66 protein-coding genes are annotated in these 49,646 nt (G+C 62.8%); 58 read left to right on the top strand and 8 right to left on the bottom strand.

What is annotated here, in order from left to right:
* The first annotated feature begins 159 nt into the window (after positions 1-159).
* Positions 160-1,068 (top strand): hypothetical protein, encoded by a 909-nt coding sequence (locus NKJ55_RS28840; RefSeq protein ID WP_352452835.1) that lies wholly within the window; start codon positions 160-162, stop codon positions 1,066-1,068.
* 23 nt (positions 1,069-1,091) lie between these two features.
* Complete coding sequence (locus NKJ55_RS28845; protein WP_352452836.1) at positions 1,092-1,730, top strand: hypothetical protein; 639 nt, start codon at positions 1,092-1,094, stop codon at positions 1,728-1,730.
* A 227-nt stretch (positions 1,731-1,957) separates the two neighbouring features.
* Here NKJ55_RS28845 and NKJ55_RS28850 read toward each other — a convergent pair whose 3' ends face one another.
* Genes NKJ55_RS28850 through NKJ55_RS28860 form a run of 3 tightly spaced genes read right to left on the bottom strand, consistent with a single transcriptional unit; the run spans position 1,958 to position 3,291 of the window.
* Complete coding sequence (locus NKJ55_RS28850) at positions 1,958-2,221, bottom strand: hypothetical protein (protein WP_352452837.1); 264 nt, start codon at positions 2,219-2,221, stop codon at positions 1,958-1,960.
* Between the two features lie 10 nt (positions 2,222-2,231).
* On the bottom strand, positions 2,232-2,555 hold the full coding sequence (locus NKJ55_RS28855) for a hypothetical protein (protein ID WP_352452838.1): 324 nt from the start codon (positions 2,553-2,555) through the stop codon (positions 2,232-2,234).
* 58 nt (positions 2,556-2,613) lie between these two features.
* Entirely contained in the window at positions 2,614-3,291 is a 678-nt protein-coding gene (locus NKJ55_RS28860; protein ID WP_352452839.1) for a S24 family peptidase, read from the bottom strand.
* Between the two features lie 241 nt (positions 3,292-3,532).
* On the opposite strand from NKJ55_RS28860, the gene NKJ55_RS28865 reads away from it, so the two are divergent.
* The 15 genes from NKJ55_RS28865 (at position 3,533) to NKJ55_RS28935 (ending at position 11,700) form a co-directional block, all read left to right on the top strand.
* Entirely contained in the window at positions 3,533-3,838 is a 306-nt protein-coding gene (locus tag NKJ55_RS28865) for a helix-turn-helix domain-containing protein (protein WP_352452840.1), read from the top strand.
* A gap of 61 nt (positions 3,839-3,899) precedes the next feature.
* Positions 3,900-4,736, top strand: coding sequence for a ParB/RepB/Spo0J family partition protein (locus NKJ55_RS28870; protein WP_352452841.1), 837 nt, complete (start codon positions 3,900-3,902; stop codon positions 4,734-4,736).
* On the top strand, positions 4,736-5,197 hold the full coding sequence (locus NKJ55_RS28875; RefSeq protein WP_352452842.1) for a hypothetical protein: 462 nt from the start codon (positions 4,736-4,738) through the stop codon (positions 5,195-5,197). The genes NKJ55_RS28870 and NKJ55_RS28875 overlap by 1 nt, the downstream gene beginning before the upstream one ends.
* Complete coding sequence (locus tag NKJ55_RS28880) at positions 5,194-5,331, top strand: hypothetical protein (RefSeq protein WP_352452843.1); 138 nt, start codon at positions 5,194-5,196, stop codon at positions 5,329-5,331. Before NKJ55_RS28875 ends, NKJ55_RS28880 begins: the two co-directional genes overlap by 4 nt.
* Entirely contained in the window at positions 5,328-5,495 is a 168-nt protein-coding gene (locus NKJ55_RS28885; RefSeq protein WP_352452844.1) for a hypothetical protein, read from the top strand. The genes NKJ55_RS28880 and NKJ55_RS28885 overlap by 4 nt, the downstream gene beginning before the upstream one ends.
* The gene (locus tag NKJ55_RS28890; protein ID WP_352452845.1) at positions 5,492-5,797 is read left to right on the top strand and encodes a hypothetical protein; all 306 of its coding nucleotides are present in this window, start codon (positions 5,492-5,494) and stop codon (positions 5,795-5,797) included. The genes NKJ55_RS28885 and NKJ55_RS28890 overlap by 4 nt, the downstream gene beginning before the upstream one ends.
* Positions 5,794-6,087 carry a hypothetical protein gene (locus NKJ55_RS28895; protein WP_352452846.1) on the top strand — a complete coding sequence of 98 codons (294 nt, stop codon included), beginning with the start codon at positions 5,794-5,796 and terminating at the stop codon, positions 6,085-6,087. The genes NKJ55_RS28890 and NKJ55_RS28895 overlap by 4 nt, the downstream gene beginning before the upstream one ends.
* Positions 6,084-8,333 carry a DDE-type integrase/transposase/recombinase gene (locus tag NKJ55_RS28900; protein WP_352452847.1) on the top strand — a complete coding sequence of 750 codons (2,250 nt, stop codon included), beginning with the start codon at positions 6,084-6,086 and terminating at the stop codon, positions 8,331-8,333. The genes NKJ55_RS28895 and NKJ55_RS28900 overlap by 4 nt, the downstream gene beginning before the upstream one ends.
* Before the next feature lie 78 nt (positions 8,334-8,411).
* Complete coding sequence (locus NKJ55_RS28905) at positions 8,412-9,158, top strand: AAA family ATPase (protein ID WP_352452848.1); 747 nt, start codon at positions 8,412-8,414, stop codon at positions 9,156-9,158.
* Positions 9,158-9,757, top strand: coding sequence for a hypothetical protein (locus NKJ55_RS28910; RefSeq protein WP_352452849.1), 600 nt, complete (start codon positions 9,158-9,160; stop codon positions 9,755-9,757). Before NKJ55_RS28905 ends, NKJ55_RS28910 begins: the two co-directional genes overlap by 1 nt.
* Positions 9,754-10,143 carry a transcriptional regulator gene (locus NKJ55_RS28915; protein WP_352452850.1) on the top strand — a complete coding sequence of 130 codons (390 nt, stop codon included), beginning with the start codon at positions 9,754-9,756 and terminating at the stop codon, positions 10,141-10,143. Before NKJ55_RS28910 ends, NKJ55_RS28915 begins: the two co-directional genes overlap by 4 nt.
* Positions 10,144-10,145: 2 nt before the next feature.
* A complete protein-coding gene (locus tag NKJ55_RS28920; protein WP_352452851.1) occupies positions 10,146-10,466 on the top strand; it encodes a hypothetical protein in 321 nt (106 codons plus the stop codon).
* A complete protein-coding gene (locus tag NKJ55_RS28925) occupies positions 10,463-10,750 on the top strand; it encodes a hypothetical protein (protein WP_352452852.1) in 288 nt (95 codons plus the stop codon). The genes NKJ55_RS28920 and NKJ55_RS28925 overlap by 4 nt, the downstream gene beginning before the upstream one ends.
* Positions 10,737-11,069 carry a hypothetical protein gene (locus NKJ55_RS28930; protein WP_352452853.1) on the top strand — a complete coding sequence of 111 codons (333 nt, stop codon included), beginning with the start codon at positions 10,737-10,739 and terminating at the stop codon, positions 11,067-11,069. The genes NKJ55_RS28925 and NKJ55_RS28930 overlap by 14 nt, the downstream gene beginning before the upstream one ends.
* Positions 11,053-11,700, top strand: coding sequence for a DUF3164 family protein (locus NKJ55_RS28935; RefSeq protein WP_352452854.1), 648 nt, complete (start codon positions 11,053-11,055; stop codon positions 11,698-11,700). The genes NKJ55_RS28930 and NKJ55_RS28935 overlap by 17 nt, the downstream gene beginning before the upstream one ends.
* Positions 11,701-11,711: 11 nt before the next feature.
* Here NKJ55_RS28935 and NKJ55_RS28940 read toward each other — a convergent pair whose 3' ends face one another.
* On the bottom strand, positions 11,712-12,380 hold the full coding sequence (locus NKJ55_RS28940) for a hypothetical protein (protein WP_352452855.1): 669 nt from the start codon (positions 12,378-12,380) through the stop codon (positions 11,712-11,714).
* Between the two features lie 71 nt (positions 12,381-12,451).
* Between NKJ55_RS28940 and NKJ55_RS28945 the strand changes: the two genes are divergently transcribed.
* The 11 genes from NKJ55_RS28945 (at position 12,452) to NKJ55_RS28995 (ending at position 16,773) form a co-directional block, all read left to right on the top strand.
* On the top strand, positions 12,452-13,072 hold the full coding sequence (locus NKJ55_RS28945) for a regulatory protein GemA (RefSeq protein WP_352452856.1): 621 nt from the start codon (positions 12,452-12,454) through the stop codon (positions 13,070-13,072).
* A complete protein-coding gene (locus tag NKJ55_RS28950; protein WP_352452858.1) occupies positions 13,059-13,304 on the top strand; it encodes a hypothetical protein in 246 nt (81 codons plus the stop codon). Before NKJ55_RS28945 ends, NKJ55_RS28950 begins: the two co-directional genes overlap by 14 nt.
* Positions 13,301-13,675: a hypothetical protein gene (locus NKJ55_RS28955; RefSeq protein ID WP_352452859.1), complete on the top strand. Its 375-nt coding sequence runs from the start codon at positions 13,301-13,303 to the stop codon at positions 13,673-13,675. Before NKJ55_RS28950 ends, NKJ55_RS28955 begins: the two co-directional genes overlap by 4 nt.
* A 101-nt stretch (positions 13,676-13,776) precedes the next feature.
* Complete coding sequence (locus tag NKJ55_RS28960) at positions 13,777-14,298, top strand: peptidoglycan recognition protein family protein (RefSeq protein ID WP_352452860.1); 522 nt, start codon at positions 13,777-13,779, stop codon at positions 14,296-14,298.
* The gene (locus NKJ55_RS28965; protein ID WP_352452861.1) at positions 14,298-14,585 is read left to right on the top strand and encodes a hypothetical protein; all 288 of its coding nucleotides are present in this window, start codon (positions 14,298-14,300) and stop codon (positions 14,583-14,585) included. The genes NKJ55_RS28960 and NKJ55_RS28965 overlap by 1 nt, the downstream gene beginning before the upstream one ends.
* Entirely contained in the window at positions 14,582-15,001 is a 420-nt protein-coding gene (locus NKJ55_RS28970) for a hypothetical protein (RefSeq protein ID WP_352452862.1), read from the top strand. The genes NKJ55_RS28965 and NKJ55_RS28970 overlap by 4 nt, the downstream gene beginning before the upstream one ends.
* Positions 14,955-15,272, top strand: coding sequence for a hypothetical protein (locus NKJ55_RS28975; protein ID WP_352452863.1), 318 nt, complete (start codon positions 14,955-14,957; stop codon positions 15,270-15,272). Before NKJ55_RS28970 ends, NKJ55_RS28975 begins: the two co-directional genes overlap by 47 nt.
* The gene (locus NKJ55_RS28980) at positions 15,269-15,511 is read left to right on the top strand and encodes a TraR/DksA C4-type zinc finger protein (RefSeq protein WP_352452864.1); all 243 of its coding nucleotides are present in this window, start codon (positions 15,269-15,271) and stop codon (positions 15,509-15,511) included. The genes NKJ55_RS28975 and NKJ55_RS28980 overlap by 4 nt, the downstream gene beginning before the upstream one ends.
* A complete protein-coding gene (locus NKJ55_RS28985; protein ID WP_352452899.1) occupies positions 15,460-15,879 on the top strand; it encodes a DUF2730 family protein in 420 nt (139 codons plus the stop codon). The genes NKJ55_RS28980 and NKJ55_RS28985 overlap by 52 nt, the downstream gene beginning before the upstream one ends.
* On the top strand, positions 15,876-16,178 hold the full coding sequence (locus tag NKJ55_RS28990; RefSeq protein WP_352452865.1) for a VpaChn25_0724 family phage protein: 303 nt from the start codon (positions 15,876-15,878) through the stop codon (positions 16,176-16,178). The genes NKJ55_RS28985 and NKJ55_RS28990 overlap by 4 nt, the downstream gene beginning before the upstream one ends.
* A 1-nt stretch (position 16,179) precedes the next feature.
* Positions 16,180-16,773 (top strand): DUF3486 family protein, encoded by a 594-nt coding sequence (locus tag NKJ55_RS28995; RefSeq protein ID WP_352452866.1) that lies wholly within the window; start codon positions 16,180-16,182, stop codon positions 16,771-16,773.
* A 2-nt stretch (positions 16,774-16,775) separates the two neighbouring features.
* On the opposite strand, the gene NKJ55_RS29000 is transcribed toward NKJ55_RS28995, so the two are convergent.
* Positions 16,776-17,084 carry a hypothetical protein gene (locus tag NKJ55_RS29000; protein WP_352452867.1) on the bottom strand — a complete coding sequence of 103 codons (309 nt, stop codon included), beginning with the start codon at positions 17,082-17,084 and terminating at the stop codon, positions 16,776-16,778.
* 26 nt (positions 17,085-17,110) lie between these two features.
* Here NKJ55_RS29000 and NKJ55_RS29005 point away from each other — a divergent pair, with 26 nt between their 5' ends.
* The 23 genes from NKJ55_RS29005 to NKJ55_RS29115 all read left to right on the top strand — a co-directional run bounded on the left by NKJ55_RS29005 (position 17,111) and on the right by NKJ55_RS29115 (position 40,205).
* Complete coding sequence (locus NKJ55_RS29005) at positions 17,111-18,799, top strand: terminase large subunit domain-containing protein (protein ID WP_352452868.1); 1,689 nt, start codon at positions 17,111-17,113, stop codon at positions 18,797-18,799.
* Entirely contained in the window at positions 18,799-20,364 is a 1,566-nt protein-coding gene (locus tag NKJ55_RS29010; RefSeq protein WP_352452869.1) for a DUF935 domain-containing protein, read from the top strand. Before NKJ55_RS29005 ends, NKJ55_RS29010 begins: the two co-directional genes overlap by 1 nt.
* A gap of 10 nt (positions 20,365-20,374) precedes the next feature.
* Positions 20,375-21,172, top strand: coding sequence for a phage head morphogenesis protein (locus NKJ55_RS29015; RefSeq protein WP_352452870.1), 798 nt, complete (start codon positions 20,375-20,377; stop codon positions 21,170-21,172).
* A 61-nt stretch (positions 21,173-21,233) separates the two neighbouring features.
* The gene (locus NKJ55_RS29020) at positions 21,234-22,259 is read left to right on the top strand and encodes a DUF2806 domain-containing protein (RefSeq protein ID WP_352452871.1); all 1,026 of its coding nucleotides are present in this window, start codon (positions 21,234-21,236) and stop codon (positions 22,257-22,259) included.
* Positions 22,260-22,528: 269 nt separating this feature from the next.
* A complete protein-coding gene (locus NKJ55_RS29025) occupies positions 22,529-23,692 on the top strand; it encodes a phage protease (protein ID WP_352452872.1) in 1,164 nt (387 codons plus the stop codon).
* Positions 23,692-24,102, top strand: a complete 411-nt coding sequence (locus NKJ55_RS29030; protein WP_352452873.1) for a hypothetical protein — start codon at positions 23,692-23,694, stop codon at positions 24,100-24,102. Before NKJ55_RS29025 ends, NKJ55_RS29030 begins: the two co-directional genes overlap by 1 nt.
* 8 nt (positions 24,103-24,110) lie before the next feature.
* Positions 24,111-25,004 carry a Mu-like prophage major head subunit gpT family protein gene (locus NKJ55_RS29035; RefSeq protein ID WP_352452874.1) on the top strand — a complete coding sequence of 298 codons (894 nt, stop codon included), beginning with the start codon at positions 24,111-24,113 and terminating at the stop codon, positions 25,002-25,004.
* Between the two features lie 105 nt (positions 25,005-25,109).
* Positions 25,110-25,493 carry an HI1506-related protein gene (locus NKJ55_RS29040; RefSeq protein ID WP_352452875.1) on the top strand — a complete coding sequence of 128 codons (384 nt, stop codon included), beginning with the start codon at positions 25,110-25,112 and terminating at the stop codon, positions 25,491-25,493.
* Between the two features lie 4 nt (positions 25,494-25,497).
* Entirely contained in the window at positions 25,498-25,929 is a 432-nt protein-coding gene (locus tag NKJ55_RS29045) for a gp436 family protein (protein WP_352452876.1), read from the top strand.
* The gene (locus NKJ55_RS29050; RefSeq protein ID WP_352452877.1) at positions 25,929-26,513 is read left to right on the top strand and encodes a phage virion morphogenesis protein; all 585 of its coding nucleotides are present in this window, start codon (positions 25,929-25,931) and stop codon (positions 26,511-26,513) included. The genes NKJ55_RS29045 and NKJ55_RS29050 overlap by 1 nt, the downstream gene beginning before the upstream one ends.
* On the top strand, positions 26,510-26,947 hold the full coding sequence (locus NKJ55_RS29055) for a phage tail terminator protein (RefSeq protein WP_352452878.1): 438 nt from the start codon (positions 26,510-26,512) through the stop codon (positions 26,945-26,947). Before NKJ55_RS29050 ends, NKJ55_RS29055 begins: the two co-directional genes overlap by 4 nt.
* A gap of 1 nt (position 26,948) precedes the next feature.
* A complete protein-coding gene (locus NKJ55_RS29060; protein WP_352452879.1) occupies positions 26,949-27,128 on the top strand; it encodes a hypothetical protein in 180 nt (59 codons plus the stop codon).
* Positions 27,129-27,131: 3 nt separating this feature from the next.
* Positions 27,132-28,058 carry a phage tail tube protein gene (locus NKJ55_RS29065; protein WP_352452880.1) on the top strand — a complete coding sequence of 309 codons (927 nt, stop codon included), beginning with the start codon at positions 27,132-27,134 and terminating at the stop codon, positions 28,056-28,058.
* Between the two features lie 50 nt (positions 28,059-28,108).
* Positions 28,109-28,483 carry a hypothetical protein gene (locus NKJ55_RS29070; RefSeq protein ID WP_352452881.1) on the top strand — a complete coding sequence of 125 codons (375 nt, stop codon included), beginning with the start codon at positions 28,109-28,111 and terminating at the stop codon, positions 28,481-28,483.
* A 38-nt stretch (positions 28,484-28,521) separates the two neighbouring features.
* Positions 28,522-28,884 carry a DUF1799 domain-containing protein gene (locus NKJ55_RS29075; RefSeq protein WP_352452882.1) on the top strand — a complete coding sequence of 121 codons (363 nt, stop codon included), beginning with the start codon at positions 28,522-28,524 and terminating at the stop codon, positions 28,882-28,884.
* The gene (locus tag NKJ55_RS29080; protein WP_352452883.1) at positions 28,881-32,105 is read left to right on the top strand and encodes a phage tail tip lysozyme; all 3,225 of its coding nucleotides are present in this window, start codon (positions 28,881-28,883) and stop codon (positions 32,103-32,105) included. The genes NKJ55_RS29075 and NKJ55_RS29080 overlap by 4 nt, the downstream gene beginning before the upstream one ends.
* On the top strand, positions 32,102-32,533 hold the full coding sequence (locus tag NKJ55_RS29085; RefSeq protein ID WP_352452884.1) for a hypothetical protein: 432 nt from the start codon (positions 32,102-32,104) through the stop codon (positions 32,531-32,533). Before NKJ55_RS29080 ends, NKJ55_RS29085 begins: the two co-directional genes overlap by 4 nt.
* Positions 32,530-33,048: a DUF1833 family protein gene (locus NKJ55_RS29090; RefSeq protein ID WP_352452885.1), complete on the top strand. Its 519-nt coding sequence runs from the start codon at positions 32,530-32,532 to the stop codon at positions 33,046-33,048. The genes NKJ55_RS29085 and NKJ55_RS29090 overlap by 4 nt, the downstream gene beginning before the upstream one ends.
* Positions 33,045-33,470, top strand: coding sequence for an NlpC/P60 family protein (locus NKJ55_RS29095; RefSeq protein WP_352452886.1), 426 nt, complete (start codon positions 33,045-33,047; stop codon positions 33,468-33,470). Before NKJ55_RS29090 ends, NKJ55_RS29095 begins: the two co-directional genes overlap by 4 nt.
* Entirely contained in the window at positions 33,467-36,178 is a 2,712-nt protein-coding gene (gpJ, locus tag NKJ55_RS29100; RefSeq protein WP_352452887.1) for a TipJ family phage tail tip protein, read from the top strand. Before NKJ55_RS29095 ends, gpJ begins: the two co-directional genes overlap by 4 nt.
* Positions 36,179-36,187: 9 nt before the next feature.
* Positions 36,188-36,898 carry a hypothetical protein gene (locus tag NKJ55_RS29105; RefSeq protein WP_352452888.1) on the top strand — a complete coding sequence of 237 codons (711 nt, stop codon included), beginning with the start codon at positions 36,188-36,190 and terminating at the stop codon, positions 36,896-36,898.
* A gap of 16 nt (positions 36,899-36,914) precedes the next feature.
* On the top strand, positions 36,915-39,452 hold the full coding sequence (locus tag NKJ55_RS29110; protein ID WP_352452889.1) for an SGNH/GDSL hydrolase family protein: 2,538 nt from the start codon (positions 36,915-36,917) through the stop codon (positions 39,450-39,452).
* Between the two features lie 12 nt (positions 39,453-39,464).
* Positions 39,465-40,205, top strand: coding sequence for an acyltransferase (locus tag NKJ55_RS29115; protein ID WP_352452890.1), 741 nt, complete (start codon positions 39,465-39,467; stop codon positions 40,203-40,205).
* Positions 40,206-40,427: 222 nt separating this feature from the next.
* Here the strand turns inward: NKJ55_RS29115 and NKJ55_RS29120 are convergent, their stop codons facing one another.
* Entirely contained in the window at positions 40,428-41,174 is a 747-nt protein-coding gene (locus tag NKJ55_RS29120) for a hypothetical protein (protein WP_352452900.1), read from the bottom strand.
* A gap of 280 nt (positions 41,175-41,454) precedes the next feature.
* On the opposite strand from NKJ55_RS29120, the gene NKJ55_RS29125 reads away from it, so the two are divergent.
* Complete coding sequence (locus NKJ55_RS29125) at positions 41,455-42,279, top strand: DNA adenine methylase (protein ID WP_352452891.1); 825 nt, start codon at positions 41,455-41,457, stop codon at positions 42,277-42,279.
* Positions 42,280-42,306: 27 nt separating this feature from the next.
* A complete protein-coding gene (locus NKJ55_RS29130; RefSeq protein ID WP_352452892.1) occupies positions 42,307-43,527 on the top strand; it encodes a PIN-like domain-containing protein in 1,221 nt (406 codons plus the stop codon).
* A 29-nt stretch (positions 43,528-43,556) separates the two neighbouring features.
* On the opposite strand, the gene NKJ55_RS29135 is transcribed toward NKJ55_RS29130, so the two are convergent.
* Positions 43,557-43,754 (bottom strand): hypothetical protein, encoded by a 198-nt coding sequence (locus NKJ55_RS29135; protein WP_352452893.1) that lies wholly within the window; start codon positions 43,752-43,754, stop codon positions 43,557-43,559.
* A gap of 151 nt (positions 43,755-43,905) precedes the next feature.
* Between NKJ55_RS29135 and NKJ55_RS29140 the strand changes: the two genes are divergently transcribed.
* On the top strand, positions 43,906-44,745 hold the full coding sequence (locus tag NKJ55_RS29140; RefSeq protein ID WP_502904525.1) for an ATP-dependent DNA ligase: 840 nt from the start codon (positions 43,906-43,908) through the stop codon (positions 44,743-44,745).
* A 10-nt stretch (positions 44,746-44,755) separates the two neighbouring features.
* Here the strand turns inward: NKJ55_RS29140 and NKJ55_RS29145 are convergent, their stop codons facing one another.
* Positions 44,756-45,289 (bottom strand): hypothetical protein, encoded by a 534-nt coding sequence (locus tag NKJ55_RS29145; protein WP_352452894.1) that lies wholly within the window; start codon positions 45,287-45,289, stop codon positions 44,756-44,758.
* A gap of 111 nt (positions 45,290-45,400) precedes the next feature.
* Here NKJ55_RS29145 and NKJ55_RS29150 point away from each other — a divergent pair, with 111 nt between their 5' ends.
* From NKJ55_RS29150 to NKJ55_RS29165, 4 genes are all read left to right on the top strand, one after another.
* On the top strand, positions 45,401-45,748 hold the full coding sequence (locus tag NKJ55_RS29150) for a hypothetical protein (RefSeq protein WP_352452895.1): 348 nt from the start codon (positions 45,401-45,403) through the stop codon (positions 45,746-45,748).
* A gap of 201 nt (positions 45,749-45,949) precedes the next feature.
* Positions 45,950-46,195, top strand: coding sequence for a hypothetical protein (locus tag NKJ55_RS29155; protein WP_352452896.1), 246 nt, complete (start codon positions 45,950-45,952; stop codon positions 46,193-46,195).
* 290 nt (positions 46,196-46,485) lie between these two features.
* Complete coding sequence (locus NKJ55_RS29160; protein WP_352452897.1) at positions 46,486-47,088, top strand: phage connector family protein; 603 nt, start codon at positions 46,486-46,488, stop codon at positions 47,086-47,088.
* Positions 47,085-49,538 carry a phage tail protein gene (locus NKJ55_RS29165; RefSeq protein WP_352452898.1) on the top strand — a complete coding sequence of 818 codons (2,454 nt, stop codon included), beginning with the start codon at positions 47,085-47,087 and terminating at the stop codon, positions 49,536-49,538. Before NKJ55_RS29160 ends, NKJ55_RS29165 begins: the two co-directional genes overlap by 4 nt.
* Positions 49,539-49,646: the final 108 nt, after the last annotated feature.

Below are 49,646 nucleotides of genomic sequence, written 5' to 3' on the forward strand. Positions count from 1 at the left end.
CCATCAGCCATCGCATCAAGAAATGCGCCTGGAACGACGACTATCTCATCAATGCCATCACTCATATGCGATAGCCCTGCCCTCGAGGGGGGAGATGGCAAGCTTCGCCGCCAGTGCTCTCATCACCGGCCTTAATTCTGTAACAAAAGGAATCTTCTCATGACAGATCTGGCAGACGCCGGGTCCGTGGTGGCGGCGCCACCGGCGGGCAACCTTGCACGGCCACCGGCCAACCGGGACAACGGGTCCGCCCCGCCTGCGGCCACAAGCTGGTTTGACGGTCTTTCCGAAGGCAACCGCAAGCTTGCTGAAACCAAGGGCTGGACCAAGCCTGACAGCCTCGATCGGGTTTTCAACTCCTATGCGGAGCTGGAGCGGCAGCAGGGCGAGAGCCTGCGCGTTCCGGCAGCCGATGCAGCCGCGGAAGACTGGGACAGGTTCCACGCCCGGCTGCCCGAGGCGATGCGTCCGCTGACCTCGCCCGACAAGGTCGAGTACCGGCGCCCCGACGGGCTCCCCGAAAACTTCGCCTATTCGGACGAGCTCGCCAATGCGTCCAAGGCCTGGGCAGTCGAGGCAGGTGCTACCCCGAAGGTCGCACAGGCCTATCACGACCGCTTCGTCGGCTACATGGCCGAGCAGGCCAAGGCACAGCAAATCGCTGTTGCCCGCTCGGTCGAGACGACGCATGACGACCTCGTCAGGGATTGGGGACCGACCGGCAGCGATGGCTTTCGCCAGAAGCTCGAGGTCGCCAACCGGGCGATGAAGAAGCTCGGCCTGGTCAATGCCTACAAGGCGAAGGGCATCCTTCTGCCGGACGGTGCCTTGACCGACCCGCAGATCGCCAAGGCGTTCCACGCCATCGGCGAGGCGATGTTCCGCGAAGACACGATCGACGGCAATGCTGCCTTGAGCGGAGGCAATCCCTTCAAGCGCAATGCCGCCGGCGAGCGCAACCTGACTGGCATCTCAGCCCTGGTCAAAAGCGACCCCGCCCGCGCCCGGCGGCTGGCACGCGAGGCCGGCGAAAATCCCGACCTGTGGATGCCCAACAATCCTCTTTAACCCAAACCTGAAGGAAGACAAAAATGGCAGACGCCTATACCCGTATCGCGGACGCGATCGTTCCGTCCGTCTATGCGCAATACTCGTTCGAGGAGCACGTCCAGTCGCTGGAGATTTACCAGGCCGGGATCCTGTTTTCCGACCCGTCGATCGCCTCGAAGCTCAGCCTGGGCGGACGTTCCGTCGACATGCCCGGCTGGAAGGACCTCGGCAACGATCCGTCCGAGCCGGTCAATGACGACCCGGCCGACTCGATCGAGATGAAGAAGATCGGCGCGCGCCGCGAAGTCGCGGCCCGCAATGTGCGTGCGCAGGCCTGGGGCATCCCGGATCTGACCTCGATCCTTGCCGGCGACGATCCGCAGAAGCTTATCGTGCGCCGCCAGACCGACTACTGGCAGCGCGCCAACAAGCTGACGCTGCTGGGCATATTGAAAGGCGTGCTGGCCGACAACATCGCCAATGACGGCAGTGACCTGGTGCGCGTCACCGGCGCCTCCATCGTCGACACCGACATCATCGAGGCCGCCTACCTGATGGGCGACCGCGCCGACAAGTTCAAGACGATCTGGATGCATTCCAAACAGATGAAGGCGCTGAAGCTCGCCGACCTCATCGACTATGTGCCGTCGTCCGAGCAGGGCGGGCCGCTGATCCTGTAACGCGCAAGATCGGATGGCATCTGGCGGCTAGTGCCGGGAAAAGGTGGGAATTGCCGGTAACAGCTGCGAGAAGCCCGGAAAACAAGGCGTTCAGCGATAATCGGCGGGCCGGATAGAGCCAGGACGCCAGAAAGCGGCCGCGCAACTTCACTTGGCACCAAACGGCCGCCGTAGTGAGCGGGCGCAAGATCAGATGGCACTAAGAACGGGCATCATTACCCGATCTTTCAACCGCCCTTCGCCTTCGCATATGCGCTCTGTCCCGAAGGTGGGTTGCTGTCTGGCGTGTATGTGAGGCCGACCGCCTTCCCGCCGCACTTGGCGCATTTCAGCTTCGGCGCGAGATCATCCGTCATGGCCGGCGCATCCGGGCCGAACCGGTCGCGAAGTTTTCCAAGGTCAAGAACCTGGTTGTGGTGGCAAGATGTGCGGTGGCAGTAGGCCGTCACCGTCATCCGGGCGTCGATTAAGGCTTGAAACGTCCACGCCATCTGGCAGCCGTCAGTTGAGCGCGGCTCGAGGCCGATATCCCTGCAGGGCAGCGCCAATGGCCAGCATTACGGCTTCGCCGGGGTGGTCGAGCATGCGAAGCGTGTCGGGATTGTCGCCGGGAACGCCTCGGATCGGCAGAACTTGATACTCGCCGTCGAAGGGCGGTGCATCGCCGTTGGCGTAGAACTCCAGGCCGGGGAAGCTGCCCTGAAGGAAAGCCTCGACTTCGCGCAACGCCGGTTCGGACCGGAAATCGGCGCCAGACGGTGCCAAGACCACGAAACTGCTGGCCTCGTCGTCGGACGAGCCTGAAATATCGATCGCGAAATGCATAGAAGCCTCCACCCGGATGTTCCTATTCTGTTCACAAGCCCGCAGGAGTCAAGCGCGCTTAGATCGATCCCCCTGCCCATCGCACGCGGCCACCGATGATCAGCTCCGGCTGCTCGGCCAACGGCACCTCCTCGGTCTCGTAGCGCGGGTTGTCGCTTTTCAGCAGCAACAACCCATTGCGCAGCATTTGCAAGCGTTTGAGCCTCACCAGGCCGCCGTAGACCAGCACGTAGATTGCCTCGTCGATGAACTCGCGGATTGAAACGTCGACGATCATCAGATCACCGTCGTTGATCGTTTCTCGCATCGAATCGCCCTTGGCGACCATCAACCGGGCGAATTTGGGGCTGACCCCAATGCGGCGCAGCCATTCCTCCCGAAAAGCGAAGATATCCGGCTCGCTCTCCTCGTAGAGATCGAGAGTGCCGGCACCGGCGCTTGGCCGGATTTCGATCTTCGGTACCGGGACAAAGCCAAGGGGCAGTCCGGTCTCCTGGAACGCCACGTATTGCGGCGGCTGGTCGCCGGAGCGCATCGGGCCTTTCTCTGCAGCAAGCCAATCCAAGCTTACGTTCAGCGCGCTGGCCAGCTCCGCCGCCTTATCGACCAAGGGGATGGTGCCTTGCAGGTACTTCCTAATGGTCGAATCACCAATCCCCGAGCGCTTGGCAAAAGTGCCCGGCTTTTCGCCGTCCAGTGCGATTTCCAATCGCTGAGCGAAGGTCGTCTCTGGCATTTCCGAACTCTGACCGCGCGTCAGAGTTTGCATTTGCGCGGCGGCATCAAAAATAACCATGCAAAAACAAACCCTTACCCGGTTTTCGCACTCCTAGGCGATTTTATGAACTCTGACGCGACGAAAATCGCGCTCCTAGCTTGTAAAAATCGCCTAGTAGTGCGACATTAGTCGCGACTAGTGTTGTTTCCAATCTTAACCATCCGCCCTCTGCAAAGGCCGGACGATCGGTGGAGCCGCCATGAACACGCCTCAGGTGTGGGACCGTCACGCCATCAATGCCGAACTTCGGCGTCGTGGCATGACCCTGACGGGGATCGCCAAAAACGCTGGCCTTTATTCCAGCGCCTGCAGGCAAGGGATTATCGGCCTGAGCCGCCCAGGTGCGGAAGCAATCGCCGCCGCCCTGGATATCCCCTTTCGAACCCTGTTCCCGACTCTCTACACCAGAGGCCGTCATGACGAGGTGGACACTACCAGCACCGCCCGTCGCAGCGGAAGTGCAAAAGTTGCACTCATTTTAGACGCCACGTCCGGCGCGCCCTGAGGCCGCTGTCTAACGCGATCGCATTCGCGGACAGCCGAAAGCCAATCAGGGACCTGCCGACGTGACACCGACCAAAATCAAGATTGCCGACATCAGGGTGCCTGCGAACCGGCGCCGGCTCGATCCCGCATGGGTCGCGACGCTCATGGCAGACATGCAGACTGGAAACGGCCACATGGTGCCGATCGAGGTCATGCCCGAGAGGACCGAGGGATATCAGTACCGGTTGATCTTTGGTGGCCATCGTCTCGAAGCCGTTCGCCTCCTCGGGCGTACTGAGATCGACGCTTTCGTCAAAGACCCCAAAGAGGTCGCCACCGAAGCGCAGATCCGCAAGCGCGAGATCGCTGAGAACTTAATCCGGCGCCAGCTCTCTGTCCTCGATCGTTCGAAGGACATCGCCGATTGGCGCGACATCTACGACGCAGAGCACGGCACCGGGAAAACCGGCCGCAAGCGCAAGCCTCGCGACGAGGCCGAAGACGACGAGTTGAGTGCAAAGTTTGCACTCAATTTCTCCGAGGCGGCGCAGGCGGTACTCGGCATTTCGCGCCGCAGCGTGTTCCATGCGCTCAAGATCGCCACGATCCCTGAACCGATCCGGCAGAGCATCTCGCTTCACGCGGTAGCCAACAGCCAAACGGACCTTCTGCTGCTCGCCGCCGAGCCTGCAGACCGTCAGGCCGCCATTGCCAAGCTTCTGCTCGCCGAGCCTTCCGAAGTCTCGACTGTCGCAGACGCAATCGCGCTGCTCGACGAGGTGCCCGCACCGTCAAGGGAGCCGCGTTGGCAGAAGCTGGCCGCCGACTTCTCCAAGATGAAGGCAAGCGAGCAGGACCGCTTCTTCGAGCTACACCAGGCCGCCATCGAACGGTGGCTGAAAGGCCGGCAGTCCTGATGGCCAGAACCCGCCGCGACCATCCGACACTGGACCTGTTCCGCGACTATCAGCCGGCCCCCGTGGTCGAGCGTTTTGACGCGGACGCGGTGCAGGCTTGGTCGCTGGCGGGCCGGTTGTCCAAAGCGGTGAGCCTCACCCTCAACGAAGCGAAAATGAGCCGCGCAGAAATCGCGAAGGCCATGTCCGAACACCTGAAAGACGAGGTGTCGAAGGCGACCCTCGACGCCTACGCCAGCCAGGCCAAGGAACAGCATTCGATCTCGGCCCTGCGGCTCGCCGCACTGGCCTCGGTCACCAGCGACGTGCGGGCGCTCAACACCCTTCTGGAAGATGCCGGGATGATCGTCGTCCCCAAAAAATTCGAGGCGCTGATCATGCGGGAAATGGCCGACGAGGCCATCGAGCGGGCGACCCGAGACAGGCAGGCGTTCGACGCACAGTGGAAAGCAAAACGATGAAAGGCTTTCACATGAAACGCGCACTTCTTGACCTGGCGCAGGACGTCGCCGGGTTTCTCGCCATCGCCGCTTTTCTGGCTTTCGCGATCTACGGCACGGCCGGCCTGACGCTCGCCCAGGGTGCCGGCCAATGAACGTGTTCCTGGTCATCGGCATCAGTGCCGCGATCGTCTATGCCGCGATCCTCTACGGCGTCCACCGCCTCTACACGGCCGAGTATCAACGCCGCGCCGCCATCGGCGCTGCCTTCCGCAACCGGGTGCGCAAGCACGTCATCCGCGAAGGCTTCTGGTCATGACACCGCATCGCTGCGCCATGCCTGAGTGCCCCGACGACGCAACCGGCATCTTCTGCCCCGACCATTACTGCGCGCTGCCGCCAAAGCAGGCGCAATGGCTGGTTCGTTGGCAGATCAAGATGATGCGGTGTGAGGACGCCGACACCAAGCAGCACATGCGCGAACAGCTGCACGGCTACACGCAGGAGGCCGTGCGAACTCTTCAGAATTCCGGGGCGAAGTCCTCCCAAGCCGCCCCGGACAGCGCCCGCCATCAAAGCCCCACTGCGGTGGCGGGCGCTAACCTACAGGCGCAGCCATGATCGAAGCTCGTCTCGACCTTCTCGAAAGGTTCCGCCCCGATATCATCAGCAACCTCGTCCTGTTGTGGTGGGACGATGATCTCTGCTTGCCGACAGACTTCTTTTTGGCGGTGGCCCACGCGCCATCGGTCACCAAAGATGGGCTCAAGGCTGGCTTACTTAGCGGGCGGTTGAAGTACCGCTCGGGCGGTCTGGTCGGCCGCCTGGAGCTGACCGCCGAAGGCCGCTACCTCGTCCGCCGGATGCTTCGGCGCATGCGCGTTGCCAGCTCGCCAGAGGTGGCCGCGTGAAGGACTGGCTGACCGCCCGCGAGATCGCCGCCGAGGCCTTGCCGGATATGCCGGGCACCGAAAGCGCAGTCATTCGACTGGCGAAGCGCGAGCGGTGGGACGAGCGCAGCACACAGGCGCGCCAGCGTGCCGGCCGAGGCGGCCCGACCGAATACCACGTCTCACTTTTCCCGGTGCTCGCCCAGGTCACCTATCAGCAGCGCAACATCGTCATCGAGCTGCCAGTTAAGCCGGCCAAGACAGCGCCGGACACCGGCCTGACGGCACGTGCGCAAATTGAACGTGACGCCCGGCTGGCCGTCGTCGCCGCCTTCGAGAAATTCAGCCGAGGCTTGAAGCTCGGCTACACCACGCGCGTCCAGGTGTTCACCGACAAGTTCAACGCCGGCTCGCTCAACATCGACGCTTGGGTGCGCGAGATCGTGCCGAGCCTATCAAAGCGCTCGCTGGCACGGTGGCAATCGCAGAAGCGTGACGGCAGGGTCAACGCCCTCGGCCACGATCCCGCCCAGGCGCGCAAGGGGACAGGCGTCCTCGAAACCGCAAACGGCGGTGCGGTCAGCGCGTTCATGCTGGCCTTGATCGCGCACCAGCCGCACCTTTCTGGCCACCACGTTCGCACCCTCTGCCGGTCGGAGTTCGGCGACGCATTGAAGGTGGTTTCAAAGGGCGTTGAAACCACAATTCCAATGCCACCGGTGCGCACCTTCCAGCACGCGTTGAAGGGGCTGAAGGAAAGCCACAAGGTCGAGCTGATCAAGCTCACCAATCCCGACCGCTACCGCTCGCATCTGGCGCCGGCCGGCGTCGGCATGCTTCGCCACATTACCGAACCGAACCAGCTCTGGCAGATAGACGCCTCGCCTGTCGACGCGCTCTGCACGGATGGCCGGCATTCGGTCTACGCCTGCATCGACATTGCCACTCGCCGGAGCGTCTGGCTGCTGTCGCGCACCCCGCGCGCATCGGCCGTCGCGCTGCTCATCCGCAAAGCTATCCTGGCGTGGGGCGTACCCGATGTCGTCAAGACCGACAACGGCTCCGACTTCGTCGCCCAGGACACGCAACGCCTGTTTGCCTCGCTCGGCATCGAAGCAGAAACGTCAGACGCCTATTCGCCCGAGCAAAAGGGCCATGTCGAACGCGTCATCAAGACGTTCCAGCATGATGTCGGGCCGCTGCTGCCCGGCTTCGTCGGCCACTCGGTCACCGACCGCAAGGCTATCGAAAGCCGCAAGAGTTTTGCCCAGCGCCTTGGCGAGAGCGACACCGAAGTGTTCGGCGTAACGCTGACCGGTCCGCAGCTGCAGCAGCACATCGACGATTGGGCGGCAACGGTCTACCAGCACCGGCCGCATGCAGGCCTGAAGAACGCCACGCCCTTCGCCACAGCGCTTGCGTCCACCAAGGAACAGCGCAAGGTCGACGAACGCGCCCTGGACTTGTTGCTGATGCCGGTCGCCGGGTCGGACGGGCAGCGCACCGTGACCAAACTCGGCATCCGCATCGACGGCAACCACTACATGACGCCGACGATCATGCCGGGCACGGCTGTCTTCGTTCGGATGGACCCGAGCGACGCAGGCCGCGCCTACGCCTTCGCCCAGGATGGCGCCGAGTTCCTTGGCGATGCCATCTGCCCCGAACTGTCAGGCATCCATCCCGAGACCCTGGTGCGCGCCGCCAAGGAAATCCGAAGCGAGCTGGTCGGCGATCTGACACGCGATCTGAAGGCGAATGTCAAAAAGCTCGCCAAGGGATCGCCGCTGATCGAGCGCGCCCTGGAAGTCGCCCGCCGCGACGCGCCCAACGTAATCCCGCTGCCGAAGCGCGACCAGGTGCATTCGACGCCGCAGATCGCTGCGGCGATCGAGGCGCTCGGCGAGCGGCTCAATCCGAGCCAGCCGCTCGACCAGCGCGCCGCCGCCGCCCATCGCCGGCTGATCGATGAAATGCAGGCCGAAGACGAGCAGCGGCTGGTTGCCGAGACCGACGCCATCGTGCGGCGCCGGCAGGCGGAGATCGAGGCGGCACGCACCGCGCACCTGCCCAAAGACGCCAACGTCGTAGCCCTGCCGGAAGGCCCCAAGGAGCGCTACCGGCGCGCCCTCGGTTTCCGCCAGCAGCTCGACGCCAACACGCTGCCGGCCGCCGACGCGGTTTGGCTCGGCGGCTACGAGCAGTCGGCCGAGTTCAAGGCCCACCAGTCGATGCATGAAGATTTCGGTGAAGCGTACCTGTCCTGAGTAACGGAAAAACCGGTCTGCAAACCGGGCTCTCCGCAAGAACAGCCGCCAAAGCGGCACAGCACAACGAGGAAGAAGATGAACCAACCCACGAAAGTCAATCGGCCGGCGCCGCTGAAGAATGTTTCAGCCTTCGCCACGCTGCTCGAAACGATGGTCGAGCGTGACCCGAAACTGCCCGGCCTTGCCGCGTTCTTTAGCCCGTCCGGTTATGGCAAGACGGAGTCGGCGATCTATGGCGCCAACAAGTACCGCGCCGCCTATATTGAGTGCGGCCAGTTCACCACCGCGCGCTCGCTGCTGAGTGACATCCTCAAGGAATTGGGCGAACCGAACCCGCGCGGCTCTGTCGAGGAGCTGAAGAACAAGGTCATCATGCTGATGGTCTTTGATCCGCGTAAGCCGCTGATCATCGACGAAGCGCATTTCATCGCCCACAAGCGGTTTGTAGACCTGTTGCGAGAGGTCTCGGACAAGTCGGGCGCTTCGGTCATCATGATCGGTGAGGAAGGCCTGCCCACGCTTCTGGAACGCTTCGAGCGCGTCCATAACCGGGTTCTTGAGTGGCTGCCGGCGTTGCCCTGCGATGCCGAAGACTTCGCCCTGCTTGCCGCAAACCGTTGCGGCGGTGTTCGCGTTGCTCCTGATCTGGCTGGTGCGATCCTCGACAAGACCAAGGGCAACACCAGGCGCATCGTCATCAACCTGGCTACCGTCAGCAAGGTCGCCCAGCTGACCGGGGCGAACGTGATCGACCTTGCGACCTTCGGCGGCATCGGCGCGATCAACGCGTCCCCGAAATTCAGCGCCAGGAAGTCGGCGTGATGGGACGGTCGATCATCGACATGGTGCAGATCAGCATCGCCGTCCCGCGTGGCGAGGCCGGCTTCTGGTCGATCATCCTGGAACTCGATCGCGACGGTCCCTGGACGGTGCGCCAGATCTGCCAGCGAACGAACGTCAAGACACAGTCGGTCGGCACGTTCGTCCGGAAACTGCGGCTGGCCGGCATCGCCAATGTCATCGAGACGAAACCTTCCGACAACGGAAGCGGCAGCGCCTGCCTCCCGGCTACAGTGGTCTACCGTTTGGCCAAACGGCCCTTGTTGGCGCCTCGACTGACACTGGCCGGCAAGATCCGGCCGGAGATGGCTATCGATCGGATCTGGCGAGCCATCAAAATGTCCAAGGCGTTCAGCCTTGACGACATTGAGCAGGGTTGTCCCGACGTTCCCGCCAACACAGTCGCGGCTTATCTCCGCGCACTGCGACGAGCCGGCGTCATTGTCGGAACGCCCACGAGCTATCGGCTTGCACGCAATCTCGGTCTGCAGGCGCCGAAAGTGATCTCCAGCAAGGTTCTGTTCGATCCGAACAGCAAGACCGTCATCGGCCAGCCCGTCGCAACCGAGGTGCAGCCATGAACCGGGGACCGGTCAAGAATAGCCGGCCGGACGGCAAGTCGTTTGTCGAAAAGGCGATCGACGCCCATGGCTCTCCGTTGCCGGACTGGCTGGACGAGTTGGCGCGGCTTGCCGATGCCAGTGATCTCGGCGTTGCCGGCCAGCGCATCGGCTACAGCCGCTCGGCAGTCTCGACCATCATTAGCGGCAAGTATCTAGGCGATGTCGCCCGCGTCGAGCAGATGGTGCGCGGCGCATTGATGGCGGCAACCGTCGAATGCCCGGTGCTCGGCGAGATCGGCCGCGACCGCTGCCTCACCGAACAGAAGGAGCCGTTCCGGGCCACATCGCGGCACCGCGCCCAGCTTTTCCACGCCTGCAAAACCTGCCCCCAAAGGAGAAAATAGCCATGGGCGAAAGAATGTCTTTGGCGCTCTCGGACGGCCTGTCCGAACTGCGCGACCTGATTTCCGACTACCAGCACGAGCCCCGCATCCTCGATCCCGAAGACGCCCGTGTCCTCTGCGAGTGCATCAAGGAACTTCGCGGCAAGGCCCGCGACATTGAGAACCGGTTGAGCTGCAAGGTCTGGAATGACCAGGCGCAGGCAGAGCGCGAGGCCGAGGCCGACCGCATCGCCGAAGCGGCGTGTCGGCCGGGGTCGAATGTGCGGCTGTTTCCCGTCATTCCGCGGCCGTTTTCGGACGGCCGGCCGGGAGGTGCCGCATGAGCAGCCTTCAGGAAGCCGAAGCCCGTGCGGCGAAGATCGTCAAGCAGCTGCTGCCGGTTCTCACGGCAGAGCTGATCAAGAAGCCGGAACCCCGCCCGCTATCGTCCCAGGAGCAGGCGATCATGATCGCCTGCGGCGAAGTCGGGCGCGCGATCGATCGCTACGACACAACCAAATACTCGAACACCGCAGCCGAGCGCCGGGCGCGAGCCACACTTGAAACCGCCGCCCGCAACTTGCGCAAGCTGATCGACCTGCGGGAGGGCAAGCATGGCCGCAAGTGAGGCGCTTTTAGCCGCGGTTGCCAAGCTCGACATGATCGACCTCTGCGGCCGCATCGTCGCCGATCCCGAGCGCAACGCGCCGAGAGCCACCACGGCGGAGGTGCTCGCTTTGGCAATGGCCACCGAAGGGCTGTGGGCGATTGCCCTTGAGGCGAGCCTGCTGGTCTCGGCGCTTGAACGAACGATGCCGTGGGCCGCCGAGGCCGACGCCGAACACATTGAACATGTTGTCCTGCAGATGGCCGCCGTGCGCGACCTGCTGGCCTTCATGCACCCAATCCCAAGCCAACAGGAGAATGATCATGCAAGCAGCAACTGAAGCCCGCGCCACCGGCAAAGTCCTCGTTGGTGAGAAAGCCTACATGCCCGACGCCAAAGGCAACCTCGTGCCGGTCGAAATGATCAAGCCGTCCGAGATGCTTGAGGACGAGACGGTCCGCACCATTCTCGGCTACGCCACCGATCTTTCCGCGCAGATCGGCCGCTTCAAGGAACACACCTTTAACGACCTCGGCGCGTTCGAGGCGCTGCTTGCCCAAGAATACGGTGCGACCAAAGGTGGCGCCAAGGGCAACAAGACTTTCATGACCTTCGACGGCATGAAGATGGTCAAGGTGCAGGTCGCCGACACGATCGACTTCGGCGCCCAGCTGCAGATCGCCAAGAGCTTGATCGACGAGTGCCTGACGGAATGGTCAGCCGACAGCCGCCCGGAGATCCGCGCGATCGTGACGCGAGCTTTCAACACGGACAAGGAAGGCCAGATCAACCGCGCCGCGATCTTCATGCTGCTGCGCCTGGATATCGGCGACGAGCGCTGGCAGCGCGCCATGGCGGCTATCCGCGACGCCATGCGCGTGGTCGGCTCGAAGATCTACGTCCGCTGCTACGAGCGCGACCGTCTCGATGCCGAATGGCGGGCGGTCACCATCGATCTGGCGAAGGCGTGACGCGGATGGAACTAGCTCGCCCCGTAGGTTGCTCCAAGCCCCGCCAGCTGGCCAGAAAAAGTATCGAGAAGTGTCCGGAGGTCGCGAAAGACATCGACAGTACCCGAATGCCGCTTTTTGGCGTTTTCTTCGTTACCGAGACTTCCCGAAACGTCGAGGTACTGAAGCGCTTTCCGAAGCTCAACATTGCAGACGGCAATGTTCTCGAACGTTGTGGCCATCGGAGGATCGAACAAGTCTTTGGCCTCGGCTATCAGGCGATGATTGATCGACCGTTCCACTTCCCCTACCCAAGCCGACACATCTGTGTAAAGGGCCCTGTTGATGGCCCTCACGTCATTAAGCTCCGTGGCCGTGTTGTCCGCCATTTCCGGCAGCAGATACGAAAGATCGAAAAGAACGCTGGCGTAACTGGCGGCCCTCTGCGCTCGCAGACGCTCTGCTCTCAACTCGAGTTTTCGAAGGTCGGCATGACGGGTCTGCTGGCGCGAATCGGTCCAGACCATAGCCAAGATCGTCAACACTGCAGCGACGATAGCAAGAATGCCCGTGATCAGCGTCTGCCATTTTTCCAGAAAGGTTTCGATCCCCGGGAAATCTGTCAGCGCCAACCCAATGAAAATCCCAAAAAGGGAAGCGACAACGTTGCTGCCTCCGACCAGCCACCTATCAGCGTTCATTCTTCGCCCCCCAAAACGAGGTTGATCCTAGCGACATCGGCTACGCCCGCAAGCGCCGATAGGTCACTGCCGTGAACGCGCTCGCCGCCATCCACGTCGCTAACAAGCAGCTCGGCCTCGACGAGGACACTGCGCGGGATCTGTATGAGCGCGTCACTGGCAAGCGCAGCCTTCGCCAGATGAACGACCGCGAGCATCAGCGCGTCATTCAGGAGCAGCGTCGACAGGGCTTCAAGGTCGCTGAAAAGGGCCTTCAAGGGCCATTCGCCAAGAAGCTTCAGGCGCTCTGGATCGCCGCCTGGAACCTCGGCATCGTCCGCGATCGGCGTGATGCCGCCATGCTGTCGTTCGTCAAGCGGCAGACCGGGATCGAGCACACAAGGTTTCTGCTCGATGCCGAAGACTCCGCCAAGGCGATCGACGCGCTCAAAGCATGGATGACGCGGGAGGCCGGCGTCGACTGGAGCCTGTCCGTCAGCATGCCGGAATGGCTGCGGCTCCCTGGTGCAAAGATTGCACTGGCGCAGTGGCAGTTGCTGTCGGTGGCGAAGGCCGTCGATCCCCAGGGCTTTCGCCAGTTTGTTTGGGACACCGCAAAGCCGCTCGACCAGATGACCGACCGCGACTGGCCCGCCGTCATGAACGCGCTCGGGGAGCAGGTCAGGAAGGGAAGCCATCATGAGCAGGCGTAGACGGTTCACCAGTCGGGTAAAGATCGACTTCGCCAAGATCGATGCGTTCGCGGCCTCTGAGCTGGCCAGCAATGCCCTTGCGGCGGCCAAGGGCTGCGACTGGACGCTGACCAAGCATTCGGCCCTCTATCGCTGCCGCAACGGCCTCTACACGCTCTGCCTGATCTGGCACGGGCCGAACCGCGAGACGCTGACCGCCACCATGCGCAATCTGCGGCTGGAGCTGGCGTGAGCGAGGAACTGCGATCCGCCGAGCTGCTAGACCTGCTGGGCCCGGCAGACTTCGTGCGCCTCGCCGAAACCTACGGCGGCCGCCGGCTTTACGTGCCGGCGTCCGGTGACGACACTGCCCTTGCCAGGAGCCTGGGCGTCACAGCCGCCAAGAAGCTGGCTCGTCGCTACTCCGGCTCTTATATCCGCGTGCCTCTTGCCCGCGAGCTTCGCGCACGGCAGTATCGCGCCAACGGGGCCTCGAACGGCGAGATCGCCGGCCGGCTCGGCATCACCGAGACCGGCGTCGATAAGCTCTTCCAGCGCATGCCGGACAAGCCCGTCAAGGGCAGTCGCGACCCCCGCCAGGCCGACCTATTTTCCAGCAACTGACAGAGCGCCCGCCTAAGCGGGCATGATTGCCGCCTGCCGCCAAAGGCATGGTGTTGCGAAATGGCCGGGACCTCTTCCGGCCGATTTCACAGGCGGCACCGATGACAATTCCGAGCGGCTGGTTACCGAACGCGACCATCCAGCGGGTCATCCTTCACTGGACGGCCGGCGGCCACAAGGCGACGGACTTCGACCGGCAGCATTACCATTTGCTGATCGAGGATGACGGGAAGCTGATCCGTGGCCTGCCGTCGATCGACCTCAATTCGCTGCCGAAAGCCAAGGCAGGCTATGCCGCGCACACGCTGAACTGCAACACCGGCTCGATCGGCGTCTCGATGTGCGCCATGGCCGGGGCGATCGAGCGGCCATTCAAACCGGGCTGGCAGCCGCTGACGAAGACGCAATGGGACGCGGCCTCGACGATCGTTGCCGAGCTTTGCCGCCGCTACACGATCCCGGTAGGGCCAAAGACCGTGCTTTCGCATGCCGAGGTGCAGGCCAATCTCGGCATCCAGCAGCGCGGCAAATGGGACATCGCCAGGCTGCCGTTCGACCCCGACTTCGACAACGCGCGCGAGTGCGGCGACCGCTTCCGAGCCGAGGTGAAGGCGAAACTCTGATGCCGCTTGTCCAGAAGAGCCGCCGTTTCTCGAAAGGCCTGGTCATCGTCAATTGCGCCCTGGCCTGGACGGCGGTGTTCGCCTCGATCGTCTATGCGCAGGCCGCCTATGTCGCTGCGACGGCGATCGGCCTGATCCTGGCGGTGAGCGGCGCCTACATGGGCATCGGCCACATGGACCTGAGGCAGATGGTGCGCGCGATGCTGGTGGGGCAACCCGCGCCGCCCCTGGCTGTGACCGATGGCGGCGAGCCCGACGAACCCTCGACCTATGGTGGCGGGCAATGACCGGCGTGGCCATCGGCCTGTTTTTAAAAAAATGGGTGCTGCCCGTTCTGACGTTCGGCCTCACCTTGCCAGTTTGGTTCTTCCTCGCCGTCGGCATCTGGCTGTGGTGGGACAAGACCTCGGCCGTGCGCCTGGCGATCGACAAGGCGGTGACGGAACTTGTCGCCGGTGCCCAGATCGAAGCCCTCAATGCCGAGCTGGTCGAACAGCGCCGGCTGCGCGCCTGGAGCGACGGCAAGGCCGAAGAAGCCGGCAAGATCGCGAATGATGAACGGGTCGCTCGCCTCCACCTCGAAACCACGCTCACACTTACTGACGCCGACAAAAGGAAAGCGGAAGATGAACTCGCCGTGCTTCAAGCCCGTGCTGATGGCCTTGTTGATCAGCAGCTGCTTGACAGCCTGCACAACCGATAAGGCCGCCCTGGGCAAAGCCTACGCCGACAAGGCCAAGGCCGGCCTCGTCGAGGAGGCTTTGACGGCGGCCAGTCGCGCTGTCTCTGACGCACGGCGCATGCCCGACTACCCCCCGGAATGCCGCCGCCATCACCGCAGCGGCGTGAAGCTCGGCGACAAGCTCGGCGTTGCGAACAAGAAGGCCGATATCGCCCTGGGCAATGCGAACAGCCAGATCGACGCCTGCGCTGGCTGGTACGACGGGACCAAAGCCGCGAGGGAGCCGAAATGACTGCAGGCAATGCAGCCATCGATCTGGCCGAACGTCGCGTCGAGCAGGAATGCGCCGCCGGCGTCGCTCGCATCCAGGCGGCGATCCGAGGGCAATACCAAGCCGTCGAAGTCACCGCATCGCCGTTCTGTGAATGCGGTGAGCGTATTCCCGATGCACGCCGCCAGGCCATCCCGAATTGCACCAGGTGCGTCGACTGCGAAACTTTCATCGAACGACAGAGCCGGAGACGAGCGTGATGGATTTGAACCTTCTCATGCCCTGGCTCGGTGCCGCAGCGCTTATCCTGTCGCTCGGCAACACGATTAACGGGTTCTTCACCTCCGGGGCAAAAAAAACTGCCGCCGACCTGGTGACCACAAGATCGGACCTGACAGGCCTGATCGCCACGCTCACCAAGCTAGTCGAGGATCAGGATCGGCGTGTCCAGGCGATCGAAATTGAAATGAAGCACCTGCCCGACGCCAAGGCCTTTGTCGACCTGCGGCTCTCTATATCGGAGATGTCAGGGAAGATGGGCCGCATGGAGGAGAACCAGATCGGGGTTTCGCGCACCGTGCTTCGCATTGACAACTTCCTGATGCAGCAGGGCGCGAAAGCATCATGACGAACCAGTTCGACGAATATCTGACCGCCGATGCCCGCCTGGTCATCCTGCGCGAGCTGAACCAGCAGACGGACGGTCGCCTCAACGAGGTGCTGCTGACGAAGGCGCTCGACGCCTTCGGTCACAATCGCTCGCGCGAATGGGTCCGCACCCAGCTGCGCAAACTCGCCGAGCTGGGCGCGGTAAAGGTGACCGAAATCGGCAGCGTCATGGTTGCCGCCGTCACCCGCAGCGGCGTCGACCACGTTGAACGGCGGTCCATCATCGAAGGCGTGGCGCGTCCCTCGCCGGAGGCCTGAGATGGCGCGCAAAGGCCGTGGGCAACTTTCGCTGATCGAGCGCCTGCCCGAAGAGTGCGGCCCGATCATCAGCTGGGCGGCGACCGCGCTGCAGGATCGCGACCGGACCCAGACCGCGATCTACGAAGAATTCTTCCTGAAGATGCAGGCTCTCCAGGCCGAGCACAAAGGCGAGCTGGAATTCGTCATCCCGTCCTTTTCGGCGTTCAACCGCTTCTCCATCAAGCTGGCGATGATGACGCGGCGGCTGGAAGACACCAGGGAGATCGCCGCCACCATCTCCAAGCGGTTCGACGCCCAGAGTTCCGATGATCTAACGCTGATCGCGGCCGAGGCGATCAAGACGCTGGTGTTCGAGCTGCTGACCGATGCCGGCGAAAGCGGCCTCGCGCCGATCGGCGCCATGCAGCTGGCCACGGCGCTGAAGATGGCGGCCCAGGCACAAAGTGTTTCCAGCGATCGCCGCACCAAGGTGGCCAAGGAATTCAAGGCCGATGTTGAGAAGGCCGTCGACACGGTAGCCAAGGCCAAGGGCATGTCGGCTGACACCGCCGAGGCGATCAAAGCGCAGATCCTGGGAGTGCGAGCTTCATGAGGTTAAGCTCGTTTCTTTCGCTCGTCCCCGATTACCGATCTTACTCGGTCGAGCGCGCTCTCGCGAATCGGTGCCGGCGCATCGTTATAGCGGCGGTCGAGAAAAAGCGCGGTGCCCCAGAGTTCATTCTCAAACTTGGTCGTGCCTCTGTCCAAGGCCTTGCTGACCATCGCGCGAGCCATTCCCTCATCATCGAGTTCCTCATCCAAGTCCACCTCTGGTGGCAATCTGCCCTTCACCTGAAGTGCAAATATGAACAGCGCCCAACCTTCAGCCTCCCTGATGATTGGATCGATATTTGTGTGCGTCATCTAGTTTCCTCCCGCTGGCGGCAACTATGACAGGCCCGATCTCAAAAGACGAATGGGAAAAAGTTCGCCGCGAGAGCATGGCGAACCTCGACCATGTGATCGAAAGCGTCGGCTTGCCGAAGGTGCTGCTCGGCTATCAGGGCCGCACGGTCTCGCTACTCGAAAGCACCGCCGTAAGGGTGCTGTTTATCGAGAAGAGCCGGCGCATCGGCGAGACCTGGGCACTGGCCTCCTATGCCGTGCTGCGCGCCGGCCGGGCCAAGGACGCCGGCGGCATGGACGCTATGTACATTTCTTACTCGCAGGAGATGACACGCGAGTTCATCGACGCCTGTGCCATGTGGGCTCGGGCGTTCGCGCAGGCGGCAATCGCGCAGGAAGAGTTCCTGTTCGACGACACGGACCCGGCCCATCCCGACGAGACCCGGCAAATCAAGGCCTTCCGTATCCAGTTCGCGTCGGGCTTCGAGATCCTGGCATTGTCCTCGGCGCCGCGCACCCTTCGCGGCAAGCAGGGCCTGGTCATCATCGACGAGGCGGCGTTCGTCGACAGCCTGAAGGAGTTGCTGAAGGCGGCACTGGCCAACCTTATGTGGGGCGGCCAGGTCGTGGTCTGTTCGACCCATAACGGCGCCGACAACGAATTCAACGTCCAGGTCCAAGACATCGTCGGCGGCCGGTCAAAGTACAGCCATCTCAAAATCGACTTCGACCAGGCGCTGCTGGAAGGGCTTTACGAGCGCATCTGCCTGGTCACCAGTCGCGAGTGGTCGCCCGAGGCCGAAGCGCAGTGGCGCCAGGACATCATCGACTTCTACGGCGACGGTGCTGACGAGGAGCTGTTCTGCATACCGTCCATGGGCTCCGGCGCCTGGCTGACCAGCCCGTTGATCGAAGCGCGCATGACACTGACGCCGGAAGAGGCACCGGTCATCCGCATCGATCTGCCGCTCGACTTCCTGCACCGGCCCGAGCTGGAGCGCCGGCACCTCATGGCGCCGCATCTGGTTGCCATCAAGGAAGCGCTCGATGGCCTGGATGAAAACCGCCAGCACGCGTTCGGCTACGATCCGGCCCGAAAGGCCGACCCGGCAATCATGTCTCTGCTGTCGATCGACAAGGTGCTGCGCCGCCAGGGGGCGCTCACAGTTGAGCTGCGCAACGTGCCATTCCAGGAGCAGAAGGAAATCGCCACCCTGATGCTGAAGCGGTCGCCGCGCCTGTGCGGGGCCGCCGTGGACGCGACCGGCGTCGGCATGAACCTTGCCGAGGATCTCGGCCGGGCTTTCGGCCTGCACACCGAGGAGACGCCGGGCGGCCTGGTCTGGTCGGTGACGCTCAGCCAGAACTGGTACAACGAGAATTTTCCGCCGCTTAAAACGGCCTTTGAAGACGCCAACATCGCGCTGACCAGGGATGCCGAGCATGCGGTGGATCTTCGCCTGGTCAAGATCATCCGAGGCATTCCGTCAATCCCGCCGGAGCGCGTTGGCGTGGCGGGAGCAAAGCGCCATGGCGACTTCGCGGTCGCGCTGGTGCTCGCCTATTTCGCCAGCCGCATGCAGTGGCACGAATACAGCTATCAGCCGGTGACGCTGCCAATGAACCGGTTTGATGAGCGGCCAGCTGACGGGGATGGCTGGCGCGACCGCGCCGACCAAAAATCAGGCGGCTTTCGTTTGGGCTCACTTCGCCGCAGCTCGGGGATCTTATGATGGCTTTCACCTGGTACGATGCTTTTGGCCGACCGGTCGACACGACGAAGCTGAAAACGGAACAAGCCGCACCCACGACGGCCAGCGTGCGGCGCACCGACGCGCACCATCCGGCCGCCGGGCTGACGCCGGGCAGACTGGCGTCCATCCTTCGCAGCTCGATCGACGATGACCCGGAAAACTATCTGGCTTTGGCCGAGGACATCGAAGAACGCGACAACCACTATCTCGGCGTGCTCGGTACCAGGAAAACGCAAGTCGCCGGCCTGGAGATAACAGTCGAGGCGGCGGGCGAGGACGCCAAGAGTGAAGCGGCCGCCCAGCTCGTGCGCGACATCATTGAGCGCGACGGCTTCTATGATGAACTGGTCGATATCCTGGACGCGATCGGCAAGGGCTTTTCCTGCACCGAAATCATCTGGGAGACATCGGAGAAGGACTGGCGGCCGAAGCGGCTGGCCTTCCGAGATCCACGCTGGTTTACCTTCGATCGTGTCGACGGCGAAAGGCCACTGCTAAGGGAGAACGCCGGCTTCGAGCCGCTCAATCCCTATCAATGGGTTTTCCACACGGGCAAGGCCAAGTCCGGTCTGCCGATCCGCGGCGGCTTCGCCCGCGCTGTCGCCTGGACGTTTCTGTTCAAGAGCTACACGGTCAAGGATTGGGCGATTTTCTGCGAGGCTTACGGCCAGCCGTTGCGGCTCGGAAAATACGATGCCGGGGCGAGCGAGCGAGACAAGCAAGTGCTGCTGGAGGCGGTGACCAACATCGGCGCCGACTACGCGGCGATCGTCCCGGTGTCGATGGCGGTCGAATTCGTCAAGGCAGAGATCTCCGGCTCACATCAGCTCTACAAGGAACGCGCCGACTGGCTCGACCAGCAGGTTTCCAAGGTGGTGCTCGGCCAGACCGGCACCACCGACGCCATCGCGGGCGGCCACGCGGTCGGCAAAACTCACGACGGCGTTCGCGACGACATCGAGAAGTCCGACGCACGCCGACTGGCGGCGACACTCAACCGAGACCTGGTCCGACCGATTGTCGACCTCAACCATGGCCCGCAGGCCAAGTATCCGAAGATCTGCATCGGTCGGCCGGAGCAGATCGACACCAAGGCCCTGGTCGACAACGTCACCAAGCTTGTGCCGTTCGGCTTGAAGATCAGCGCGGCCGTCATGCGCGACCGGATCGGCATGCCCGAGCCTGGCAAGGATGACGAGCTGCTGGTGGCGCCGCGCGGCTCGGCCCCGGTTGAGCCAGCCGCCCCCGACATCATCCCACCTGTCGATCAGGCTGGGAAGCGTGAGACTGTGCACTCGGTTGGCGGCGTGAAGAGGGACGCCATCGAACGTGCGACCGACGCCATGCTGTCGGATTGGGAGCCGCTCGTCTCGCCGATCGTCGCCGGCCTCGAAGCCGAGATCGCCGCCGCCAGCTCGATCGAGGATGTCAAGGCGATCCTGTCCAGGCGGTTCGCCGGCATGGATGTGAGCGCCATGACCGAGCTGCTCGCCAAATCAGCCTTTGCCGCACGCATTGCCGGCGGGGTCGACGACAGCCTGTGATGGAGCGAGCATGGAAGCGCAGCTAAAGCCAGTCGCGCCGCTCGATGCGCTGGCGGCACTGTTTGCGCGTGGCCAGCGCCTCGATCCAGAATTCTCCTGGCTGGACACATGGCAGGCGGCGCATGCCCGCAGCTTCACGGTGGCCAAGTCCGCCGGCTTCGATATCCTGGACGACATCTACAAGGCGCTGGTGAAGTCGCTATCCGAGGGCAAGACGTTTCGGCAGTTCGCGGCCGAGCTGACGCCGCTGCTTCAGGCCAAGGGCTGGTGGGGCCAACAGCCGGCCTTTGATCCGCAGACCGGCGAAATGCGCTGGTCCCAGCTCGGCAGCGTAAGGCGCCTGACCAGCATCTTCGATGTCAACATGCGGGTCAGCTATGCGGCCGGCCACTGGTCAGGCTTCGAGCGGTCGAAGGCCGCGCGACCATTCCTGCGGTATGTCCACCTCGAAGGCCAGGAGCATCCGCGCCCGCTGCATCAGCTCTGGCATAATACGGTGCTGCCGATCGATCACCCTTGGTGGAACACCCATGCCTGCCCGAACGGATGGAACTGCCATTGTACTCTGCAGAGCCTCTCTCAACGCGATATTGACCGGCTGCAGCGTGAGGGCGAGATCCTGAGGTTCGAGCCGCCGACCGGAACGACGCGCAAATTTGTCAACAATCGCACCGGCGAGGTCACGACTGTGCCTGACGGCATCGATCCGGGCTGGGCCTATAATCCCGGCAAAGCGGGCTATCTTTCGGTCGTTGGACAGGATCTAGCGCGTAAGACCTCGGTTTCAGCCTGGCTCCTTAACGAGTAGCTCTTGTTGGTGGACGCCCCGCGTGATTGTGTAATGGGCTTGGGCTGCGCGGGAGCACACTATGACAGACGAACCCACCCCGAACGAAACAGGGCTAACGATTGGCGTCACTGGAAACTCGATCGAAATCAAGGTGCGGTCGAGGTTTGTGCGCGCGTGGGACTATTTCTTTGGAGCGAAAGCCGAGTTCAAAGGGCTGGGAATCGAGAGAGAGATTTTGCTCGCGCGAACCAAGCAGGCTAACGAGGCGAAAATCATCGATGCACTCGGGGACGCGGCCGTCGAGCGGATCAAATCGGATCGGTCACTGGCCGAGGTACTGGTAGACTCACATTTCAATGGTGTGATGCGCGAGCAAACGAATTTGGCAGCCACTTTGCAGAAGGCTGAGGAGCAGACTAGACTTTTGCCACCGCCGTCCAACCACCCCGTCGATGGATCCGAGGGCGCCGAGATCGAAGACGATTTCCTTAACATGTGGGGCCACTATGCGAAGAGTGCGTCCAGCGAACGGATGCGGACGTTTCTTGGTCGCATACTGGCTGGCGAAGCCCAGCAACCAGGCAGTTTTTCATTTAGCACGCTTCGTGTCGCTGCGGAGCTGGACGCTAGCACCGCTACGATTTTCAAGAATGAGGCTAACCAACGCCTGGCCCACGCGTTGGTCCGAGATACTGAAGACGACACCGACGTTAACCCGTATGTTACGTTGGAAGCTGCGGGGCTAATCCAGGGCGTGGGATCAATGCTGACTGCTAATTACGATTTAAGAACCACCGGCATCCTGGACCTCGCCAGTGGCTCTTTTCGGATCACGATGCAGCTCATCGACCGATCGGCCACTAAGCTTCCGGTTCCCATCTATCCACTGACGAAGGTCGGAAAGGAGCTTGCGTCGATTTTGCCGAGAGACCACGAAAGGGGACTGCGGCTCATCGCAAAGACATGCGCCGACCAGTGCTCTGACATCAAGCTTATGGTGCGGCCAGAGCCTACATCGAACGCCGTCTACCCCGGCGGTTCCCCTTGGGTAGTCTTAGAGGTTCTTAAGCAGCAGCAACCGCCCGTCGAAACGGCCGTCAGCTAGCATTGGGCGACGGCACCCCGGATTGAAGCTTCGTACCTCTGTAGACCCGTTCAAAACCGATTTTAGAACCTATTCGTACGCGATGGGGCAGGCGCAATACCAACTTTTTTGGGAGCTTGTCGGTTGGCCGCCTGTCGGCTACCGTTCCGGTGCGAATTCGGCGGCGGACCATGCTCATTCACGCGCCGTCGGTTCGATCCCCCGAGTATCGACCACCGCCCGCCACGGCGGGCATGATTTGACAGCTTCGGCCGGGCCAATGTCCGGCGATGAAATCCGCCCTTGCTTCTCTCCTTTCGGCCGCCGTGGTCGCCATGCATTCGACTGCGCTCAGCGCAGCGGATGCCGATGGTGCGTGGGTGCAGCTCACCCCTGCCGGGACTTTCTCGGGGCGCAACGGCCTCGGCCCCTGGGTGACTGGCGACAAGACTTCGATGGAAAAGATCGTCGCCAACACCCGGACCTATGCCGGGTCGACTGACCTTGCCATCGACTACGATCACCAGGCCGTCTACGGCGCCGTGCCTGGCGTCGGCGGCAAGGCGCCGGCAGCTGGCTGGATCAAGGAGCTCAAGGTTCAGGACGACGGCATCTATGGCCGGGTCGAATGGACCGAAAAGGCGGCTACGGCGATTAGGGCCAAAGAGTACCGCTACCTCTCGCCGGTCTTCCTGCACGAAAAGACCTCCGGCCGGGTGCTGCTCATCCGCATGGCCGGGCTGACGAACACTCCAAACCTCGACCTGGTCGCGGTCGCTGCGAGTGCACTGCTCCACCCCGAAACTGAACAGAACGGAGAAAGCATGGACAAGATCCTTGTTGCCCTTGGCCTTGCCACGGGCACGACTGATGCCGGCGTCATTGCCGCCATCAATGCGCTGCTGACCAGCAGCACGGCAATCGCCAAGGCGGCCGGGCTTACGGAAACGGCCAAGCCGGACGAGATCCTGGCGGCGGTCAATTCGATCGTCGCCGACCGCGTCAGGTTCGCCGAGGCCGCCGGTCTGGCGGCAACGGCTAAGTCCGAAGAGATCGTTACGGCCGTCCAGTCGGCAGTGAAGCGCGTATCGCCGGACCCGGCCCAGTTCGTGCCAATCGCCCAGGTCACAGCGCTTCAGACCGATCTCAAGAAGCTCCAGGAAGACGTGCTGGGCGACAAGGTCACCGAAGCCGTCAACAGCGCAATCGAGGCCGGCAAGGTAGCGCCGTCACTCAAGGAGTGGGCGACCGACTACGCCAAGAAGGATCTGTCTGCATTCCAGACGTTCGTTGGCAACGCGCCGGTGCTGACCAAGCCGCAGCTCGCCGACAAGAAACGCGAGACCGGTGCCGGTGAGACGCTCGACGAAGCCCAGCTCGCCGTCTGCACGGCGCTGGGCATCGCGCCGGCCGACTACCGCAAGACGATTGCCGCTGAACAGGAGGCACGCTGATGGCCGCGCTCACCAAAGGTCGCAACACGCTGGAGCGCTCCGGCGACATCTCCGAGCCTCCGGTCAAGGGCGCGACGAAGATCTACGCCGGCGGGATGGTGGCGATCAACGCCGCCGGCCTCGCCGTGCCGATGATCACCGCAGTCGGCATGGTCGGGCTCGGCCGAGCTGAGAAGGACGCCGACAACTCGGCCGGCGCGGACGCAGCCATCAATGTCCGCGTCGGCCGGGGCATCTACCTCTTCGCCAACTCCGCTGCGGCCGATCTGATCACTCGAAGCGACATCGGCGCCACTTGCTACGGCGTCGACGATCAGACCGTCGCCAAGACCAACGGCGGGACAACCCGTTCGCCGGCCGGGAAAATTCACGACGTGGACGCCGCCGGCGTCTGGGTCAAGTTCAACTAGGGGCCACCATGAAGATCAATTCCGCAAGTCTCGACGCCCTCCGCGTCGGTTTTAAGACCACCTTCCAGGCCGGCCTCGGCACTGCTGCGTCGCAGCAGTCTCGCGTCGCGATGAAAGTGACTTCGTCCAGCCGCTCCGAAAAATACGGTTGGCTGGCGAACATCCCCGGCATCCGCGAATGGATCGGCGATCGTCTCGTCCAGAACCTTTCCGAGTACGACTACGAGATCAAGAACCGGTCATTCGAAGAGACGGTCGGCGTCGATCGTGACGACATGGACGACGACACGCTCGGCACGTACGGGCCGCTGTTCCAGATGTTGGGCGAGAACGTCGGCAACTTCCCCGATACACTGGTTTGGCCACTGTTGAAGGCTGGCTTCAATACGAGCTGCTATGACGGGCAGTTCTTCTTCGACACCGACCATCCCGTGATCCAGGCGGATGGCACGACGGCGTCGGTCGCGAACACGGATGGCGGTGCCGGCACCCCCTGGTACTTGCTCTGCACCAAGCGGGCGCTCAAGCCGATCATCTATCAGGAGCGCAAGCCCTTCGACTTCGTCTCCAAGGACAAGCCGTCCGACGACAACGTCTTCAACCAGAAGAAATTCCTCTACGGCGTCGATGGCCGCGCGAACGCAGGTTACGGACTTTGGCAGCTGGGTTGGGGGTCCAAACAGCCCCTGACTGCGGCCAATTACGAAATCGCGAGGGCGGCGATCGCCAGCTTCAAGGCGGATTATGGCCAACCGCTCGGGCTCGTGCCCGACCTCTTGGTTGTGCCTCCGTCGCTCGAAGGAGCCGGAAAGGCGATCGTGTCGTCGCAGCTCGTCAATGGCGGCGAGACCAACAAGTGGGCCGGGACCGCCGAACTCCTCATGGTTCCCTGGCTGGCCTGATCGGCCCGCCCATTTCAGAAACCCCGCCGGTCTCGTCACCGGCGGGGTTTTTAAAAAGCAGCCAGGACGGCTCCTTTTCAAAGGTCCGAAAACGAGGATTGAACGATGGCTTCCAAGACTTCCAAGACCACCAGCATGCCCCCCGAGAGCGAAGACCAGGGCGGAGCCGGCAATGCGGCCGGCTCCGCATTTGCTGGTTTGATCGATGCGACGGGGATGTCGATCGACGAGCTTGAAAAGCGCCTCGACACGGCGAAGGCGGAATTCGTCGCAAAATACCCGAGCCTCTCGGCCGCATTGGACACATGGCAGGCGAGCGGCCGTCCGGAGCCGACCACGTTGCGCATCACGTCGAAGGTGGAAGGCTTTCGGCGCGGGGGCATGGCACACTCCAGGACGCCGGCCGATCACCTGCTCGAAAGCTTCACCTCGCCTGATCAGCTCGAACTGATCTTCGCCGAAACCATGCTCGTGGTGGAGCTGGTCTGAGCGCGTGACCTACGCCGTCAAACAGGACCTGGTCGACCGCTTCGGCGACACTGAGCTGATCCAGCTCACGGACCGGACGAACATGCCGCCGAGCACGATCGACGATGTCGTAGTCGGCCGCGCCCTGGCGGACGCTGACGGCGTCATTGACGGCTATATCGGCAAGCAGTTCACCCTGCCGCTCTCTGTTGTGCCGCCGGTGCTGACCAAGGTCGCGGCGGATCTCGCGCGCTACTATCTGCATGGCGAAGCTGCCGACAAGGACAGCATCGTCTCGCGCAACTTCGCTACCGCGCTTTCCTGGCTGAAAGACGTTTCGAAAGGTCTGGTCTCAATCGACGATCAGGGCGAGACGCCGGAACAGGCGGGCGGCGGCGCCATCCGCGCCAATCCGTCGACGCGCGTCTTCCGCCGCGACACGCTGCGGGGCTACTGATGGCGACCGAAGGCATCCAGATCCGCCTCGTCGACCAGGCCGTGCTGGCGACGCTCGATCGCATCGAGCGCCTGGCCGAACATCCGAGCGCGATCATGTCGGCGATCGCCGCGTACCTGGTTACGTCGACCCAGCGTCATTTCGAGCGCGAGACCGGCCCGGCCGGCAAGTGGCAAAGGCTCAGCCCGCGCACGGCCGCCAAGCGCATCGGCCGCAGCCAGCGCGGCTACGGCCACATGCTGCGCGTCACCAACCGGCTCTACAGTTCGATCACAGGCGAAGCGACCGACACCGAAGCGGCGGTCGGGACCAACCTGCTCTATGCCGCCGTCCAGCAGCTCGGCGGCACGGTGAAGATCCCGGCGCGCGATCAGGATTTGCACTTTGGCAAGACCAATCGCGGCCGGCGCTTCGTCAAGGCGTCGCGGAAGCGTAAGGAAACCGTTCGCGTCTCGATCGGCGCGCACTCGATAACCATCCCGGCGCGGCCCTATCTCTATGTCGACGAAGAGGACCAGGCCGAAATCCTGCGCATTGCCGAGGACGCCTTCCGCGCCGAGGCCGGCGGCGGAGCGCAGCCATGACGCTGTCCGCCGAAATCCAGCAGCGCCTGCGCGATATCGACCCGCCGGTGTTCCGCGTCGTAGCGGGCGCGGCCGCCTGGGCGTCGCTCAATGGCGAGCCTAAGACGACGCCGGCGGCCTTCGTCCTGATCGAGGAAGAGCAAAGCGGCGAGAACACGCGCATGACGGGGCCGGTGCTTCAGCGCACAGAGGCCGATGTCGCCGTCATCATCGTCACCCGCAACGTCTCGGACGGTACAGGCGGGGCCGCTGCCGATGACATCGAAATGCTTAAGGACGCGGTGCGCGGCGCCTTGATCGGCTTCGAACCGGCGAGCGTGAACAATGCCGACGTTGTCGAGCACATCTCGTCGAACCTTCTCAAAGCCAAGAACGGCCACGTCTGGCAGCGCGAGCTGTTCGGCGTCGGCTACTACCTCGTGGAGAAAACCTGACATGGCGCAGATCGAAAGGCCGCTCGAAGGCGGCAGCTACATCCGGGGCAAGGACGGGACGCTGGAGCGGGTCGAGGGTACCGAGCCCGCACCGCCGCCCGGCAGCGAAGCCGAGCCTGTACCGGCCGGCACGGACGAACAATCGGCGGCCGACACCGGCGCGCTCAGGAAGGGGAAATAGACCATGCCGATCCGCCGCTGGAAGAAGCTTTCCGCACTCATCAAGCCTGAAGCTGTTTACGGCACCGATCCCGTGCCGACTGGAGCTGCAAACTACATCCAGCTCAGCGACGCCGCCTTCACTCCGCTCGCTGGCGATGAAGAGGCGCGCAATCTGATGCAGCCTTTCCTCGGTCATCAGGGCGTGTTTCTGACCGGCGATTACGGCCAGTTCAATTTCTCGGTCGAGATTGCCGGTGCGGGTGTCGCCGGCACGGCGCCGGCTTTCGGACCGTTGCTGCGCTCCTGCGGCTTTGCCCAGGTGGTCTCGGCCGGCGTCGACGTTCAGTATGATCTGATCCACGACGCCTTCGAAAGCAGCTCGCTCTACTACAATTCGGACGGAGTCAAACATGTGCTGCTCGGCATGCGCGGCAGCGTCTCGCTCGGCTTCACGCCGAAGCGCATTCCGCGCTTCCAATTCTCAATGAAGGGCCTGCTCGGCACCATCGCTGACGAGGCGTTGCCGGTCGTCACCAAGACGATGTGGATCGACCCGCTGGTTGTCTCTAAGGCCAACACGGTCATGTCGTTGCATGGCTGGACCGCGATTGCCGAGAGCCTCAACATCGACACCGGGTCGCAAGTCGTGCCGCGTCATCTGATCGGTGAAGAGAGCATCGAGATCACCGATCGCGCGGTCACCGGCACCGCTGTCGTCAAGGCGCAGTCTCTGGCGACCAAGGATTGGTTCGCGATCGCACGAGCCCACACTAAGGGCGCCCTGGCGCTGACCCATGGCACGGTGGCCGGCAACACCGTGGCGATCGACAGCGACGCCGTCCAGATCGGCCGGCCCACCGAGGGCCAGAGCGACAACATCCGCAACTATTCGGTGCCGCTGATGCTGACCAGCCTCGGCACCAAAGAGCTGAAAATCACAGTCAAATAGGCGGTTTCAACGCCGCTTCAATCGCCCTTCAAACCTTAGGAAAGTGCCCCATGAAATTCGTTCTCGTCAAGGAATATGTCTACTGGTGGCCGGTCAAGATCGAGCTTCCCGACCCGGAAAATCCGGGCAAGTGGAAGATCATGAGCTACACGCATCAGTTCGTCGGCGTCGACGAGGACGAGGCCATCGCGCTCGGCAAGGAGATCGAGGCGCTGGCCACCCCGGAAGAAAAGAAGGCGCGCGAGCACGACCTGCTGATTAAGGCAAGTCGCGGCTGGCGCGACGTGGTCGACGAGGAAAGGAACCCCGTCGAGTATTCCGAAGAGGTGTTTCGCCAGGCGCTGCAGCAGACCTGGTATCGGGTCGGGCTCTATAGCGCGTACGCCAACTCGCTCGCCAGCCCGGCGGCGCGAAAGGGAAACTGACAGAGGCCGCGCGCGCCTGGGCGCTGGCACGGGAAGGCTTGACCGACCCGACACGCCCCACGCGGCCCGACGACCAGGCGCGGCAGGATGCCGAGGCATTGGGCGTCCCGCCCGAGAACCTGCCCGATCCGACAGACGAAGAGAGCGACGTGTTCGAAGTGTGGGACATCAACATGCCGGCAGTGCTGCTGTTTCTCGGCTGCGAGACACAGTGGCGCGTCGTCGCGCGCGGCATGGCCGGCCTGCTCTACTGGCTGGGCATCGACTATGCGGCGGCCGACGTGCTGCTGCGGGCCCGGCCGAAGCGTGACAAGAAGCGCTATCCGGCCGCCCAGCTGCTCGATGATTTGCGCGACATGGAGATCGCCGCGCGCGAGGTCATGAACGAGGTGCGCGAGTGAGCCTCAACCTCGCCCTCATCATCAGCGGCGACGCTGCAGGCGCCAAAGCGGCGGCCGAGGAGGCAAACGCAGCTGTCCGAGCGATCGGCGTCACCGCGAGCCAATCCGCGACGGCCCAGGTCGCCGCGAACGACCAGGCCGTCGCCGCCGCCCGCCGGGTTACGGAGGCGCTGACCGGCCAGGAGGCGGCGCAGCGCCGGCAGGGCATGGCGGCGGCCGCCAGCCTGTCCTCGGTGGCGAACTCGGCCCGGTTGACCTCCTCGCAACTGCTCAATCTGTCGCGCCAGGGCAACGATGTCGTCACGATGTTCGCGCTCGGCGCGTCGCCCATGCAGATCTTCGCCTCGCAGGCCGGCCAGATCTACGACGCGCTGGAAAGCGGCCCGAAGGGCCTGCGCGGCTCGCTTGCCGCGATCAGGGCTTCCCTGCTGTCGACAGCGGCATCCTTCATCAGCTTTGCCGGCCCGGTCGGGCTGATAGCCACCGGTGTCGGTGTGGCCGGCGCGGCCTTTGTTGCCTATTCGATCCTGTCGCGCGAGGCGACAAAATCGCTCGATGAAGCGCTCAAGGCGCAACTGAAATCGATCACCGACTTGGGAAATGCCTATGGGCTGGCCGGCATCAAGGCGGAAGATTTTGGCAAGAAGTCCGTCGTTGCGGCCGAAGCGGCAGCCAGGCGCGACATCGCAGATCTCCAGCGTTCTCTCGAAGCCGCTTCGAAGGACGTTCAGAACCAGCTCGGCTCGCCATTCACGATCGGGCGCGGCCGCGAGACTTACTTTGCCGCAAAGCCGGAGTTCCAGGAGTTCAGCGCCGCGATCAGCATTCTGAACAGCCAGATCGAGCGCGGCGTGCCGAATTACCGGCAGTTCGAAGACAGCATCGCCGCCGTCGTGGCCAACAATCCGGGCCTGCAGACGACGGGAGACAAGATCCTTGGCATCGTCGCGGCCGCTGCCGAGGCCGCCAAGCAACTCCAGAAATCCGACGAGATCATCAAGGACATTAATCGCGGTTCGGTTGGTGGGCCTGGTGCGCTGGATCGGGCGCAGCAATACGGCCGGGAGGAGCTTGAACGCCGGCGGCGGATGGGAACCGACCCGTTCGCCAGCATCAGGATCGATCCAGCGGCCGATCAAGCTGGCATCGCTCAGCGTCGGGCAGCCGCTGCGGCGCAGCTCCAGGCCTTGTTGGCGATATCGCCCGCCGAGAAAGCCGCAGCCGCGCGGGCCGAAGCCGCTGCCCAATACATCAGGGGCGAAAGCGATGTCGCCCGTGCCGATCGGATCGACATCGCCGGCAAGCTTGCCTTGGCAAGTGCGACAAAGAGCCTTTCGGATGCGCAGAAAGAGCGCTTCCGCTCGCTCGACCAGACGCTTGCCGCCCAGCAGCTGGACATCAGCCTGATCGGCAGGACGGCCGGTGAGACTGCTCGGTTGCGCATGGAATTCGAGTTGACCTCGCAGGTCCGCGAGGAAGCTGCCCGCAACAATGTCGCCGTCGACGAAGCCGAGATCCAGCGCATCAAGGAAAAGGCGGCCGAGTACGGCCGGATGGCAGAGGCGGCCGCGCGGGCCAATCTGGCACGCGACCTCCAGTTCGAGCGCGACCAGCTCGGCCGCTCGCCGATCGAGGCAACGGTTGCCGATCGGCTGAAAGGCGCCGGGCTCGCGGTCGATCTCAATTCCGAAGCGGCGGCAATGATCCGCATGAACGAGCTGCTGAAGCAGCAAAAGCAGATTTGGGAGGACGTGCGCGAAACAGGCGTCGACGCGATCGGCAGCATCGTCGACAGCGCCACGGGCGGCTTTGCCGACATAGACAGCGTGCTGAAGGGTGTGGCAGACGATGTGTTGAAGCAGCTGACCCAGCTCGCCATCAAGAACCCACTGGCCAACGCCCTCTATGACAAGGGCCTGCCGACGCTCGACAGCATCGGCGGGCTGCCCGGTTTCCTCGGCACGCTGCTCGGCGGGGCGGCGCCAGAGGCGGTAAATGGCGGGCAATCGGTCGGCGCCATGACGGTCAGCGCCGGCGTCGTCAACGTCAATGGCGGGCTTGGCGTCAACGGCGGTACCGGCGGGCCGCTGGGGGCCATCACCCGCCTGCTTTCGGGGGCCAATGACAACAGCGCGACCGGCGGCGCGGCAGCGTCGGCCACGTCGCAGAGCGGCATCGGCGCCCAGATCTGGAACTTCTTCGCCGGTAAGGGTCTTCAGTCGCACCAGATCGCCGGCATCATGGGCAACCTGACTGCTGAGAGCGGGCTCAACCCCAATGCCGTCAACCCGAATGGCGGCGCCACCGGCCTGCCGCAATGGCTGGGCTCCAGGCTGACGGGATTGCTGTCGGCCAATGGCGGCAGGGTGCCGGGTGTTGGTGGCCAGCTCGATTACATCTGGAAGGAGCTGCAGGGGCCGGAGAGCGGCGTGCTGAAGCGGCTGCTAGGCTCGACCGACGTTCGCACCGCGACCGGGGCATTCGCCGGCTTCGAGCGGGCCGAGGGCTGGTCGCAGGCCAATCCGGAAAACATAGCGCTCTGGCAAAAGCGACTGACCGCCTCGCAAGACGCGCTGGCGCAGTTTCAGGGCACGGCCACTGCGGCAACGAAGGACCTCGGCACCTTTGGCGGCGGGCTTGGCCAGCTCGGCAACGCGCTCAGCCAATTCCCGGCGGCGCCTGCCGGCGGCGGACTGTCCGGCTTTTCCGGCATCTGGTCTATGATCAGCGGCTTCTTCAGGTCGCCGGCAGCCTGGTCGGCGATCCAGTCGGGCACCGCCGGCCTCTACGATGTGGGCGGCGCGACCGGCGGCAACGACCCGCGCAGGGTCGCGGGCTTGGTCCATGAGCAGGAGTACGTCATGGACGCACCCGTCGTGCGCGCGCTCGGCGTGCCGTTCCTGGACAGCCTGCGACGGACAGCCAAGTCGGGCCGCGGCTACTACGAAGGCGGTTATGCCATGCCCGGCGCCGGTAGCTCCGGCTCCGCATCAATGGGCGGCTGGTCATCGCAGTCCGCCCAGCCGGCGCGCATCGAGCGCCACTATCATGACTACGCCGGCGTGAGTGTGCGCGAGGAGGAAACCGACGACGGCAAGGGCGGCCGCCGCGAGGACATCATCATCGAGGAGAAGCTGACGGCCGCCGCGAACCGGCGCGGCAGCTCCTTCAACAAGACGCTCGCCTCGCGCGGCGCCAGACAGCCGGTGAAACGGCGATGACCCTGGTCTGGTATCCGCCCGAGCTGCCGAGACCGGAACGCGCGCCCTACCAGGTGACGCGCGGCGACGGCCGCACCCGAAGAGCCGAAGACGCCGGCCCGCCCAATGTGCGGCGCCGCTTCTCGGCGGTCGCCGACACCGTTGCCTTCTCGACCGTGCTGACCAGGGCGCAGCTTGCTCGCTTCGACCGCTGGTACAACGAGGAGATCAAGCAAGGCACGCTGCCTTTCCTGATGCCGGCGTGGGACACGGACGGCCTGCCGCTGCTGACCGATGACGGCACGCCGTTCACCACCGAAGATGGCACGCCGATCCTGATAGCCGAGACCTGGCTGTGCCTGATCGACCAGCAGCTGCCCACACGCGCGCCGAGCTCGCCGAGCAGCGTCCAGTGGCGGGTCTCCTTCGACATCGCGATAATGCCATGAGGCGCGTCTCGCTCAATGCCCGCCTCGCCATCGACCAGGTCGCGACCGACGAGCTGGAGGTTGTGCTGGTCATCATCGAGCACCCACTGCTCGAAACGCCCGTGCGGCTCTCCTCCGACAATGCCGACAGGATCTCGGTCGAGCCGCTGATGTACGGCACCCGCTCGACCTGGCGCACCAACGACGGTTCGCCGTTCCTCTTCGTCATGCTCGACGCCCTCGTCCCCGACGAGGAAGACGACGCGCCGGCGCAGGCCTCGCTGGTGCTCGAAATCCTCGACAGCGACATCGCCGACATCCTCACGTCAACCACCGTGCAGGCGACCTGCCACATGGCGATCGTGCTGGCGTCCAGCCCCGAAACTGTCGAGGCCGAGTGGATCGGACTGCTGATGACCGGTGCGGACGGCGACAGCGGTCAGGTCAGCCTGAAATTCTCAATGGAGCCAATCACGGAGGAGCCCTTTCCGGCCGACCGCATGACCAAAGAACGCTTTCCGGGGCTGCACAGATGACCCAAGCCAAGGGCAACCTTCGCTGGACACAGGCCTTCGTCGGCCTGCCCTTTGCCGACAAGGGCCGCGACTGGATCGGCTGCGATTGTTGGGGCTTCGTGCGCCTCGTCCATGCCGAACATGCCGGCACCGCACTGCCGTCCTATGCCGGCCTCTATCCCAGCGCGGCCGAGCAGCGAGAAGTCGCGGCGATCGTCGCGCGCGAGGCGCTATCGCCGCTGTGGTTGAAGGTCGATGAGCCTCAGGTGCTGGACATTCTCTGGTTCCGGCGCGGCCGCCTCGATGCCCATTGCGGGCTTTTCCTGCGGCCGGGCTTGATGATGCACATGGTTGAACAGGATTGCTCGAAGATCGAGCGCTTCGACGACGGCTCGCCGTGGGCAGGCAAGCTCACCGGCATCTATCGCTGGAGGGGCGCATGAGCGTCCATGTCACGGCCGCGCCCATCGCATTCCAGCCCGACCGCGCCCGCATCGAGCTGACGCTTCCTGAAGGCATGACGATCGCCGAAATGGTGGCGCTGGCGCTACCTGGCGCGACCGATCCGGTGCTGGAACGCACTCGTGTTGCGCTGGTCAAGGGTGACGGCATGCAGGTCGTGCCGCGCGCGCTCTGGCACCGGGCGCGGCCCAATGCCAGCGTGCATGTGGTCATCCGCGTCGTTCCCGGTGGAGACTCGCTTCGGTCCGTGCTGCAGATCCTGGTCTCCGTCGCGGCAATCGCCGTCGCCGGATTTTTCTTCCCCGCCGGCGCAACGCTGTTTGGCTCGGAACTGCTGGCCACCGTCGCGAAGACAGCTCTGACCGTTGGCCTGACCGCGCTCGGCGGGCTGCTGATCAACGCGCTGCTGCCGCTGCCCAAACCCCCGGGGGAGGAAAAGCCGACCTATGCCATCGCCGGCTGGCAGAACCAGTTCACGCCCGACGCGCCGGTGCCGATGGTCATGGGCACGCACCGCTATGCACCGCCGTTCGGGGCGATGTCCTATATCGAGGTGGTTGGCGATTGGCTCTACGACCGCGCCGTCTTCCTGCACGGTTACGGGCCGCTGGAAATCTCCGAGGAGAAGCTCGGCGATACGCTGCTGACGAAATTCGACGAGATCCAGATCGAGACGCGGCTCGGCTATGCCGACGATGAACCGCTGTCGCTCTACACCAACCAGGTGCTCGAGGAGCGCATCGGCACCGACCTGGAACGGCCGTTGAAGCACAACGACAACGGCAAGATAATCAAGGGTGTGCCGTCCGAAGCCAAGCCGGTCAGCCGCTTCACGGCTCGCGATACCGCCTGGTCGATCTCGATCCTGTCGTTTCCCGCCGGCCTGATCAAGATCGATGATGAGGGCGAGGAGTTTTCAGTGGAAGTGGTGTTCAAGCGACGCTATCGGCTGGCCGGTACCGTGGCCTGGACCGACCTGCCAGATCTCTCCATCCGCGCTACGAAAAAGGTGGGTTTTTATCGCGCCGACCGCATCGATTACCCCGTACGCGGTGCCTACGAGATCGAATACGAGCGGCTGACGGACTCGGAGGTCGAGCCGGGCAACGGATCGCAATTTGTCCTGAATTGCACCTGGGTGGTGCTGCAGAGCTTCCGGCCGGAATACCCGTTCAATTTCCGCAAGCCGGTCGCGCTGCAGGCGCTACGTATCAAGGCGACAGCGCAGCTCAACGGCACGCTCGACACCTTCAACACGGTCGACAAGCGGATCGCGCCGGACTGGGACGCCGACAGCGGGACGTGGATTGCCAGGCCCACAAAATCGCCAGCGTCTCTGGCCCTTTTCACTTTGCGAGGTCCCGGCCTGTACCGGCCCACTCCGGACGACCAGATCGATTGGCCAGCGTTTGAGGACTGGCATGAATTCTGTGTGGCCAAGGGCCTGGAGTACAGCCGCATCCATGATTTCGAAGCCACGCTGGGCGAGACGCTGGCGGCGATCGGCGCGGCTGGCCGGGCGGCAGTCAAATGGAACGGCCGCGAATGGACTGTCGTCATCGACCGGCCGCGCGAACTTGTCGTCGACCATGTGAACCCAAGGAACTCGTCCGAATTCCGCTGGTCGCCCTCCTATTTCGAGCCGCCCCATGCGCTGCGCGTGCCGTTCATCGACGAGACCAACGATTATCAGCAGGCCGAGCGCCTGGTGCCGTGGCCCGGCCATGTCGGCCCGATCGACATCACCGAGGAGCTGAAGCTGCCCGGCAAGACAAATCCGGACGAGATCTGGCGCGAGGCCCGGCGCAGGCAATACGAGATCATGAACCGCGCCGTCAGCTACTCGGCGGTGCAGCAAGGCACCGCACGCACCGCGACCACCGGCGATCTGATCGTGGCCTCGCGCGACGTGCTGAAGCGCGCCATGCATTCGGCGCGCGTCAAGGCGGTGCGTGGCGATCACGTCGAGACCGACGGCGTCTTCACCATGGTCGCCGGCGAGAGCTACGCCATCCGCTTCCGCCAGTTCGATGCCGACGACACGATCGGCACCAGCGTGGTGCGGACCATCGCCACCGTCGCCGGCGAGAGCGCAGCCGTGCGTCTGACCGGCACCGGCGAGAAGCCTAAGGCCGGCGAGATCATTCATTTCGGCCCGGCCACGCTCGACAGCATCCCGCTGATCGTTGCCGGCATCACGCGCGGCAAGAACAATTCGACGGTGCTGTCGATGCTGCCGGCGGCCCCGGTCATCGACGAACTGACCGACGCCGAAGTGCCGCCACCTTGGAGCGGTCGTGTGGGCGCCGAGATCGACCTATCCCTGATCCCACCGGCGATGCCGAAGTTCACAGGCATCGAAACCGGCACGGTCGACACCGGCGACGCCAACGGTCTGACCGTCATGATTTCCGCCGGGACGTCGAACGCGATCGCCGTTGCCGCCTTCAAGCTGCAGACAAGGCTTGCCGGTGCATTGGTCTGGCAAGCGCCGCTGTCTTGCTCGCCAGCAGAGGGCGCGATCGATGTGCCCGGGTACCTGTTCGGGGACGAGGTCGAGATGCAAGCCTGGGCGGTCAGCTTCGCGGGCGTGGAGAGCGACCTGACGGCCATCGTTTCCGTGACCATCGGCCCCGACGACTTCGTGCCGCCACTCGCGGCGAATTCCTTCCTTTTGCTCGTGCTCTAGAGGACAAATATGGCCGCCAGCCAGATCAACACCACAGACAGTGCCACCGGTGCCCCGGTCGCCATCGACAGCGAGCTGGTCGCCGGCAAGCACCATCCCATGCATGGCGTTCGCGACGGCATGGACGAGGCGCTAGGCGGCACCGGAGATGCGGCCGCCACGTCCGACGCCGGCACGTTCTCCCTGATCGCGCTGGTCAAGCGGCTGCTGTCGGTCAAGCTGCCGTCGACGCTTGGCGCAAAGTCCGCTGCCAACAGCTTCAGCGTGACGCTTTCGACCGACGACGATGCGCTGCTCGGCTCGCTCACCGAAGCCCCGCCGGCAAGTGATACCGCCTCGTCTGGCCTCAACGGGCGGCTGCAGCGCATCGCTCAGAACCTGACCGCGCTGAACCCGGCCGCCACCTGGCGCTACCCCGCAGCTGCCGGTGGCGAGACCGGGACCGCAGATGTCCCGGTGAAGGCAGCGGCGGTGGGCCAACGCAACCACATGACCTGGCTGACCGCAGTAAATGCCCATGCCACCGTCGACACCGAAATTCTGGTCAAGGATGGCGCCGCGACTGTCCTCTATCGCGGCTTTCTCAAGGCCGCCGGCGGGCGGCTGGATATCGAATTCCGATCGCCGCTGTCGTCGAGCGTCAACACGGCGCTGAACGTCGCCAACGTGACCGCCGGCGCCCAAGTTTACTTCAACTGCGGCGGCTACGTCGCGCCTTAAACCGAGGGAACTGAGAATGGCCGAAACTGGCATGAATAGTACCGACATCCCACTGGTTGCCGCGCTGGACGAGGTAATCGGCAATGCGACACTCGACGGAATTCGACGCACGGCACGACAGTCGATGGCCGATCACGCCGAGCAGATCATGGCCGACGGGCCGATTGCGGATGCGCTGGCGGCCGAGGGCGCGGCGCGAGCGGCCGCAGACACATCCCTCGACGGTCGTCTCACCCCGCTCGAAGCCGCGAACCTGCCGGCCCGCATGACGGCCGCCGAGGCCGAGCTCGCAGATCACGAGAGCCGCATTGACAATGTGGAGTCCCTGATCACCACCGGCGCCAAGACGCCCGTCGCCGTGTCGGCTCTCTCGACGGTCAACATTCCCCTGGCGACTGGTGTGGTCAACGGAGCCAACATTGGCGGCTTCGTCGTCTCCACCGGCCAGCTCGTGGTGTTGGCCGGGCAGACCGCTCCGGCCGAGAACGGCGCCTATCCCGTAGTCGCCGCCGGTGCGACGGTGCGTGCGGCCGCTTTCGACACCAGCGCCGAGCTGCTCGGCGCGGCCTTCGCGGTGACCAACGGCGCGGTCCAGGGCACGGTCTATGCGGTGCGCAACACCGGTGCCATCAACGTCGGCGTCGATGCCATCGTCATCACCCACGCCTACGGCACGCCAGGCAACCCGACGCAGGCCGAAGTCACAGCGGCTCGGCAGGGCTATGTCGACCTTGGCGCCAATCTTACCGCCATGAAGGCATCGACGTCGGCAATCGCACTGCAGCAGGACACCGTCTTGATGCTCGAAGGTCTCAGCGTCCCGGCCTTCAAGCTCGCCGAAGCTGCCGGATCTGTCAGCCCGTCGGTTTACCGGTCGTACACCTACGTTGTGGGCGATACGATCGAGCATGTCGTCATTGCGAGGGCCGCGGAACGCGGTTCCCTTCAACTTCTCCATGCCGGCGCCGGTGCTGCCTATACAGTCAACTTCGATCTCAATGAAGGCATCGTCGTAAGCCACTCGGGCGCAAATTACGTTAGCTCTTCGATCACCGATCTGGGCTCCGGTTGGTACGAGTGCAAAGCCGTCGTCCTAGTCGCTACCGGCGTCACGAACAACGTGCAGACCAGAATATCTGCTGCTGGCACTCTCCCCTATACGGGGGACGGTGCGAGTGGCCTGCATGTCCGAAGCATTGTTCTTCGCAAACAGGGATTCACTACCAATCTGTTCCCGAGCAGCGATCCGACTAATGCTGCTTTCACCAAGCAAAGCATCACTGCCACGGCGACCACGGTAGCACCTGCGCAGCCTGTTCTGGTCACTATCCCGCCGATTGTCGATGACCTCGACGTGATCGTCAGAGGCCGGATGACGGCGTCAAAGGTCGTTGAGCCGGGGGTTTCGGGAAGTCCGTCGACCTGGCAGGCCAAAACTGTCGTGGCTGGGGATCTTATTGTCTGGGAAGTCATTGCCAAGAGGGCCGAACGAAAGCGCCTAAATCTGTTTTCGAACAGTGCTGCGCTGATCGACTGCACGTTCGATCTGGAGCTAGGGACAGTTGCGCAGTCGGGGGCGGCTGTCACCGGCTCAAGCTGCACCGCTCTTGGTAATGGCTGGTTTAGGTGCCGCGTCGAGGCGACCGCGTCTGCTTCGGCGTCTTCGAATTGGCAACACCGCATTTTCAAAGATACGGGAACACAACCCTATGTCGGCGACGGGGTGTCCGGCCTCTACATTCAGCGGTCTTCTTTCACCCTCAACGGAGGGGCAAACAACTTCGCGTCGGCCGAAAACCTTTCTTCCTCTGCCTGGAGTAAGAGCTCTGGCCTGACGGTCGTTCCCAATGCCGCCCTCTATCTTGGGCTCCTTGCTGATGGAGCCAATATTGGCGCCGATCCTTATGACGACGGTTCGGCTGCTCTTGTCGGCAAGAAGTGGACCGCGCTCGGATCGAGCATCACGATCGGCGCGTACTATGCGCCCCTACTTGCCGGACAAACTGGCATGATACTTACCAACCTTGGCGTCAGCGGCTCGGCGCTGGGGCTGAGCACAACCGCATATCCAAGCTACGGCATGTCGGCTCCGATAGCCACCATGCCAACTGATGCCGAGATCGTCACCTTGGAACCGGGGCCAAACGCCTTCGGCGCGCAGGAGACGCCGCTAGGTGCCTTTGGCGACACCACCTATGCAACTCACTACGGCTCGATCTGGAAGGCGATTCTCGATATCCGTGCTCGGGCACCAGGCGCCAAGATCATCGTATTCGGTGTTTACAGCGGCGGTCCCGGCCATGCGACCCATCGTCTTGGCCGCACCAACGGGCAAGGCAATACGATGGATCAGTTCATGAAGGCTGAGCGCGAAGTATGCCAGGCGCTCGGTGTCAAGTACGTCGACATATCACAAAGCGGCATGGGCTATATGACATCGACGCTGTACATGGCCGATGAGCTTCATCCGAACGCTGCTGGTTCCTTGCGCTATGCCACTTACGTTGCTGGCAGCCTTCGGGACATGGTCCGTCGCGGAATGTTCGTGAATTAGAAAGACATTCAGATGTCGTTCCGAGATGAGGATGCTTTGCTGGTCGGCAAGAAATGGGTAGCCCTTGGGTCTTCAGACACTGTGGATGGGCTCTACGCCAAGCCCCTCCACTTCTTTGCGGTTCATGTCGATGAATACGTCTGGAACCCGCCGGTAGCTTGTGGCAGATATCCAAAAATGCGCATCTTCTCAGCCATCCTAGCTCTTCGTCGCCGCATTTTGGCATGGATCGCTACCGGCGCCGCCAAAGAGAATGCCATCATAGGGCCTCGGACGAGGTTCGGCGCTGGAGCTGAGATTTTCAATATCCATGGCGACCGATCACGGGTGAAGATCGGGGCAGATTGCCATTTAGATGGGCATTTGCAGATTTTCGCCCATGAAGGCCGTATCGAGATCGGGGACTTTTTTGTCTTAGGAGCTGGTTCGACGGTTTGGTCCTCCGACCCGGTGGGAATCAGAATCGGCAGGGGTGTGATTGTCGCAAAAGATGTGGTCATTCACGATACCAACTCGCACCCGATGGACGCTGCGGCTCGGTTCGTTCAAACAAAGGCGATCCTTACGATGGGACACCCAAGGGTCGACCCCGGCATTCGGTCGGCTCCAGTGACAATAGGCGATGATGTCTGGATCGGAACCGGAGCGATGATCATGAAGGGTGTCACGATCGGCGATCGCGCCATTATTTCGGCGGGAGCTATCGTGCGGTCCGATGTTCCTGCCGATTCTTTGGTGCGCGCACCAAATTAGTGCCGCATCGCATCGGAGTGCTCATCCATGAGATCGTCGCCATCGTAGAGCTTTACATGCAGATGAGGCATTCGCGCTTTGATTTTTGCGAACTCCTCTCGCATTTCTTCGAGGCTCGCAGACGTTGCGATGGGCATTTCCAAAGGAGGGTCGTCGTTGCGGATTGCACAAATGGTGAATCGCAGACGAGGACCGTCGAAAATCTTGCTCGCTGCGTATTTATCAAGTGACATCGACCAGCGGCAGGCGCTTCACCTGCTCCCATTGTTCCTTGGCGCTCGTGCCTGACCAGCGGTTGCGCAGGGTGCTCTCTCGATAGGCTTGGGCAGGATCCAATTCGGGCATCTCCGAACCGTGAGGTAGGAAGAACACATTACCGCCAGCGGCCGAGACAGCAACGAGTTTATAGCCGTGTCCCTTGCAGAGTTGCGTTAACGCGGTGATGGAGGCGCCGTGATACCAGCCGCTTTCGTGTTTCTGCTTCCGGTCGAACGACCCATCGTAGGGCACGGTGACTGGTTTAAGGCCAAAGCTTGCGTTGTACTCAACCGAAATCACTGCCGGCTTCACCGGTAGGAGCTCCTTCAGAAACCAATAGTCGTTTCCATCGACATCGATAGAGAGCACGCCGAGCTTCGGGAAGTGAGCGCCAAGACCCTTGATGTTGTCGAGCGTTATGAAGCTCTGGCGCGCCTCGATCCGGCTCGGCAACAGCGCCCTGGCCAATCGGACGGTCTGAGGATCGCCATCAACGAGCAGACCCTTGAAGTCCTTGAGGCCGATGCAATTGTACTCTGTCGGGTGGAAACCAAATTCCAGAAAAGTACGGGGGCATTGGCCCACGAGGCGCGACAAGATCGCGCTTTCATCGGATTGCGGGGCTCCCGCCATCCGTCCTTTGATGAGGTGAAAATAGTAGCGGAGCGGAGTTGCGCGAAGGAAAGCGTGCGTACGCGATCGGACATTCATCAATTGATGACTCCTCGATCGCCCGCCCGCTGCCCATTTTTGCGGCAAGCGGCGGCGCTTTGCAAGGACGTCCGTCATTCCATTGTGGGCGACGGGAGATTTGGGTTGAGGCAGCGATTCGCGCTGGAGTAGAATCTCGTTTCGCAAGACAGGTGCTCGGGTTGCTTCCCGAGAAGCGGGCCTAGATTGGCGTCCGACCCGCCCGACAGCATCAAGAGATAACTGCCGCACCTGGCCCTTTCGGGCGCCGGGACGGTGACTGATTCTCGGAAGCCGTTAAATGACCCTTCAAGACCCATTCACAAGCATCGAGCCTATCCGGCCGCCGGCAGGCTACATCGGCGGCAAACGCCGACTGGCCGAGCATCTCGTGGCGAGGATCGCAGCCGCTCAGCACGCAATCTATGCCGAAGTCTTCGTCGGCATGGGCGGCGTGTTCTTCCGCCGTCGATCGCGGCCACGGTCCGAAGTCATCAACGACCGCAGCGGCGACGTGGCAAATCTGTTCCGCATCCTTCAGCGGCACTATCCACAGTTCATGGACATGTTGCGATTTCAGGTCACCTCACGCCGCGAGTTCGAGCGGCTGAAGGCCAGCGACCCCGCCACATTGACCGATCTGGAGCGCGCCGGCCGCTTCCTCTACCTCCAGCGCCTGGCCTTCGGCGGCAAGGTCGCCGGGCGCAATTTCGGCGTCGACCCGCGCTCGTCGGCCGGCTTCAATCTGACGACCCTGGAACCCCTCCTGGCTGACGTGCACGACCGCCTAGCCGGCGTCGTGGTCGAGCAGCTCGACTGGTCGGCCTTCATCGACCGCTACGACCGGCCGGAAACGCTGTTCTACCTCGACCCGCCCTACTTCGGCAGCGAGGGCGACTATGGCAAGGAGCTGTTCGGCCGCGACCAGTTCGAAGCGATCGCGGCCAGGCTGCAGACGCTGAAGGGTCGCTTCATCCTGTCGATCAACGATGTGCCCGAGATCCGCGAGACGTTTGCGGGGTTCGACATGGAAGACGTCGAACTGTTCTACAGCGTCGCCGGTGGCAAGGGCCGGCCGGCGAAGGAGCTGATCATCCATGGCCGGCTTGAAAAATCTGCTATGTAGTCTCTTCCAAAAAGGTGGGACTACACCATGCGAAAGCTGTTTCACGGCTTCTATGAGCCGAGCGAGAAGGAATTCGAGAATATTTGGTCAGACGGACTGTTGGTGCCTGACACCAACGTCCTTCTGCATCTGTTCAGGTTCATGCCAGAGCGACGAGCTGAAATCCTCGCGGCCTTCAAGTCGTTCGGAGATCGCCTATGGCTCCCCTATCAGGTTGCAAGCGAGTTTCATGCCGGGTGGAGATCTGCGGACAGCGGCAACCGCGCCGCCTACGCAAAGCTGAAAGAGGAACTTGCAAAGAAGCGATCGGAAGTCGATGCAGCTATCGCTGCCCTCAGTCGGTTCGATCCCTGGCCGAGGGGATCGTCGATGGAAAGCATCGGAAAATTCTTTGAGGGACTTGCGCAGGAGGTTGATGCAGCGTCCGAGAAGTTACCTGCCGCTCAATCGGTATTTGAAGCGGTTACGTCGATTTTCGAAGGCAAAGTCGGCGATCCGCCAGTCGATTTGGACGCTCGCCTAAAGGAGGCGGAACGTCGCTATCAAAACAAAATTCCGCCCGGCTACAAGGACGAGGGTCGGGCTGGCGACTACCTGATCTGGGCTGAGATGAAGGAAAAGGCCAAAGCTGTTGCCAAGCCAGTTCTTTTTCTGACGGACGATAAAAAGGAGGATTGGTGGGCAGAGCACATGGGAAAGAAGATCGGCCCAAGGCCTGAATTGCGGCAGGAGTTCGCGGCGGCCACCGATCAGATGTTCTACGCCTATCAGCCCGCGAGATTTCTTGCCCTGGTTGCTGCCAGGACGAAAAATGTGGTGTCTCAGGAGACCGTGCAAGAGATGGAGCGGGTGCAAGAGGAGAGAGTTAGGGTACGGATACCCGAAAAGGTGCGCCGGCGCCAAGAACTTCGAAACAAAGTACTCGTTGTGGCCGAGAGCCTTGGGCTTGAACCTATTGCTGTTCTCAATCTCGCTCGAAACGTCAGCCAGTCGGACACTAGGATCAGGAGGCGGCTGAATTTTACACCCCTTACGGATGGACCATCCGAAGCACGAGACATAAGAACGCGAATTGGAGACGCGCTGGGGTCAAGCCTTGCGCCACATTATGTTCCAGATGCCGATTGGGAAGGGTTCGCCAGCCTCGTTGATCACCTCGCCCAGGAAGAGGTTGCCGCCGAGGCAGATGGTCTTGAGTCTTATTTTCGAAAACGGCAGGAAATGGTCGAGCGGATCAACTACCCCTAAGAACCGTTGGCGGTGCGCCTTCTCATCGCTCATCCGCCAGCTAATTTTTCCACCGTTTCAATGATGGCTTTGGCAAGGGCTTCGCCCTCATGGATTGGCTCCGGGCCATAAAGCATCAAAACAGCTTCCTCGCTCGGCAGCACGCCGGCGGGGCAAGTCTCTTCGATGGCCATGCGGATCAGCCGGAGGGCCGCCCAGGCATTCTGGAAGTTCTCTTGAGGTTCCATGCCTCGCAACGCGAGCGCGGCCGGTTTTGTTGCGATGCCGGCCAGGAATCACCTTCTGTTCACTCTGGCTAATGCAAGCCGGCCGCCTAGAATCGAACTGGTGCGTAAAATTGTAAGTACCGGCCCCGGCCGGCTCGAGTTCATACCCCCAATGATGCCGACCTTGGTTGCCAAGCCGCCCCAAGGTGACGGATGGAGTCACGAGGTCAAATTCGACGGCTATCGCTCACAGATCGTCATCGACGCCGGGCGCGTGCGCATCTTCACCCGACGCGGCCTCGACTGGACGACCAAGTACCGCGACCTCGCGGCAGCGGCCAAGGCGCTGGATGTCAAGGGCGCCATCATCGATGGCGAAATCATCGTTCTCAATGACAAGGGCCTCTCGGACTTTGCCGAGCTACGAAAGGCGATCACAAGGCGCCAGCATGATCTCTACTTCGTCGCCTTCGATCTGCTGCACCACAATGGCCGCGATCTCCGCGACACGGCGCTGGAGGAGCGGCGGGAGATCCTCGCAGGCATCATCCCGCCGAGCGTCCGCATCCAGTTCAGCCAGGAGCTGCCAGCGGAGGCAAATGCCATCTATCACCTGGTCGACCAGGCTGGCCTCGAAGGCATGGTCTCGAAGCGCATCGGCAGCCGATATGTGAGCGGCCCGACCACCAACTGGCTCAAAACGAAGTGCTACTCGGTGGACGAGTTCGAGCTACTCGGGATCGAGCGCGAACAGGGCAAGCCAGCCTTCGCCCTGATGGCCGAGCCGGGCACCCGCAAATACGTCGGAAGCGCCTTCGTCAGCGTCAACCGCGAGATGCGAGAACGCCTATGGAAGCGTGTCCAGGAGCACGCAGGGCCGCCGCCAAAGGAAATGCCAAACCGGCCGGCAACGCAGTGGGTCAGGCCGGGGATCAAAGTGCGGATCAAGCACCTGCGAGGCGAGGAGGAGCTGCGCCATGCCTCGCTGCAGGACTTCTGGGACGAGCACTAAGGGATCCGGCTCAAAGCAAAGGGACGAGGCCACTGTTCCGGCGATCAGAGAAGTCCATAGACGCGGCGTAGGGTTTCATGTCGCGGAGGATAACTTGAAGGTTGTCGATTGTGCGTTGGATATGCTGGACTTTGGCTTGAACGTCTGTTGGCGACCACTCGACCGTATCGACTGTGAGCCCTTTCCCCGTCGCGACGTGGCGGAAGACAACGCTATCGCCGATCCGTTCAAACAATGCATGTGCGGCCATCTTTCGGTCGTCATTGAGCTGAGTGATCGACGACCAGGTTTGTTTTAGGAGCTTTTTTCGATCAATGTCTGGCTGTGCAGCCAAAAATCCTTCGGTCGACCAAAGGACTTTCACCTTTCTCATGAAGTCCGTATTCGAGGCTACGATGTCGAGCGGTCCTCCAGCGATGCCAAGCAGCTTCCCCATTGCGAGGTCGATCTCACGCTCCAAGATGGCGAAGTGGTAAAGCAACTCTCCCACTAGTTTGAAGGCCCCGCTCAGATCGGCGGGCTCCACTGTTACGTCGTCATCCATTCAGGCCTCCTCAATGCACCCTATAACGCTCGTTGAAGGCGCGCTAGTTAGTGCCAAATGAAGTTGCGCGGAGGTGCCAAGTGATTTTGCGCGCTACAGATCCCCTATTACATGGGGCTCAGGGCCGTCGTCGACGACGACATTCCGCTTGCCGGCGGCGTCTACACGGCGTTCATGTTCAAGGACAAGGCAATCCTGTGGAACGAGCTGCCGCTCAATACCGAAGGCGGCCCGCTCGAGTTCGACCGCAAGCCGCGGCAGGGCCATGGCGGCGGCGTCACCGAAATGGTCGGCCGCCGGCATTTCGTGCCGCATGTGCCGGGCACCCGCTTCCTCGATGCGTCCTCGGCCGGCGAATTCGCCACCGATGCCGAGCTGGCACTGGCGGCAAACTGGGACCGCACGGCGTCGAGCGTCAAGCACATGACGTTCATCGCGCTGAAGACGACCGAGGCCTGATCGGGCGAAGGGGCGGGCGTCAGACGTCCCGCCCCTTCGGGACACCAGGTCGGCGAATCCCAAGTTCACCCGCTGCGCTGCGTCGGAGTGATATGAATTTTGGCGTTCGCTACAACATTCATGTTGCCCTTCGGTCAATCGACGGCACCAAACAGTTACAAGAAAGGGCGATGCTGCCTTGTCTTGGTAAGGGAGGTCACCATGAACATGAAGTACAAAACAGTTCAGGAAGTGCTCCGAAAAGCGGGCATTGTCATGAGCAAGAAGGGGGAAGTTCATCGCATAAACTTCTTCAGCGGCCTGGAAGACACCGCCTACTACACGCCAAGTCTTCAGGACGCCCTGGACAGGGGCTTGGCTTTGGCGGGAGGCGCCGGAAGGGTGAAAGCAAGCGTCTTTGCCAAGTCAGCTGAAACAGGGATCTCGACCAGCGCACACGTCGGCTGACACAATTCAGGCAAGACATCGCCGCGTTGCGCGGCGGTGTCGTGAAACTGCAATAGCCAAAGCATTGCCGTCTTCCTTGCTTCGAAAGGAAAAGAGACGGATCACGCAGCGCCTGCCACCCGTGTCCTGACGGGCGGTTGGCGTCGTGACGGCCCCCGTGCACGAGACGTGCAACGTTCTGCCCAAGCCACAAATCACAAAAAATTCCCAGCCGCTTCGAAGCGGCTTTTTGCCGTGGAGGCACCATGCCCCGTTTTCTCCGACCAACCATACAGACAGAGGCCTGAGCCATGGCCATCACCCCGCTCGACATCGCCAACATGGCGCTCGCCGTGCTCGACGAGGCGCCGATCGACAGCCTCGACCAGGACGCCAAGGCGGCGCGCCTGCTCAATCTGCATTTCGACCTGACCCGCGAGGCCGAATTGACCAAGCATGCCTTTGTCTTCGCCATCCTGGCGGCCTCGGTCGCCGGCTTCGACACCGGCGGCGGCGCTGGCACGCTGAACTTCGCCTATGAGCTTCCCGCCGATTGCCTGCGGCCCTTGCCGCTGACAGGGAATGGCGAGCCGGATGGCGTGCCGCTCTCATGGCGGCAGGAGGCCGGGCTGATCTATTCGGATCAGGCCGGGCCGCGCATCATCCGCTATGTCGCCAACCTGACAGACCCCAACGACTGGGACGCGCTGTTCACCGAGGTGCTGGTGGCGGCGCTCGCCATCAAGATCGCCCATCCGTTGACCCACAAGGCCAGCATGATCGACGTCGCCCGTAGCGCCTATGACAGGGCGCTGGATGCAGCCTACTCGGCCAATGCGATCCAGCGCGGCGGCAGATTTTCGACGACGTCCTGGGCTTTCCAGCGCGGCGACAGCCGGGGCGTCGGCCGATGACCACGCTCTATCCGATCCAGGATGCTTTCATCCGCGGCGAGATTTCTCCCCGCTTGCATGCTCGCGCCTCGCTCGAGCTTTACCGGGCGGCGCTGTCCAAATGCACCAATTTCGTCACGCTGCCGCATGGCGGTATCAGGAAGCGTGGCGGCACCTATTTTTGCGCGCAGGTGAAGGCTCCGTCAAAGGCGACACGGCTGATCCCGTTCATCTTCTCGGCTGATCAGGCCTATGCGCTCGAATTCGGCGATCTTTACATCCGCGTCTATGCCTATGGCGCGCGCGTCGGCACGGTCGAAGTCGTTTCGCCTTATCCCGAGGCCGATCTCTTCGACCTGCAATTCGTCCAGTCGGCAGACCAGATGTGGATCACCCATAAGGATCATCCGGTCAAAGTGCTGACGCGCACCGCGCACACGACCTGGACGCTGGCCGATTTCGTCTTTCTCGACGGCCCTTACGACAAGATCAACACCACCGCCACGACGCTAACGCCGGCCGCAACCGGCAACGCCATGCCGGTCATGGTCGCGAATACGCTGCCAAGCGGCACGGTCAGCAACAGCAACGGCTCATCCGACGTGTGGCAGGTGTTCGATGGCGACAAGCAGAAGGGGGAGAACATAGCGGGCTTTCCGAGCGGGTATCTGCGCTACCAGTTCGGCGGCGGGGCCAAGACGGTCGACGCCTACTGGATTACCGCCACGAATGATCACTCAGACACTGCATCGCCGACCCAGTGGCAATTCCAGGCCTCGCACAACGGCACCGACTGGACGACGCTCGACAGCCGGGACGGAGAGACCGGCTGGTCCAAGTCGGAAACCCGCTTCTTCGACGGCTTCAACAACACGGTTGCCTACGAATATTATCAGCTGCTGTTTTCAGGTGGCGGCAGCGACGGAACCGCTATCGCCGAACTGGCCCTGCACGAATACGCGCCGTCGCAAACGCCGTTCGATCTTTCGGCCTCCTCGATCGTCGGCATCAACGACGGCATCGGCTTCCAGACCAGCGATATCGGCCGTGCCATTCGTCTGCTTGCCGCGGATGGCTTCTGGCGCTGGGCCAAGATCGTTGCCCGGACCAGCACGACGGTGGTCACGGTCCAGTTGTACGGGCATGCTCTGCCCGATCTCAGCCCGATCATTCGCTGGCGTCTCGGCACGTTCGTGCCCGGCAAGTATGTGCAGAGCGGTTCGCTTTACGAGGAGCGCCTGGCGTTCAGCCGAAAATTCTCGGTCTATGCCTCGCAAACCGGCGATTTCGACAACTTCGCCACCGGTGAGAAAGACACCGACGCGCTGGAATTCGTGCAGGCAGGTGGCGGCCAGGCCAACGACATTACGTGGGTGGCGGAATCGGACGGCGCGCTGATCATCGGAACGCTTGGCGGGGTGAGGGCGCTGTCGGGTTCCGGCATCGACGAGGCGCTGACGCCGTCCTCGTTCAAGAACCGCCGGTCGCGGACTTTCGGTTGTGCCCCGCTGCGTCCCGTCGATGCGGGGCAGTCGTTCCTCTATGTCACCCGCTCCCGCAAATCGATCGCCGAGCTGACGCAAAACGCCACCGGCCGCTTCACCTCCGACGATGTCGGTCAAATATCGGAGCACATTCCCAAGAAAGGCGTCGTCGAACTCGCCTTCCAGACCGACCCCGACCCGCTGCTCTGGTTCCCGCTCGGGGATGGCGAACTCGGCGGCTACACGCACCAGCCGTCGCAGGACGTTCGCGGCATGCACATCCACCAGATCGCCGGAAGCTTCGCAGGATCGAACTGGGCCGTTGTCGAAAGCGCCGTGGTGACGCCCGGCCAGGACGGCAACGACGATCTCTGGCTGATCGTCAAACGCACGATCGGCGGCGTGACCAGGCGCTATATCGAAATAAAGACCGCGCCGTTCGAGTATGGCGGGATCGGCGATGCATTCGAAGTCGACTGCGGCCTGACCTATTCGGGTGCCGCTGTGGGCACGGTCTCAGGGCTTGATCATCTCAACGGCGAAACAGCCGACGTCCTGGCCGATGGCAAGGTCTACAAGGGCCTTGCTGTGGCCGCTGGCGCGGTCTCGCTGCCCGGTGGGGCTACGGCAGCCAAATGGCAGGTCGGGCTCGGCTACCAGTCCGAAGCCAACACGCTGGAGCTCGATGTCGGCGGCCGCGACGGATCGATCGTCGGGCGGCGCAAGAAGGTGGCCAAGCCCATTCTTTCGCTGCTGGAAACCGACACAACCGGGCTTCAGGTCCAGTCGTTCATCCGCGGCCGCTGGGAGCAGGTTCGCATCCCGTCCGTGGTCGCACCCGACGGCATGGCGAAATTGTTCACCGGCAATGTCGAGGTGCCGATCGACGATAGCTGGGAAGGGCAGGGCCGGGTGAAGATCCGCCACGTCAATCCAACGCCCTGCACGATCAGGGCGATGACGCCGGTGTTCGACGCCGAGCCTTAGGAACTGCTGATCTCCCCCCCCTCGAGGGCAGGGGAATCGCATATGGCGATTTTGGGGTTGAGTTTAGGCTGAGAAAGGATTCTTTGGAGAGGCAGTTGAGCGAAGGAG

The organism is Mesorhizobium sp. M0106 (genome assembly GCF_040322715.1).
Classification (GTDB): Bacteria; Pseudomonadota; Alphaproteobacteria; order Rhizobiales; family Rhizobiaceae; genus Mesorhizobium.

Excerpts from the sequence above, each read along its gene's own strand:
- NKJ55_RS28840 (WP_352452835.1), top strand. The coding sequence starts at position 160 with ATGACAGATCTGGCAGACGCCGGGTCCGTGGTGGCGGCGCCACCGGCG.
- NKJ55_RS28845 (WP_352452836.1), top strand. The coding sequence starts at position 1,092 with ATGGCAGACGCCTATACCCGTATCGCGGACGCGATCGTTCCGTCCGTC.
- NKJ55_RS28850 (WP_352452837.1), bottom strand. The coding sequence starts at position 2,221 with ATGGCGTGGACGTTTCAAGCCTTAATCGACGCCCGGATGACGGTGACG.
- NKJ55_RS28855 (WP_352452838.1), bottom strand. The coding sequence starts at position 2,555 with ATGCATTTCGCGATCGATATTTCAGGCTCGTCCGACGACGAGGCCAGC.
- NKJ55_RS28860 (WP_352452839.1), bottom strand. The coding sequence starts at position 3,291 with ATGCCAGAGACGACCTTCGCTCAGCGATTGGAAATCGCACTGGACGGC.
- NKJ55_RS28865 (WP_352452840.1), top strand. The coding sequence starts at position 3,533 with ATGAACACGCCTCAGGTGTGGGACCGTCACGCCATCAATGCCGAACTT.
- NKJ55_RS28875 (WP_352452842.1), top strand. The coding sequence starts at position 4,736 with ATGGCCAGAACCCGCCGCGACCATCCGACACTGGACCTGTTCCGCGAC.
- NKJ55_RS28880 (WP_352452843.1), top strand. The coding sequence starts at position 5,194 with ATGAAAGGCTTTCACATGAAACGCGCACTTCTTGACCTGGCGCAGGAC.
- NKJ55_RS28885 (WP_352452844.1), top strand. The coding sequence starts at position 5,328 with ATGAACGTGTTCCTGGTCATCGGCATCAGTGCCGCGATCGTCTATGCC.
- NKJ55_RS28890 (WP_352452845.1), top strand. The coding sequence starts at position 5,492 with ATGACACCGCATCGCTGCGCCATGCCTGAGTGCCCCGACGACGCAACC.
- NKJ55_RS28895 (WP_352452846.1), top strand. The coding sequence starts at position 5,794 with ATGATCGAAGCTCGTCTCGACCTTCTCGAAAGGTTCCGCCCCGATATC.
- NKJ55_RS28905 (WP_352452848.1), top strand. The coding sequence starts at position 8,412 with ATGAACCAACCCACGAAAGTCAATCGGCCGGCGCCGCTGAAGAATGTT.
- NKJ55_RS28910 (WP_352452849.1), top strand. The coding sequence starts at position 9,158 with ATGGGACGGTCGATCATCGACATGGTGCAGATCAGCATCGCCGTCCCG.
- NKJ55_RS28915 (WP_352452850.1), top strand. The coding sequence starts at position 9,754 with ATGAACCGGGGACCGGTCAAGAATAGCCGGCCGGACGGCAAGTCGTTT.
- NKJ55_RS28920 (WP_352452851.1), top strand. The coding sequence starts at position 10,146 with ATGGGCGAAAGAATGTCTTTGGCGCTCTCGGACGGCCTGTCCGAACTG.
- NKJ55_RS28925 (WP_352452852.1), top strand. The coding sequence starts at position 10,463 with ATGAGCAGCCTTCAGGAAGCCGAAGCCCGTGCGGCGAAGATCGTCAAG.
- NKJ55_RS28930 (WP_352452853.1), top strand. The coding sequence starts at position 10,737 with ATGGCCGCAAGTGAGGCGCTTTTAGCCGCGGTTGCCAAGCTCGACATG.
- NKJ55_RS28935 (WP_352452854.1), top strand. The coding sequence starts at position 11,053 with ATGCAAGCAGCAACTGAAGCCCGCGCCACCGGCAAAGTCCTCGTTGGT.
- NKJ55_RS28940 (WP_352452855.1), bottom strand. The coding sequence starts at position 12,380 with ATGAACGCTGATAGGTGGCTGGTCGGAGGCAGCAACGTTGTCGCTTCC.
- NKJ55_RS28950 (WP_352452858.1), top strand. The coding sequence starts at position 13,059 with ATGAGCAGGCGTAGACGGTTCACCAGTCGGGTAAAGATCGACTTCGCC.
- NKJ55_RS28960 (WP_352452860.1), top strand. The coding sequence starts at position 13,777 with ATGACAATTCCGAGCGGCTGGTTACCGAACGCGACCATCCAGCGGGTC.
- NKJ55_RS28965 (WP_352452861.1), top strand. The coding sequence starts at position 14,298 with ATGCCGCTTGTCCAGAAGAGCCGCCGTTTCTCGAAAGGCCTGGTCATC.
- NKJ55_RS28970 (WP_352452862.1), top strand. The coding sequence starts at position 14,582 with ATGACCGGCGTGGCCATCGGCCTGTTTTTAAAAAAATGGGTGCTGCCC.
- NKJ55_RS28975 (WP_352452863.1), top strand. The coding sequence starts at position 14,955 with ATGGCCTTGTTGATCAGCAGCTGCTTGACAGCCTGCACAACCGATAAG.
- NKJ55_RS28980 (WP_352452864.1), top strand. The coding sequence starts at position 15,269 with ATGACTGCAGGCAATGCAGCCATCGATCTGGCCGAACGTCGCGTCGAG.
- NKJ55_RS28990 (WP_352452865.1), top strand. The coding sequence starts at position 15,876 with ATGACGAACCAGTTCGACGAATATCTGACCGCCGATGCCCGCCTGGTC.
- NKJ55_RS28995 (WP_352452866.1), top strand. The coding sequence starts at position 16,180 with ATGGCGCGCAAAGGCCGTGGGCAACTTTCGCTGATCGAGCGCCTGCCC.
- NKJ55_RS29000 (WP_352452867.1), bottom strand. The coding sequence starts at position 17,084 with ATGACGCACACAAATATCGATCCAATCATCAGGGAGGCTGAAGGTTGG.
- NKJ55_RS29005 (WP_352452868.1), top strand. The coding sequence starts at position 17,111 with ATGACAGGCCCGATCTCAAAAGACGAATGGGAAAAAGTTCGCCGCGAG.
- NKJ55_RS29010 (WP_352452869.1), top strand. The coding sequence starts at position 18,799 with ATGGCTTTCACCTGGTACGATGCTTTTGGCCGACCGGTCGACACGACG.
- NKJ55_RS29015 (WP_352452870.1), top strand. The coding sequence starts at position 20,375 with ATGGAAGCGCAGCTAAAGCCAGTCGCGCCGCTCGATGCGCTGGCGGCA.
- NKJ55_RS29020 (WP_352452871.1), top strand. The coding sequence starts at position 21,234 with ATGACAGACGAACCCACCCCGAACGAAACAGGGCTAACGATTGGCGTC.
- NKJ55_RS29025 (WP_352452872.1), top strand. The coding sequence starts at position 22,529 with ATGAAATCCGCCCTTGCTTCTCTCCTTTCGGCCGCCGTGGTCGCCATG.
- NKJ55_RS29030 (WP_352452873.1), top strand. The coding sequence starts at position 23,692 with ATGGCCGCGCTCACCAAAGGTCGCAACACGCTGGAGCGCTCCGGCGAC.
- NKJ55_RS29035 (WP_352452874.1), top strand. The coding sequence starts at position 24,111 with ATGAAGATCAATTCCGCAAGTCTCGACGCCCTCCGCGTCGGTTTTAAG.
- NKJ55_RS29040 (WP_352452875.1), top strand. The coding sequence starts at position 25,110 with ATGGCTTCCAAGACTTCCAAGACCACCAGCATGCCCCCCGAGAGCGAA.
- NKJ55_RS29050 (WP_352452877.1), top strand. The coding sequence starts at position 25,929 with ATGGCGACCGAAGGCATCCAGATCCGCCTCGTCGACCAGGCCGTGCTG.
- NKJ55_RS29055 (WP_352452878.1), top strand. The coding sequence starts at position 26,510 with ATGACGCTGTCCGCCGAAATCCAGCAGCGCCTGCGCGATATCGACCCG.
- NKJ55_RS29060 (WP_352452879.1), top strand. The coding sequence starts at position 26,949 with ATGGCGCAGATCGAAAGGCCGCTCGAAGGCGGCAGCTACATCCGGGGC.
- NKJ55_RS29065 (WP_352452880.1), top strand. The coding sequence starts at position 27,132 with ATGCCGATCCGCCGCTGGAAGAAGCTTTCCGCACTCATCAAGCCTGAA.
- NKJ55_RS29070 (WP_352452881.1), top strand. The coding sequence starts at position 28,109 with ATGAAATTCGTTCTCGTCAAGGAATATGTCTACTGGTGGCCGGTCAAG.
- NKJ55_RS29085 (WP_352452884.1), top strand. The coding sequence starts at position 32,102 with ATGACCCTGGTCTGGTATCCGCCCGAGCTGCCGAGACCGGAACGCGCG.
- NKJ55_RS29090 (WP_352452885.1), top strand. The coding sequence starts at position 32,530 with ATGAGGCGCGTCTCGCTCAATGCCCGCCTCGCCATCGACCAGGTCGCG.
- NKJ55_RS29095 (WP_352452886.1), top strand. The coding sequence starts at position 33,045 with ATGACCCAAGCCAAGGGCAACCTTCGCTGGACACAGGCCTTCGTCGGC.
- gpJ (WP_352452887.1), top strand. The coding sequence starts at position 33,467 with ATGAGCGTCCATGTCACGGCCGCGCCCATCGCATTCCAGCCCGACCGC.
- NKJ55_RS29105 (WP_352452888.1), top strand. The coding sequence starts at position 36,188 with ATGGCCGCCAGCCAGATCAACACCACAGACAGTGCCACCGGTGCCCCG.
- NKJ55_RS29110 (WP_352452889.1), top strand. The coding sequence starts at position 36,915 with ATGGCCGAAACTGGCATGAATAGTACCGACATCCCACTGGTTGCCGCG.
- NKJ55_RS29115 (WP_352452890.1), top strand. The coding sequence starts at position 39,465 with ATGTCGTTCCGAGATGAGGATGCTTTGCTGGTCGGCAAGAAATGGGTA.
- NKJ55_RS29120 (WP_352452900.1), bottom strand. The coding sequence starts at position 41,174 with ATGAATGTCCGATCGCGTACGCACGCTTTCCTTCGCGCAACTCCGCTC.
- NKJ55_RS29125 (WP_352452891.1), top strand. The coding sequence starts at position 41,455 with ATGACCCTTCAAGACCCATTCACAAGCATCGAGCCTATCCGGCCGCCG.
- NKJ55_RS29130 (WP_352452892.1), top strand. The coding sequence starts at position 42,307 with ATGCGAAAGCTGTTTCACGGCTTCTATGAGCCGAGCGAGAAGGAATTC.
- NKJ55_RS29135 (WP_352452893.1), bottom strand. The coding sequence starts at position 43,754 with ATGGAACCTCAAGAGAACTTCCAGAATGCCTGGGCGGCCCTCCGGCTG.
- NKJ55_RS29140 (WP_502904525.1), top strand. The coding sequence starts at position 43,906 with ATGATGCCGACCTTGGTTGCCAAGCCGCCCCAAGGTGACGGATGGAGT.
- NKJ55_RS29145 (WP_352452894.1), bottom strand. The coding sequence starts at position 45,289 with ATGGATGACGACGTAACAGTGGAGCCCGCCGATCTGAGCGGGGCCTTC.
- NKJ55_RS29150 (WP_352452895.1), top strand. The coding sequence starts at position 45,401 with ATGGGGCTCAGGGCCGTCGTCGACGACGACATTCCGCTTGCCGGCGGC.
- NKJ55_RS29155 (WP_352452896.1), top strand. The coding sequence starts at position 45,950 with ATGAACATGAAGTACAAAACAGTTCAGGAAGTGCTCCGAAAAGCGGGC.
- NKJ55_RS29160 (WP_352452897.1), top strand. The coding sequence starts at position 46,486 with ATGGCCATCACCCCGCTCGACATCGCCAACATGGCGCTCGCCGTGCTC.
- NKJ55_RS29165 (WP_352452898.1), top strand. The coding sequence starts at position 47,085 with ATGACCACGCTCTATCCGATCCAGGATGCTTTCATCCGCGGCGAGATT.